This window comes from Corallococcus interemptor (assembly GCF_003668875.1).
Taxonomy (GTDB): Bacteria; Myxococcota; Myxococcia; order Myxococcales; family Myxococcaceae; genus Corallococcus; species Corallococcus interemptor.
This window is the reverse complement of the sequence record NZ_RAWM01000031.1, coordinates 1-57,336: the sequence shown is the minus strand read 5'-3', so window position 1 is coordinate 57,336 and position 57,336 is coordinate 1. Positions and strand designations below refer to the sequence as shown.

The window sequence follows — 57,336 nt, the reverse complement described above, 5'->3', positions numbered from 1 at the left end:
GGGGACGGCCAAGACAATGCGGAATGGATGGAAGCGGGGAGCGCAGGGGGCAGCGGCGTTGGCGATGCTGGCGGTGTTGCCACGGTGCGGCGGAGCGACAGGGGCGGAGGATGACGTCCAGGACGGGGCGTTGAAGGCGGTGGAGCAGGCGGCGCTGCCCGCCTCGTGCCAGCCTCAGACGTACCTGGACGCAAGGACCCTGGTGACGGTGACCGACGCGTCGGTGCGCGCTGATCAGCCGGACCTGAACATGAGCACCGGGTCCACGCTGTACGTGGACGCGGCCCCCACGCGCTACCAGTCGTATCTGCGCTTCCAGCTGGCGGGGGAGGGCGGCGAGCTCATCCAGGCGCGGCTGCGGCTGTACGCGAAGCAGGGGACGAACACGGGCGTGTCGCTCCATCCGGTGACGGGAGGCGCCTATCCGCCCGCCGTCACCTGGAACACCCGGCCGACGGAGGGCGCCGCGGTGGCCACCGTGGCCTCCGTCGCCAACGACGCCTGGCTGACGGCGGACGTGAAGGGCGCGGTGCTCGACCGCCACACCTTCGACGTGGGCGTCCTCCCGCTGGGGGATGACGGGGCGGAGTTCTCCTCGCTCGAGGCGTCCAACGTTTCGCGCAGGCCGCAGCTGGACACGGTCTACCGCTACGACTGGTGCACCTACCGGGGCAGCAGCACGCCCTCCCAGACCTGGGCGAAGACGCTGGGGGGCGCGGCGCGGGAGTCCGCGGCGGGGCTGTTCAACCTGCCGGATGGCACCGGCTTCGTGCTGGGGGGCGGGTACTTCGACGGCCCGGCGCAAGCGGGAGGCGCGCCGCTGCCGGGGCCCTCGGGATTCCTGGTGGCGCGCTTCAACAACGCGGCCCAGCACCAGTGGTCGCGCGCGTACGGGGTGGGGCAGCAGGTCGAGTTGGGGGCGATGACGGTGACGCCGGTGGGCAACGTGCTGGTGGTGGGCACCTACCAGGGCAGCCCGGACTTCGGCACCGGTCCGCTGCAGCCCATCAATGCCGGCACGGGGATGTTCGTGCTGAAGCTGTCCCCCACCGGAAACCCCGTCTGGGCGCGCGGCTTCCGCGCGGAGAAGCGGCCAGGGTGGGGGGAGGGCCAGATCTACGGCTCCATCGTCATTCCCACCGTCGTCGCCACCGACGCCAACGGGAGCGTCATCGTCGCGGGCCACTTCGAGGGCTACACGAACCTGGGTGGCAGTGAGCTCTACGCGGGGGCGATGAGCGAGTCCCGGGATGATCAGACCCAGTCCCTCTTCCTGGTGAAGTACGACTACAACGGCGGCCACCAGTGGTCGCAGGCCTTCGAGACCCTGGACGAATACACCGAGGCGAACGCGCTCACCACGGATGCCAACGGCAACATCCTGATGGGAGGCCGCGGCAACAACCCCGTCCTCGCGGGCCCGGGCAAGCGCGTGGGGACGGGCTTCGTGGCGCGCTTCACGCCCGCCGGCGCTCCGGTGTGGGGCTATGGGCTGAACGGCAGCGTCGGCCGCATCCGCGGACTGGCGGCCCTGCCCGATGGGGGCGTGGCGTTCGCGGGGGGCTTCAACGGGACGTTCACCTTCAAGGGCCAGACGTATTCGAGCTACGACCCCATGCACGACATCGTGCCGGATGACGGCGTCTTCGGCACGCTCACCGCGTCCGGCGGCGAGGGCTGGGTGCGCGTGCTGACGACCGAGCCCGGCGGAGACGTGGCCAGGCAGGTGGCGGTGGATGGCGCGGGCAACATCCTGGTGAACGGCAGCGTGTCGACGGACACGTTCGACTTCGGCGGCGGCGTGCTGGGCACGGCCGGCCAGCCCCAGGGCCGCGGGATCCGGTTCGTGGCCAGCTACAGCCCCACGGGGGCCCACCGCTGGTCGCGCATGCTGGGACCCCGGGCGTCCAACGCGTTCATGGCGGTGCTGCCGGACGGCTCCACCCGGGTGGCCTTCACGTTCGAGGGCTCCACGCCGGTGGGCGCCACGACGTTCGTGTCGTCGGGGCAGACGGACATGGGGCTCATCCAGTTCACACCGTAGGCATGTGACGCGCTGACGCAGGGTCCGGTGCCTTGCTCGCGAGGCGCCGGGCCCCGTGCGCGTTCCTGTCGTCCTCTCTTCCCTGGACCCGGCGAAGCGGCGACACTGATTCACCGCCCTCACGCTCTGAAGGGGACCTGAACGTGCTGCGTGCCCGCCTCATCTCGCGAGACCGTCCCGAGGACCTGTCGCTCGTCCTGCGCCGGCTGAACCTGTCGCCGCGCATGCGCGAGCACCTGACGCGCGAGCTGGGCTATGCGCACGTGCTCGTCACCGGGGGCCGCCCCTCCTACGAGGAGGAGCTGGTGCCTCCGTACGGCTCCAAGGAGCGCGAGAAGCTGCCCACCTGGACGCCCGGTGTCCACGTGGACCACCCCGGCGAGGTGCTCCTGTCCGGCAGCCGCCAGCAGTTCGACCGGCTGATTTCGCTCGCCCGCAAGTCCCCGCGCACGGACGGCCTGGCGCGCGTGCTGGAGGAGGTGCTGTCCCCCACGCCCATGACGGCGCTGACCCTGAGCGGCCGCCGGTTCGAGTGGGGCGCGCGCACGTACCTCATGGGCGTGGTGAACGTGACGCCGGACAGCTTCTCCGACGGCGGCAGCCTCCCGGACGCGGACAGCGCCGTGGAGCACGCGCTGAAGCTGGTGGACGCGGGCGCGGACATCGTCGACGTGGGCGGGGAGTCCACCCGGCCGGGCTCGCTGCCGGTGTCCGCGGACGAGGAGCTGTCGCGCGTCCTCAAGGTCGTGGAGGGCATCAAGCGCCGCTCCACCGTGCCCATCTCCGTGGACACCATGAAGGCGGCGGTGGCGAAGGAGGCCCTCAAGGCCGGCGCCCACCTCATCAACGACGTCACCGGCTTCCACGCGGACCCGGCGCTGGCCGGCGTGGTGGCCGCGGCGGGCGCGGCGTGTTGCCTGATGCACACCCAGGGGATGCCCAGGACGATGCAGGAGGCCCCCCGCTACCAGGACGTGGTGGCCGAGGTGATGGACTACCTGGAGGAGGGGATGTTCACCGCCACCGAGGCGGGCATCCCGCGCGGGCGCATCCTGCTGGACCCGGGCATCGGGTTCGGCAAGACGCTGGAGCACAACCTCTTCCTCTTGCGCCGCCTGGAGGAGCTGCGCGGGCTGGGACAGCCCCTGCTGGTGGGCACCAGCCGCAAGTCCTTCCTCGGGAAGCTTGCGGGCGGCAAGGGCCCCCAGGAGCGCCTGGCGGCCACCCTGGGCTCCGTGGCGGCCATGGCCGTGATGGGGGGCGCGGACGTGGTGCGGGTGCACGACGTGGGCGAGGCCCGGGACGCGCTGGCGGTGGCGGACGCCATCCGGCGGGCCCGGGGTGGCGGTGACCTGTACGGCGGCTGACGGGCGCAAGCCCTGGCGTCGTAGACAAGCAGGTTCAGCATGCCTGGGCGCTTGCCTGGGTGGCACCGCATCCCTAGCTTCGGGCCCACGTGCCGGACGGGGTATAAGCCCCGGACGCGAGTGGCCGGAGCCCTTCCGGCAATGGGAAAGGTGGAGCGGCACACATGGCGTACAGGATGGACATGCCCCCGAAGGAAGCGCAGAAGACGGAAAGGCTGTTCGGCACGGACGGCGTCCGTGGCGTGGCGAACGTCTATCCGATGACGGCCGAGGTCGCGATGAAGCTGGGCCGCGCCCTCGCGTACCTCATCCGCAACGGTCCGCACCGCCACCGCGTCATCGTGGGCAAGGACACGCGCCTGTCCGGCTACATGCTGGAGCAGGCCCTGTCCGCCGGCCTCATCTCCATGGGCGTCGACGTGGAGCAGGTGGGCCCGCTGCCCACGCCCGGCATCTCCAACCTCACCACGTCCATGCGCGCGGACGCGGGCGCCGTCATCTCGGCGTCCCACAACCCGTACCAGGACAACGGCATCAAGTTCTTCTGGCGCGACGGCTTCAAGCTGCCGGACGAGACCGAAGCGAAGATTGAAGAGCTGGTCTCCAGCGGCGAAATCGACAACATCCGCCCCACGGCGACGAAGATTGGCCGGGCCATCCGCCTGGACGACGCGCGCGGCCGCTACATCGTCTACCTGAAGGCCACGTTTCCCCGCGAGCTGACGCTGGAGGGGATGACCATCGTGGTGGACTGCGCCAACGGCGCGGCGTACCGCACGGCGCCCGCGGTGCTGGAGGAGCTGGGCGCGAAGGTCATCGCGCTGGGCGTGTCCCCGGACGGCAAGAACATCAACCACAAGTGCGGCGCGCTCCACCCGGAGGGCCTGGCCAAGGCCGTGGTGAAGCACGGCGCCCACCTGGGCATCGCGCTGGACGGCGACGCGGACCGCCTCATCGTCGTGGACGAGAAGGGCAACGTCGTGGACGGCGATGCCATCATGGCCATCTGCACGGGTGAGCTCGTCGCGCGCAAGGAGCTGAAGAAGAAGACGCTCGTCTCCACGGTGATGAGCAACATCGGCCTGGAGCGCGCGGTGTCCCAGTGGGGCGTGAAGGTGGTCCGCACTCGCGTGGGCGACCGGCACGTCGTGGACGAGATGCGCCGCAACGGCTACAGCCTGGGCGGCGAGCAGAGCGGCCACCTCATCTTCCTGAACCACACCACCACGGGCGACGGCACGCTCGCGGCGCTGCAGCTGCTGGCCGTCATGTGCCGTCAGCAGAAGCCGCTGTCGGAGCTGGCCTCCATCTTCCAGCCGGTGCCCCAGACGCTGCTCAACGTCGTCGTGAAGCAGAAGAAGGAGCTGGGTGAGCTGCCCACGGTGATGAAGGCCATCAAGAACGTGGAGCAGAAGCTGGGCAGCAACGGCCGCGTGCTGGTGCGCTTCTCCGGCACGGAGCCCAAGGCCCGCGTGCTGATTGAAGGCGAGGACGCGGCGCGCAACGAGGCGTACGCCCGCGAAATCGTCGAGGCGCTCTCCAAGGCGCTCAACGGTTAGCGACAGCGGTTGACTTCCGGACGCCGGCCACGAATAGAGGGGCCGGCGCGGGCCCGGGTCCCTGGACAATCCCGCACCGCGCCAGCGCAAGGAGCGGGACGATGGGACAGCGACTGGGTGTCAACGTGGATCACGTGGCGACGCTGCGTCAGGCGCGGCGCACCGTGTATCCGGATCCGGTGACGGCCGCGGCGATGGCGGAGCTGGCCGGCGCCCGGCAGATCACCATCCACCTGCGCGAGGACCGGCGCCACATCCAGGACCGGGATCTGCGCATCCTCCGCGAGACGGTGCAGACGCTCCTGAACCTGGAGATGGCCGCCACCGCGGAGATGGTGAAGATCGCCTACGAGTACAAGCCGGACGTGGTGACGCTCGTCCCCGAGCGGCGCGAGGAGCTCACCACCGAGGGCGGCCTGGAAGTGGCCGGCCAGCGCGAGTCCATCGCGAAGATCATCAAGAACCTCAAGGACGGGGAGATCGCCGTCTCGCTGTTCATCGACCCCGACCTGGACCAGGTGCGCGCGTCGCACAAGGTGAACGCGGACCGCATCGAGCTGCACACGGGCCGCTACTGCGAGGCGCGCAACGAGAAGGAGCGCGCGCGGGAATTGGCGCGCATCGTGGACGCGGCCAAGGCGAGCGCCAAGCTGGGCATGGGCGTGGCCGCCGGGCACGGGCTCAACTACGACAACGTGCAGGCGATTGCTCGCATCCAGGAGATCGACGAGCTGAACATCGGGCACGCCATCGTGGCGCGCGCGGTGCTGGTGGGCTTCGAGCGCGCGGTGCGTGAGATGCTCGAGCTGATGCGCGACCCGGGGTGAGGAGACGCAGCCCGTATGCCCATCGTCGGCTTGGGGTTGGACCTCTGCTCCATCGAGCGCATCCAGCGCATCCTCGCCGGTCCGCGCGCGGAGGCGTTCCTCGCGCGCGTGTACACCGACGGGGAGCGCGCGTACTGCGCGCCCCGGCACGACGCGGCCAGCGCGTACGCGGCGAGGTTCGCGGCGAAGGAGGCGCTGGTGAAGGCGATGGGCGTGCCTCCAGGAGTGAAGTGGCGGGACATGGAGGTGGTGCGCGAGGGCGGTCCGCCGCGCTTCGTGCTCTCCGGCGTGGCCCGTGAGGTGATGGAAGCGCGGGGGTGGGAGGCGATGCTCGCGCTCACCCATGATGCCGGCGTGGCCGCGGCCACGGTGGTGCTCCAGACGAAGTAGGGAGGTTGGAAGCCATGCAGCGCGTGCTCACCGCGAACCAGATGCGCGAGGCCGAAGTGGCCGCCCAGGACAAGCACGGGATGCCGTCCGGGCTGTTGATGGAGAACGCGGGCCGTGCGCTCGCGGAGGCCGCGCGGAGTGTCGCGGGCCCGGGCGGGCGCTTCACGGTGCTGTGCGGCCCCGGCAACAACGGCGGGGACGGCCTGGTCGCCGCGCGCTTCCTGCTGGAGGGCGGCGGCCGGGTGGTGGTGGCGCTGGTGGGGGACAGCGAGAAGCTCACCCCGGAGGCGAAGCGCAACCTCCAGGCGCTGGAGGGCTTTGGTGAATCGCCCCGCGCCTTCGAGGCGCTGCCGGAGGCCGGCCCTGGCGACGTGGTGGTGGATGCCCTCTTCGGCACGGGGCTGAAGCGCGCGCCGGAAGGCATCTTCGCGGACGCCATTGGCACCGTGGCGCGGTGGCGGCGCGCGGGGGCGAAGGTGGTGGCCGCGGACGTGCCGTCCGGGTTGCAGAGCGACACGGCGGAGCCCTTCTCGCCGTGCGTGGAGGCGGACGTCACGGTGGCGTTCGGCTTCGTGAAGCCCGCGCATGAGCTGGAGCCCGGCGCGTCGCTGTGCGGCGACGTGCGGCGCGTGGACATTGGCCTGGGCGGTGAGTCCACGCGCGCGGTGTCCGGCGCGGAGTTGTTCCGCGTGGAGGAGAAGGACGCTCGGGAGGCGCTGCCGAAGCGTCGCGCGGATTCGCACAAGGGCACCTACGGCCACGTGCTGGTGGTGGCGGGCAGCCCGGGCAAGACGGGCGCGGCGGCGATGGTGGCCCTGTCCGCGCTGCGCAGCGGGGCGGGGCTCGTCACCGTGGCCACGCGCCCGGAGGCGCTGCCGTGGGTGATGGCGCACTCGCCGGAGATCATGGGCGTCCCGCTGCCGGGCGAGGGCCCGCTGGGGAAGGGTGACCTCGAGGCGCTGAAGGCCGCGCTGGAGGGCAAGGACGCGCTGGTGATGGGGCCGGGCATTCCCCGGGGGCCGGAGACGGGCGCGCTGATTGGGGACCTGCTGGCGTCCGTGGAGGTGCCCGCGGTGCTGGACGCGGACGCGCTCAACGCCGTCGCCGAGGACCTCAAGGTGCTGCGGGATGCGAAGGGACCCGTGCTGCTCACGCCGCACCCGGGAGAGATGGCGCGGCTGTGGGGCCGGACGACGAAGGACGTGCAGGCGCACCGCGTGGGCGTGGCGCTGAACCTGGCCACCTCGCTCAACTGCACGGTGGTGCTCAAGGGCTCGCGGACGCTCATCGCGGAGGCCGGTGGGCGCGTGTTCATCAACCCCACGGGCAACGCGGGCATGGCCACGGGCGGCACGGGTGACGTGCTGTCGGGCGTGTGCGGCGCGCTGCTCGCGCAGGGGATTCCGCTGCCCAAGGCCGCGTGGACGGCGGTCTACGCGCACGGGCTCGCGGGCGACCTGATGGCCCAGCAGCGCGGGATGATGGGGCTCATCGCCACGGATTTGTTGATTGGCCTGGGCCACGTCTGGACGCGGTGGGAGCGATGAGCAGCACGCGCTCGCGGCGGCTCGTGTCTCCTTCACCGGAGGAGACGCACCGGCTGGGCGTGAAGCTGGGGCAGCTGCTCCAGCCCGGGGACTTCGTGGGGCTGATTGGCGACCTGGGCGCGGGCAAGACGCACCTGGTGCGCGGCGTGGCGGAAGGGGCGGGCGTCGCGGAGTCCGAGGTGGCCAGCCCCACGTTCGCGATCGTTTATCCGTACGCGGGCCGCATCCCGCTCTACCACGCGGACCTGTACCGCCTGTCGGACTACGACGAGCTGTACGCCACCGGGTTCCTGGACCTGGTGGGCGGCGACCACGCGATGCTTGTGGAGTGGTTGGACCGCATCCCCCAGGCCGCGCCGCGCGACTTCCTGCGCGTCACGCTCCGCCATGAGGGCGAGGACGCGCGGAGCCTCGACGTGGAGGCCTTCGGCGCGCGTCCCGCCGCGTTGCTCGAGGCGTGGCTGGGCTGAATCAGAACGTGGCGTGCTGCTCCAGCGGCCGCGGGTTCAGCACCCCGTCCGCCAGCGTCTGCACCTTCCAGCGGTGGAACACGAGCCGCGCGTCCACGCCCACCACGTCCTCTTCATCCACCGGCACCCAGTGCGGCCCGCCGCACAGCGACTCGCTGGCGACGAGGAACTGCTGCAGCGGCACGCTTGTGTTCGGCCCGCGCAGCGCGTCCGGGCATCCGCCCATGCCGGAGGAGATGAAGAGCGTGCGGTTGCGGCGCGTGGCCACCATCGCCTCGCCGTCCGTGACGAGGAAGTTCATCGCGGAGCGCTCCTTCGGCTCGCGGCTCCCCGGCACGTCCGTCATCGTGGACACCAGCGTCATCGTCTCCGCGAGCGCCTGCGCCATCGCCTCCACGCTCACCGTGCCGTCGAGCGGCCCGCGCGCCGACAGCCGCGTCAGGAACAGATAGAAGCAGCGCTCGCTGTCCGTCGTGCCCTTGATGTTGACGCGCAGCTCCGGGTGGATGAGCGCTTCCACGGCGGCCTTGTGCTTCGCGAACTCGCGCAGCGTGCCGTTGTGAACGAAGGACCAGCGGCCGTAATAGAACGGGTGCGAGTTGCGCAGCTCCACCGCGCCCACGCTCGCCTGACGGATGTGCGCGACCACGGTGCGCGCGGAGACCTGGCTCGACACGCGCTCGAAGTCAGGGTCGCTGTGCGCCGGGCCTACGCCATGCGCGACGAGCGGCGAACACTCCTGTCCGTACGTGGCGATACCCCAGCCGTCCTTGTGTTCACGCGACTGGATGAGGAGGGAATTCCTCTCCGTCACAAGGGCGGTATGCACAGCAGCGGGAACAGCACTCCTGAAACCAAATAATCGGCACATGGTGGCAGCTGATCTCTACAACGGCCGGCCCACGAGGGAACTTCCACCTGCCCCCATGTCTGGTGCCAGTTGTTCAGCGGCACCCACTCAGGGGCAGTGATTCATACGCGCGCGAAACACCACACGTCCGCCCTTCACCACCACGCGCGCGTGACTGATACCCAGATGATAAGGCAGATGCCGGTAGCCGCGACAGGCGAACACCACCAGGTCGCCCGCATCGCCCACTGCCAGACGCCCTTGCCGTTGCAACCCCAAGCATTGCGCGGCGCCTCGGGTGGCGGCCCAGTAGGCCTCCGCCGCTGACAGGCCGTTCTCCAGGCAGGCGAGCCCCAGCACCAACGCCAGGTTCTCCGTCATGGAGGAGCCGGGGTTCACGTTTGAACCCAAAGCAATGTTGACGCCCGCGTCACGCAGCTTCCGGCCGGGCGCGTAGGGGCGCATGCGCAGGAAGAGGGTGGAGGTGGGCACGAGTACGGCGGTGACGTTCGCGGCGGCGAGCGCGCGGATGCCCTCGTCCGTCACCTGCTCCAGGTGGTCCGCGCTGGCGGCGCCCACCTCCGCGGCCAGGGCGGACGCACCGCACGCGGTGAGCTGATCCGCGTGCAGGCGCGGCGTGAGGCCCAGCGCCTTGCCCGCGTTGAGCAGCCGGCGGGACTCCTCCACGGTGAAGGCGCTGTCCTCGGTGAAGACGTCGCAGAAGCGCGCCAGGCCCTCGCGCGCGACGGCGGGCAGGATTTCGTTGATGCAGAGGTCCAGGTACCCGGCGCGGCGGTCCTTGTACTCGGCGGGCACGGCGTGCGCGCACAGCAGCGTGGGCACCAGCTCCAGCGGAGACAGGGTGCCCAGGCGGCGCACCGCGCGCAGCATCTTGAGCTCGTCGTCGAGCGAAAGGCCGTAGCCGCTCTTCACCTCGGCGGTCGTCACGCCCTGCGCGAGCAGCCGCTCCAGGCGGGGCAGGGCGAGCTTCGCCAGCTCCTCCTCGCTCGCGGCGCGCGTGGCGCTCACCGTGTTGGCGATGCCGCCGCCGGCCTTGGCGATTTCGAGGTACGTGGCGCCCTGGTTGCGCAGGTCGAACTCGGCGGAGCGCTCGCCCGCGAACACCAGGTGCGTGTGCGGATCCACGAAGCCCGGGCCCACGAAGCCCCCTTCCGCGTCGATGACCTCCGTCGCGTCCGTGAGCGCGCCCTTGGGCAGGCCGGACTCCGGGCCTACGTAGGCCACGCGGCCGTCCTTCACGCCGATGCCCGCTCCGGGGCGCGGGGTGAGGGCCGCTTCCGCGGGCTCGCGGTGGGTGCCCTCCACGGTGAGCACCTCGGAGGTGTTGCGCACCCACAGGTCCAGGGCTTCCATCTTCAGCGTCCTCCGCGTGCGCCCACGACAGGCGCGTTCCAGTGGGTGTCACCCGAGTGCGCGCGGCCGAAGCCGCCGGACAGCTCCAGCTTCGTGCGCGTCCCGCCGAACTTGAGCTGCGCCGCCACCACGGCGCCATAGAAGTACGTCGTCACCTGCGAGCCGGGGTTCACCAGCGACTGGTTCACGCTGATGAACGGCACCAGGCCCAGCGACATGCCGGGCTCCGGCTGCACGGTGAAGGCGCAGGTGGCCTCCACGCCGAACAGGCTGCTGGTGCTGTCCGTCTCCCCCAGCCCGAAGTCGGACGCGCCGCGCACGGAGAGGGCCGGCGCCAGGCCCAGCCGCTCCGAGCCGGCGTAGTACGACACGCCCGAATAGACGCCGTAGCCGGGCACGGGCAGGCCGACGAACTCGCCCTGCAGGCCCACGTGCCACGACAGCCGGTCGCTCACGGGCACCGTCACCGAGCCGTCGATGTCGATGCCCCATTGATCATTGTGGAAGGGCTTCGCGTCGCCGTGGAAGGTGCCGTTCTCCCCGCGCTCCGACAGCTGCGGGGCGTTGAGGCGGGGGCCGGCGCGCAGGCCCAGCTGGAAGAAGTTCTCCTGGGGCAGGCCCGGGCCCATGCGCATCACCATGGGCCCGGCGGTGGTGGGCGTGCAGCCCGCGAGCACTCCCACCGCCGCTGCCATCACCAACGTCCGGACGCGACCTCGCATCCGCCGCACTCTAGGCGGTGAGGCCGGGGATGCGCACGCCCCGCTCCTTCGCCACGTCGATGGCCTCCGGGTAGCCCGCGTCCGCGTGGCGCAGCACGCCCATGCCCGGGTCGGACGTGAGCACGCGCTCGATGCGGCGCGCGGCCTCCGGGGTGCCGTCCGCGACGATGACCTGGCCCGCGTGCAGCGAGTAGCCCATGCCCACGCCGCCGCCGTGGTGGAACGACACCCACGACGCGCCGTTCACCGCGTTCACCAGCGCGTTCAGGATGGGCCAGTCCGCCACCGCGTCCGAGCCGTCCTTCATGGCCTCCGTCTCGCGGTTGGGGGACGCCACGCTGCCGCAGTCCAGGTGGTCGCGGCCAATCACGATGGGGGCCTTCACCTCGCCCTTGCGGACCAGCTCGTTGAAGGCGAGGCCCGCCTTGGCGCGCTCGCCGTAGCCCAGCCAGCAGATGCGCGCGGGCAGGCCCTGGAACGCCACGCGCTCCTGGGCCATGTCCAGCCAGCGGTTGAGCGATGCCTTCTGGGGGAAGAGCTCGCGCACCGCGCGGTCCGTGCGGCGGATGTCCTCCGGGTCTCCGGACAGGGCCACCCAGCGGAAGGGCCCCAGGCCCTCGCAGAAGAGCGGGCGGATGTACGCGGGCACGAAGCCGGGGAACTCGAAGGCGTTCTGCATGCCGCCCACCTTCGCCTGGCCGCGCAGGTTGTTGCCGTAGTCGAAGACGTGGCTGCCGGCGGCCTGGAAGTCGTTCATGGCCTGCACGTGCATGATCATCGACTCGCGGGCGCGCTTCACGTAGCCCTCCGGGTCGCGCTTGCGCAGCTCCGCGGCGGCCTCCAGCGACAGGTCCGTGGGGATGTAGCCGTTGAGCGGATCATGCGCGCTCGTCTGGTCCGTCACGAGGTCCGGCTTGATGCCGCGCTTGTACAGCTCCCGGAACACCGACGCCGCGTTGCCGATGATGGCGATGGAGCGGCCCACGCGCTTCTGCTGGGCTTCCTTGGCCAGGGCCAGCGCCTCATCCAGGTCCTTGGCCACGACGTCCAGGTAGCGCGTCTCCACGCGGCGCTGGGCGCGGTGCGGATCGATTTCGACGCCCAGGAACACTGCGTTGTTCATGGTCGCGGCCAGGGGCTGCGCGCCGCCCATGCCGCCCAGGCCGCCGGAGAGGATGAGCCGGCCGGCCAGGTCCTCGCTGCCGAAGTGGAAGCGGCCCGCGGCGGCGAAGGTCTCGTAGGTGCCCTGCAGGATGCCCTGCGTGCCGATGTAGATCCACGAGCCGGCCGTCATCTGGCCGTACATCATCAGGCCCTTCTTCTCCAGCTCGTGGAAGTGCTCCCAGTTGGCCCAGTGGCCCACGAGGTTGGAGTTGGCGATGAGCACGCGCGGCGCGTCCGGGTGCGTGCGCAGGATGCCCACGGGCTTGCCGGACTGCACGAGCAGCGTCTCCTCGTCGGTGAGGCTCTGGAGGCTCGCGACGATGCGGTCGAACGAGGGCCAGTCCCGGGCGGCCTTGCCGGTGCCGCCGTAGACGACCAGGTCTCCGGGCTGCTCGGCCACTTCCGGGTCGAGGTTGTTCATCAGCATCCGGAGCGCGGCCTCCTGCACCCAGCCCTTGCAGGAGAGGGTGGTGCCGCGAGAGGCGCGGATGATGCGGGACATGCGGAAGACTCCTGGAAAAGGGGCAGCGCACCCTAACCGAACCCCCGGGGCCGCGGGGGGCTTGCGTGCAGGGCCAGCGTTGCTCCCGGACACGCTGGACGCCGTGCGTCAGTAGTCCTTGCGCGCGTCGATGTAGGCGCTGAAGTGGAACACGTTGGTGGAGTCGTAGAACTTGAAGTAGTTGCCAGCGCCCGCGGGCAGGCTCAGCCAGTAGGCGGTGCCCGAGCAGCCGGTGCAGATGAACGCGCCGTTGCGGCGGATGTTCCAGATGCCGGTGATGTCATCCACCGTGGTCGCGATGGCCGGCGAGCCCACCAGCTCGAAGTCGTACTCGTTGCCGCCCGCGAACCCGTGGAAGTTCACGAACGCGGTGTTGGTGGACTGGTTCCAGGCGACGACCACATTGGCGCTCGTCACCGGGTAGCGCCCGGTGGTGTCGGCGACGTAGAGGCCCTTGCTGGACCAGATGCTGTGGACCACCGGCGCGGCCAGGGCGGGGAGGGACAGGAACAGCGCGGCGGCGATGGCGGAACGGAAGGCCTTCATGGGGGATGTCTCCTGATGCGGGGGTTGACGCGGAGCGCCGGGGGGCACTCCGTGTGAAATCATCCTGCATGCTCCCGGTGAAGCTTGTAATCGTGGTTTTCCGTGGCGCAGTGGGGACTCAGCCCCCCGGCCTGCCGGGAGGACGCGGGCGCGGTAGAGTCGCGCCGCGCAAAAGGTGGGACATGGATCAGGGACAGGACGGGAAGGGGAACGCGCTGGCGGTGCCGGCGGCCCAGCCTCCGTTGGAGACGCGGGCGCCGGACGTGGGGCCGGTGAAGACGGTGGCGGGCGGGGTGCCCGCGGTGCTGAGCGCGTTCAAGCACGTGCTGGGCGAGGCGGGCCCGTTTCGCGGCGGCAAGCTCGTCTGGAAGATCAACCAGGAGGACGGCTTCGACTGTCCCGGGTGCGCGTGGCCGGACCCCGCGCACCGCTCCGTGCAGGAGTACTGCGAGAACGGCGCGAAGGCGATCGCGGAGGAGGGCACCCAGGAGCGCGTGACGCCGGAGTTCTTCCGCGAGTGGAGCGTGGCGCGGCTGGCGGAGCAGTCCGACCTGTGGCTGGGCAAGGCGGGCCGGCTCACGCACCCCATGGTGCTGCGCGAGGGCGCGGCGCACTACGAGCCCATCTCCTGGGATGACGCCTTCGCGCTGGTGGCGGAGGAATTGAACGCGCTGGGCTCACCCGACGAGGCGGCCTTCTACACGTCCGGCCGCACGAGCAACGAGGCCGCGTTCCTCTACCAGCTGTTCGTGCGGCAGTTCGGCACCAACAACCTGCCGGACTGCTCGAACATGTGCCACGAGTCCAGCGGCACGGGCCTGTCGGAGACCATCGGCATCGGCAAGGGCTCGGTGACGCTGGAGGACTTCGACCACGCGCAGGCCATCTTCGTCATCGGGCAGAACCCGGGCACCAACCACCCGCGCATGCTGACGGCGCTCCAGGCCGCCGCGCGCCGGGGGTGTGAAATCGTCAGCGTCAACCCGCTGCCGGAGACGGGGCTCAACCGCTTCAAGCACCCGCAGGAGGTGCTGCACCTGTTCGGCCCGGGCACGGCGCTCAACAAGCTGTTCCTCCAGGTGCGCATCAACGGCGACGTGGCGCTCCTGCAGGGCCTGGGCAAGGCGCTGCTGGACCGGGAGGCGAAGGCGCCGGGCACGGTGGTGGACCGGGCCTTCGTGGAAGGCAAGACGACGGGCTTCGACGCGTACGCCGCGCACCTGGCCACGGTGTCGTGGGACGACGTGGTGGAGGAGAGCGGCGTCCCGCGCGATCAGATTGAAGCGGCGGCGGACATCCTGGCGCGCTCGGAGCGCACCATCTTCTGCTGGGCCATGGGGCTCACGCAGCACAAGAACGCGGTGGGCAACATCCAGGAGATCGTGAACCTCACGCTCCTGCGCGGCGGCATTGGCAAGCAGGGCGCGGGCGTGTGCCCGGTGCGCGGTCACAGCAACGTGCAGGGCGACCGCACCATGGGCATCTGGGAGCACGCCAAGCCGGAGTTCATGGACGCGCTGTCGAAGGAGTTCGGCTTCGCGCCTCCGCGCCACAGGGGCCTGGACACGGTGGGGACGATTCAAGCGCTGCACGACGGGCGCGTGAAGGTGTTCTTCGCCATGGGCGGCAACTTCCTGTCGGCCACGCCGGACACGGAGTTCACCGCGAAGGCGCTCCGGCGCGCGCGGCTCACCGTGCACGTGTCCACGAAGCTCAACCGCGCGCACCTGGTGCATGGGCGGCGCGCGCTCATCCTCCCGTGCCTGGGACGGACCGAGCACGACGCGCAGGCCGCGGGGCGGCAGTTCGTGACGGTGGAGGACTCGATGGGCATCGTGCACGCGTCGCGCGGCGTCGTGACGCCTGCGTCCGAGCACCTGCTCAGCGAGCCCGTCATCGTGGCCCGGCTGGCGCACGCGGTGCTGGGGGCTCGCTCGAAGGTGCCGTGGCTGTCCCTGGTGGAGGACTACGACCGGGTGCGCGAGCTGATCCAGCGCTGCATCCCGGGCTTCGAGGACTTCAACCGCCGCGTGCACCAGCCCGGCGGGTTCGCGCTGCCCAATGGCCCTCGCGAGGGGCGCTTCACCACGAAGGACGGCAAGGCGCACTTCACCGTGCACACGATGCCGCGCCACCGGCTGGAGCCCGGGCAGCTCATGATGATGACGCTGCGCTCGCATGACCAGTACAACACCACCGTGTATGGGCTGGATGACCGCTACCGGGGCATCCACCAGGGGCGGCGCGTGGTGTTCCTGCACCCGGAGGACGTGAAGGCGCGCGGGCTGACGGCGGGGCAGAAGGTGGACCTCACCAGCCACTTCCAGGGAGAGACGCGGGTGGCGCGCGAGTTCCTGGTGGTGCCGTACAACATCCCGCGCCAGTGCGCGGCCACCTACTTCCCGGAAGCGAACGTGCTGGTGCCGGTGTCCAGCTTCGCGGAGAAGAGCCGCACGCCCACGTCGAAGTCCGTGATCATCACCGTGGCCCCCAGCCCCGAGCCCACGGCCCTGGTCCCCGCCAGCACCCCGAGGTCCGGGTGAGCCTCATGCCGTTGGCCGAAGCCTCCTGGCCGGATCCGCTCCAGGCCCTCCATGCGCGCGTCGCCGCGACGGCGCCGCAAGAGGCCGTGGCGTCGAGCGCGGAGTGGCGCGAGGACTTCGCCCGCTGGGTGCGCGGTGCTTCGCTGGAGGAGCGCAACCGCGCCCAGGCCGCCGCGTGGGAGCGGCTGTCCCCGGGCGAGCGCACTCCGGCCGAGCTCCTGTTTCTCCTGTCCACCTTGAGCGAGCTGCTGTGGCCGTACGAGCAGCCGCGCGCGGGACTCTTGAAGCAGTTGATTCTGAGGCGCGACGCGGCGGTGGCGGCGCTCCGCGAGGCGGGCGACACGGAGAACGCCGAGCGCATCCAGCGGGAGAGCACCGTCACCATCTCCACGGTGCTCACGCGACACCTCAAGCGGCACCCGGAGGCGCTGTCGGCGCTGGTGCGGGACGTGCCCTGCACCTACGACGGCCGCGCGCTGCGCTTCCAGGACTCGGTGGAGGTGGACCTCAAGTACGTCCTGGGCACGGGCGCGAAGTCCGTGGACCTGCTGGAGCAGCTGCGCGCGCTGCTCCCCGACACGCGCGACGGGGGCCGCGACAAGCTCACCGACTTCATCCGCACGCGCGCCGCGCGCATCCCGTGGCGTGAGGCCAGTGAGGTGCTGGGCGAACGGCTCTTCGCGCTGGCCACGTCGCCGGACGGCCGCAGCGGCCTGCGCGGCTTCCTCGCGTGCTACCCCAACGGGCGCAAGGAGCCGGACTGGTGCTCGCGCGCGGGGCTGTTGCTGGCGCGCACCGTGGAGGTGGGCGGGCCGCCCGCGGTGGTGGAGAACCTGTGCGACCTGCTCACGCTCTTCGACGCGCCCCCGGTGGACGGGCTGCGGGGGGCCTTGGGCGCGCTCGTGCAGAGCGACTTCGAGACGGCCGCGGACCTGGGCCACGCGCGCTTCGTGCTCGACCACTGTCAGGGCACGATGCGCAAGGCCGAGCCCGCGCTGGCGCTCACGCTCTTGTGGCTGGAGGAGCGCCTGTTCCGCGCCTCCGTGCGGCGCGGCGTGCCGGAGGCGTTCGAGCGGCGCACCCGCGCCCGGGCGAAGCTGGAGTCGCTGCCCGGCTTCACGCACCTGGTGTGGCTGGCGGAGGAGTGCGCGGAGATGTGGCCGCGCTTCCGCACGCCCGCGAAGCCGGGTCTGGATGGGTTGGTCGCGTGGCGCAAGGAGGTCACCTGGCGCATGGGCCGCAAGCCCGTGCTGCGCAAGGCGGCCATCGAGTTCCTGCTGTGGTGCGCACCGGATGAGGCCTCGTCGGAGGCGGAGCTGGCCACGCTGGGGCTCGTCCGCAACGCCACGGACCGGCGGCTGGTGCGCAAGCTGTTGGAGCACCCGTCTCCCCGGGCCCGCTTCCGTGCCCGCTCCATCCAGTCCTACCTCCAGGCTGGAGCAGGGCAGGACAAGCACGCACCTCCCACCGAGCCTTCCGAGCCCTCGACGCTGACAGCCTCCCTGCGCCACCTGCACGCGACGCGCGCGGTGCCCATGGGCGGGCGCACGTGGCTGCGCGACCGCGACCTGGAGGACGTGCTGGTGGGCGCGGTGGGACGCCTGGAGGCGGACGTCGCCCAGCGCCACCCCCAGCGCTTCCGCGAGGAGACCTCGGAGCTGGTCGCGGGGTTGCTCGAGGGACTGCGCTCGGAGCTGGCGCACGTGCAGGCGGCGCTGGGTTCGCTGGTGGCGTCGCCGCTGTCGCTGTCCATGACGGTGCACCGCCGCCCCGAGCCTCCGCCGGAAGCCGCATCCGAGATCGCCTTCGTCGTGTCCGTGGAGCGCGAGGGCTTCGTGCGCACGCGTCGTGTCGTGCGCGTGCCGGTGGCGAAGCTGGAGCAGCGGGGGGAGGGCCAGTGGCTGCCCACGTTCCGCCTGGGCCGCGAGCGCCTGGACGCGCTGCTCGCGCGCACGGAGGCCGCGTTCTGTCTCTTCCTGGTGCCCGCCTTCGTGCGCCCGGAGCTCTGGGTGATGCCCGCGCGCCTGGCCCGGGCCCTGATGGAGACGCAGGGCGCGCTGTCCGGCGTTCCTCGCGAGGCCGCGCAGGGGGCATCCCGGTCCCTGGCGCAGTGGCTGGTGTACGACGTGCTGGGCCTGTGGGTGGGCGACGAGCGGCCCGACGTGGTGGAGGCGGCGCGTGAAGGGGAGGGCGCCGCGGAGTTCGTGGTCGACCTCACCGTGCGCTGACGCCGCGCGAAATCGCGCCGGAATTGTCCGGGAATATCCAGAGACCCCGGCGTAAAGGTGGATGAGGGGTGCTGGAACACGCCCGGGAGGGGTCCCGGGTCACAGGTCCGTCGGCTGACGGGAAGGCATGCCTCCACTTCCGCCATGAACCTGTCGAGCGAGGAGTTCGCCGTGCCGCGTTTCCACTGCGAGGTGAAGTCGGAGCAGAAGGGGGCGCGCGCGCGGGCCCAGGATGAACGTCCTGGAACCTATGTGGACGGCGTCCGGTGGCGTCAGTCCCGGGCCCGGGGACGCAACCGCGACGAGCCCCAGCGGCCACTCCGGATGCAGGCGGCACAGCAGGCGGAGCGGACGACTTTCGGAGAACTGGTCGCCACGTCCGCCGCGGCGCGGGCCAGCTTCGAGCGCATGGCGTGCGCGGCGGCGTGCAACGCCACGGTGCTGCTGGAAGGAGAGACGGGCACGGGCAAGAGCCGCGCGGCGCTCGCCATCCACCGCGCCAGCGCCCGCGCGACCGCGCCCTTCCTCGTCGTGGACTGCGGCGCGCTCCCCGCCAACCTCCTGGAGAGCGAGCTGTTCGGCCACGAGAAGGGAGCCTTCACCGGCGCCATCCAGCGCCGCATGGGCGCCTTCGAGGAGGCCGACGGAGGCACCATCTTCCTGGACGAAATCGGCGAGCTCCCCGCCGAGCTCCAGCCGAAGCTCTTGCGCGTGCTGGAGAACCGGGAGATCCGCCGCCTGGGCACCAACACGTACCAGCCGGTCAATGTGCGCGTCATCGCGGCCACGCACCGCGACCTGCGCGCGGAGGTCCAGGCGGGCCGCTTCCGCTCGGACCTCTACTTCCGCCTCGCCGTCGTGGGCATCCCGCTGCCGTCGCTGCGCGAGCGCACGGAGGACATCCCGCTCATCGTCGAGCGCATCCTCGCGGGGCTGGGCGCCACACCGGAGCAGCTGACGCAGCTCACCGCGCCGGACTTCCTCGCGAGGCTCCAGCGCGCCGCCTGGCCGGGCAACGTGCGCGAGCTGCGCAACCACCTGGAGCGCTGCCTCGTCTTCCAGAGCGCGCTGCCGCCCTCCGCCCAGGACGCCGCCGCGAGCCCCGTCGCGCCTCGCGCGGTGGATGCGTCGCTGACGTACGCCGAATCCCGGCGCCGCGCGCTGGAGACCTTCGAGCACGACTACGTCGAAGCGCTCCTCAAGCTGCACGGCGGCAAGGTGTCCCAGGCCGCCGCCGCCGCGGACATGGATCGCGTCTACCTGTACCGGCTGCTGCGCCGGCACGGGCTCAAGAGCTGACAGCGCGGCGCACAAATCCCGCGCGCGGCGGGAGCGGGTGTCGGAGAATCCTCCGCATGTCCGCTCCCATCCTCGACCTGCACTCGCTCCCGGCGATGCCCGCCACGCTCCTGCGCGCGGCGAACCCCTTCGGGAAGTCCCGGGGCCGCGCCACGCTGCCGGCGCTGACGCTGAGGGCCCACGGCTGCCGCGCGTCGCCCGTGCTGCTGGAGCGCTACCGCACCGCGTGCGGCTTCGACGCGGACGGCTTCCTGCCGCTCCCGTATCCGCAGGTGCTGGCGACGCCGCTGCACCTGCAGCTGCTGGGGCTGCCCGACTTCCCGTACTCCGCGATGGGCATCGTGCACGTGCGCAACCTCATCCAGCAGCACCGCCGCGTGCCGGACACCGCCGGGCTCACCGTGGCCTGCCGCTTCGACGGCCAGCGCGACGTGCCCGCCGGCCAGGAGTTCGACATCGAGACGCGCGTCGAAGCCCAGGAGACCGGTGAGCTGCTCTGGCAGGCCGTCAGCACCCTGCTGCGCCGCGGTGCCGCCCGGAAGGACAAGGACGGCGCGCGCAAGGCCCCGCCTCCGGAAGACCCGCGCTTCGCGTCCAGCCGTCCCGCGGCCTGGAGCATCCCCGCCGACACCGGACGCCGCTACGCGCGGGCCTCCGGTGACTTCAACCCCATCCACCTCACCGCCCTCACCGCGAAGCCGTTCGGCTTCTCGCGCGCCATCGCGCACGGCATGTGGACGCTCGCGCGCTGCGTGGCGGAGCTGGGCGAAGCGGCCCACGCGGACGCGCTCCGGCTGGATTGTGACTTCAAGAAGCCCCTGCTCCTGCCGTCCCGGGTGACGTTCCAGACGGCTCGCGAGTCCGCGGGCGTCGCGTTCCGGGTGCTGTCGGAGGAGGGGAAGCCGCACCTGGTGGGGCGGCTGGGCTGACGGGGCGAGCGACGCGCCGGCGGGCCGGGGAGGGGCCCGCCAGACGCGTCAGTCACTCAGCTCCGGGAGGTCCGGCAGGCTGTCCGGGTCCAACTTCATCAGGGCGCACAGCCGGCTCAGCGTGGGAATGGTGGGGACCATCACCCCTCGCTCGACGCGGGCCAGCACTTCCACGCCCAGTTCCAGATGCTCCGCGACTTCCTCCATGGAGAGCCCCGCCTGCTGCCGCGCTGCCTTCAGCGCGGCGCCAAGCGCCTCGGCCCGCTCTCTCCGACTCTGTGTCATCCCCCGAGCATGGCGCCATCCGGCCCTCACGTCACTTGAATCCCACACGCCCCCCTCACGGACGGCGGCCCGGCCGGGGAGCGCTTCTTTGGGACGTGAAGTCCCCAACAGCCCACTCCCCCCCTGGGTCCAGGCCCGCATCACCCCTTCCGGAACCGTCCCGGGGGACGATGCCGGACGGGGTGGCCGCGCGTCCCGGCCATGTGCACGCTCCTGTCCAGGAGGGGCCTTGCACATTGGCGCCGGACAGGGCCTGTGTTACGCCGCCGCACCCTGTCTTCTTTGGGACCCCAATCGAGGAGAAGTGAATGACCCGTCGTCACGTGCGCGTCGTCGGCGCCATGCTCCAGAACGAGATGGGTCGCTACCTCATCACCCAGCGTCCTCCCACCGCGTCGCTGCCCCTCCTGTGGGAGTTCCCGGGCGGCCGGGTGGAGGAGGGGGAGCACGACACGGCGGCGCTCGCCCGCGAGCTCCACGAGGAGATGGGGGTCCGCATCGAGGTGCTCGAGCAGGTCATGCACACCCATCACGAGTACCCGACCTACGACATCGACTTCCGGGTGTTCCGCTGCCGCCTGAGCAACCCGGACGCGGAGATCCACCACCTGCGCGTGCATGACCACCGCTGGGTGGCGCTGGAGGAGATGGGCCAGTACCGCTTCCCCGACGCGGACGCGAAGACCCTGGCCCGCCTGCTGGACCTGGACCACTGACCGTGCGCTCCTCCCTGCGCCTGTTCGCCGCCGCGGGCCTCCTCGTGTCCGCGGCCTGCTCCAGCTCCCGTCCCGCCTCCACGGCCTCCAGCGCCCCAGACGCGGGCATGCCGCAGGTGCCCGCCACGGGGATGGAGGGCTGCGTGCTCTACAAGGACGGCCGCCAGACGGGCACCGTCCCCCGCCAGGTCCCGGAGCTGTCCGGGCTGGCCGCCAGCCAGAAGCACCCGGGCATCTTCTGGGGACACAACGACTCCAACAATCCCTTCGAGCTCTTCGCCCTGGATGAGACGGGCGCCGTGAAGGCCACGCTCACGCTCACCGGTTCGGATCCGCGCGACATCGAGGACATCGCCGTGGGCCCCTGCGCGCCGGGGAACAAGGACAGCTGCATCTTCCTGGCGGACACTGGCGACAACTTCGAGCGGCGCAAGGAGCCGCGCCTGTTCCGGCTCCCCGAGCCGGCTTCCGTCGCCGACGCCACGCTCCCGGTGGAGACGCTGAGCTTCGTCTACGAGGACGGCGCCCACGACGCGGAGTCGCTCATCGTCGACGCGAGATCCGGGCAGGTGGGCATCCTCACCAAGACGCGCGCGTCCCTGGGCGACCTGTACGCGGTGGAGGGCCTGAAGCCCGGCGCCACGGGCAAGGCGCGCAAGCTGGGCACCCTGCGCGTGCCGGATGACGTGGACCGCCTGTCCACGGCCGCCGCCCTGCACCCCTCCGGCGAGCGCCTGCTGGTGCGCACGTACACCCGCGTATGGGAGCTGCGCCGCCCGGACGCGAAGCGGCTGGAGGACTTCGTCCAGGCGCAGGTGGTGGAGGTCCCCGGCGCCAGCCAGGCCCAGTCCGAGGCGGTGACGTACCTCCAGGACGGCCGCGGCTACCTGTTGGGCAGTGAGTTCGCGGGCGAGCCCCTGGTCCGCGTCGACTGCCGCTGATCGGACAGTCCTGACCTCCTTCGTTGTCGTCCGATCACGCCCGGCGGTTGACGGCTTGGCGGTGGTGACCATCTTTGGCCGGCTGAGGGAACCGTCATACGACATGGTGTCGTGTGCACGGGGGAGGGGGAGGGCGAGCGTGCCGACGATGAAGCCACAGGACCTGCCGCCGGGGATGGGCCCGCGCGGAAAGAAGAGCGACAAGCCAACACCCACGAAAGGTGGGTTCAAGTTCGGCTCACCACTGGGCTACATCCTCCTGCTCGTCCTGGGGTTCCTGCTGTTCCGGAACGTGTTTCAGGACGCGGGTGTGCGCCGGGTGTCGTACAGCCAACTGCGCGACGCGGTGGAGAACGGCCAGTTCAGCCGCGTGCAGATTTCAAACGAGTGGGTGAAGGGCTTCCTCAAGGACAACGCCCAGCCTCCTCCGGGCGAGCGCGGCACGCTGCGCAGCGAGCCCAGCGCCCTGCCGTGGATGGCCTACCGCGTCCCCGGTGACGAGGGCCTGGTGCCGCTCCTGGAGCAGAAGGGCGTCCAGTTCGAGGCCGTCCCGCAGTCGAGCTTCAGTGAAGTGTTGTGGATCTGGCTCATCCCGATGGGCCTGCTCATCCTCTTCTGGAGCTTCATGATGCGCCGGATGTCCGGCGGCATGGGCCAGGGTCCGCAGAGCGTCATGTCCTTTGGCAAGACGCGCGCGAAGGTGCAGGCCGAGGCCGACACCGGCGTGGGCTTCAAGGACGTGGCCGGCGTGGACGAGGCCGTGGACGAGCTTCGCGAAATCGTCGAGTTCCTCAAGACGCCGGAGAAGTTCCGCCGCCTGGGTGGCCGCATCCCCAAGGGCGTGCTGCTCGTGGGCCCTCCGGGCACGGGCAAGACGCTGCTGGCGCGCGCCGTCGCGGGTGAAGCGGGCGTGCCCTTCTTCAACCTCTCCGGTTCGGAGTTCGTGGAGATGTTCGTCGGCGTGGGCGCGGCCCGCGTCCGCGACCTCTTCGCCCAGGCCACCGCCAAGGCGCCGTGCATCATCTTCATCGACGAGCTGGACGCCATCGGCAAGAGCCGCAACTCGGGCGTGGCCGGCGGCCATGACGAGCGCGAGCAGACGCTCAACCAGCTGCTCGCGGAGATGGACGGCTTCGACAGCCGCGCGGGCCTCATCATCCTGGCGGCGACGAACCGCCCGGAGATCCTGGACAGCGCGCTGATGCGCCCGGGCCGCTTCGACCGGCAGGTGCTGGTGGACCGCCCGGACAAGCGCGGCCGCGAGCGGGTGCTGGAGATCCACGCCAAGGGCGTGAAGCTGTCCTCCGACGTGGACCTCAAGCAGATCGCCTCGCGCACCCCGGGCTTCGCCGGCGCGGACCTGGCCAACGTGGTGAACGAGGCGGCGCTGCTGGCCGCGCGCAAGAACCGCGACGCGGTGATGCGGGCGGACTTCGAGGAGGCCATCGAGCGCGTGGTGGCGGGCCTGGAGAAGAAGAACCGCCGCATGAACGAGCGCGAGAAGGAGATTGTCGCGCACCACGAGGCGGGCCACGCGGTGGTGGGCTGGATGCTCCCCTACGCCGAGCGGGTGACGAAGGTGTCCATCATCCCGCGAGGCCTGGCGGCGCTGGGCTACACCATGTCGCTGCCCCTGGAGGACCGCTACCTCATGTCGCTGGACGAGCTGCGCGACAAGATGGCGGGCATGATGGGCGGCCGCGCGGCGGAGGAGATCTTCATCGGCGAGGTGTCCACCGGCGCGTCCAACGACATCAAGCAGGCGACGGAGATCGCCAAGATGATGGTCCGCGACTACGGCATGAGCACGCTGGGTCCGGTGGCGCTGAGCGGTGAACAGGGGCCGGGCTTCTTGCGGTCCGCGGGCCTGCCGGAGTCGCGCAGCTACTCCGAGCAGACGGCGCGGATGATTGACGAAGAGGTCCGCAAGATGGTCTCCGAGGCGTTGGACCGTGCCCGGGAGGTCCTCCACACGAACCGCGACAAGGTGGAGGCCCTGGCCGCGCGCCTGCTGGCCACGGAGGTCATCGAGGAGGAGGCGATGGTCGCCATCCTGGGACCCAAGGTGCTGGCGCAGCGCGGCCTGCTCCACCCGGAGGCCCGCACGGTCATCTCCGCGCACCCCGTGGGGGGCACGGAGACCGAGCCGCCGGTGCCACCCACGCAGCACGCTGAAGGCAAGCTCGACTCGTAGCGCGAGCCTGCCTGCCCTCCAGGCAGCCCTTCGCCCACCGGATCCACCGCCAGCCTGCGGTGACCGGTGGGCGAAATTACTTTCCAACGACCAGGAGGTGTCGCCGTGGAGAACCGGATTGGGAAGAGCTACATCGCGCGCAAAGCACTGTTCGCCAAGGGCCTGAAGGATGGCCGGCTCACGGTGCAGGAGATCGAGGAGGCGCTGCCGGCGGGCACGCTGACGGCCGCCGAGCGGTGGCTCCTCTACTACTCCCTTCGCGCCGCCCAGGTGGAGATCATCGACGAGGTGACGGGTCAGGTGGATCACGGCTTCATGGCGGAGGCTCCGCCCCAGGCCCCGTCCAACCACTAGGCGCGTTGACACGACCGTCCTCGCGGTTAGGTTCGCGCCAGATCCTCTGAGGTTTCGCTTCTTTCAACCCCTGGCGCAGGTTCGACAATGGACGGCAATCCCCGCAGCGACGAGACCCCGGACACGCAGGCCCCTACCGAGACGGAGGTGGAGGCTGCCGCCGGTACGCAGCCCGAGTCCGTCCAGGATGGTGAGGTGGCGCGGCTCCAGGCGGAGCTGGAGGCGGCGCGCCGCCGGGTGAACGAGCTGGCCCGGGGGCTCCAGGACCTCACCAAGGACCGCGAGGAGTTCAAGCAGCGCATCACCCGCGAGCGGGAGCGGATGCTCGACGTGGAGCGCGGCAACGTGGCCCTCACGCTGCTGGAGGCCATCGACGAGCTGGACCTGGTGCTCAACTCCACCCAGCAGGACACATCTCCGGTGGTGCAGGGTGTGCGGATGATCCGCGACAGCCTGCTGTCCAAGGCCCAGGCCACCGGCATCGAGCGCATCCAGGTCGTGGGCCGCCCGTATGATCCGAACGTCGCCGAGGCGGCGGACATGGAGATCACCCCGGTGGAGGGGGACGACCAGAAGGTGGTCGCCGAGTTCCGCGCGGGCTACCGCCTGAAGGACCGCATCATCCGCCCGGCCCGGGTGAAGGTCGCCCGGTACGTCGCGCCCGCCCAGGCTTGAACGGCCAGGCCTGACGCGGGACGGGAAGGGCGGCGGCCACCGGTCTGTTGGGCCCTGACGCCATGGCCCGCCGTGTAAGCTGCCGCCCCGTGTCCGCTCGACTCCTCAGCGTCCTTCTCGTGGTGGCGCTCGCCCCGGTGGCGGGTGCCGCCGAGGATCCGCTCAAGCCCTGGCTCCAGGCCCGCGTGCGAGAGCACATGGCGTACTTCGCCTCCCCGCCGCCCGTGACGGCGGACGCCCCGGCCGTCGCCGGCGTGTCCGCGCTCTGGCGCGAGCGCCCCGCGGGCTACGCGGGCCTGCCCCACTTCACGCCCCCCACGTCGCTGGCGCCGCTCATCCGCGCGGTGGAGGCGGGCGTGGTGAACATCACCACGGTGGGCCCCGGCGCGATGGCGGGCGCGGTGAAGCGCTCCACCGGCTCCGGCTTCGTGCTGACGCCCGACGGGCTCGTCGTCACCAACAACCACGTGGTGGCCAACGCGCAGGGCCCGGCGGTGAACCCCACCGGCCCGGGCGTCACGGCCGGCAAGGACGGCCCCCGCGAGGTGCCGGTGCAGCAGGTGTCCGTGCGCCTGGCGGACGGCCGCGAGTTCCCCGCCGAGGTGGTGGGCCGCGACGCGTCCACGGACGTGGCGCTGCTCAAGCTGAACGGCGCCGGGCTGGGCACGCTGCCCGCCGTATTCCTGGGGGACTCCGACGCGCTGGAGGTGGGGGACTGGGTGGTGGCCATCGGCAACCCCTTCGGCCTGGACCACTCGGTGGCGCACGGGATGATCTCCGCCAAGGAGCGCGTGCTGGGCGTGGGCCAGTTCGACGACTTCATCCAGACGGACGCGCTCATCAACCCCGGCAACTCCGGCGGCCCGCTCTTCAACATGAAGGGCGAGGTGATTGGGGTGAACACGGCCATCATCAGCGAAGGGCAGGGCATTGGCTTCGCGGTGCCCATCAACCTGGTGAAGGACCTGCTGCCCAACCTGCGGGAGAACGGGAAGCTGGAGCGCGGCTGGCTGGGCGTCGTCATCAACGAGGACGGCGCGGACCCCACCGCCACCGCGCCCGTGGTGAAGGACGTCTACCGGGGCAGCCCCGCCGCCCAGGCCCACATCCGCCCGGGAGACCGGCTGGTGGCGGTGAACGGCCGGCCCATTGGCAGCTACCTCCAGCTGTTGCGCAAGGTGGCGCTCCTGGCGCCGGGCACGGAGGCGAAGCTGACGCTGCTGCGCGACGGCGGGACGCAGGAAGTCGCGGTGCGGCTGGTGGCCCGGCCCGCGCAGGAGGCCACGGAGGGGCTGTCCAACCGGGGCGGCAGCAGCGCGAACGACCTGGGCCTGGTGCTGCGGGATTTGACGCCGGAGGTGGCCGCGCCCCTGGGCTACGAGGCCTTCCTGGGCGCGCTCGTGTCCGGGGTGCTGCCGCGCAGTCCGGCGGAGCAGGCCGGCCTGCGCGCGGGCGACGTCGTGATGGAGGTGAACCGCCGCCGGGTGAAGGACACCGCCGCGGTGAAGGCCGCCCTGGAAAGGGGCAGCGCCGGGGCCAGCATCCTCCTGCGCGTCCAGCGGGGCGACGCGCTCCAGTACATCGCCATCGCCCGCTGAACCCCGGGGCCGTCCGCGCTACTTCGCGGCCGCGTCCTTGCCGTTGAGCCACAGGCCCATCTGGTTGCCGGTGCGGCCCTCGGTGACGAGGACGGCCTCGATGCGGGCGTTGACGCCGTAGGTCTTCCCGCCGCCCTTCTTGGGCAGCGTCCACACCGACTGCGGCGTGAAGACGACCTGCGCGCGCACGCCCCGGGTGCTGAAGACGCGCTGGAAGGTGCCGCCGTTCCACATGTCCGGCGCCGTGCCGCTCACCACCAGGTAGTTCATCACCGGGTTGCCCTGCGCGTCCGTCTTCTTCGGCGCGCCGTGGGACAGCCCGTACTTCCCGCCCGCGAAGAAGGGCGTGATGTTGATGGTGTACTCGTTGGTGCCCGGGTTGAAGTCGCCGGCGGACAGCATGCCCGCGTCGTCCTCGGTGATGATCATGTACAGGCGCTTGCCCGTGTACTTCTTGCGGAAGGCCTCCGCCTGCTGCTTGCACTGCGGATCCACGAGCGCCCCGTCACACTCGCCCACGTACTTCTCCAGGAAGGCCCCCAGCCCCCCCAGGGGCTCGGACTCGTCCCGCAGCTTCGCGAAGCGCGAGTCCACGTCGGCCAGGGCGAGCGTGGGCACAAGGAGGGCAAAGGCGGCGGCCAGGATGCGATTCACGGCGGGAAACTCCGGAAAAAAGGGGGGAAGGACAGCCCGGTGATGCTGCCACCGAGGCCGCGCTGGGGGCAGCGCTTTCCCGTGAAACGGGACATGGTGCGTCATGGTGCGCCAGGGTGGATGTAGGTGATTATTTTGCCTACATCATGCCACCGTGTAGTTTGCCCCTGTCCCCACCTGTTTCGGAGCCCTCCCCGCATGAACACGCAGCCCCAGGAACGCCGCTCCCACCTGCGCTTCGACAAGATCTTCACCGTGTACCTGTCCACCCAGGACGGGATGATGCGGGGCATTGGCCGCAACATCAGCGCGCGGGGCATGTTCATCGAGGTGCGTGACTCGCTGGGCCTGGGCGAGAAGCTGAAGGTGACGTTCGCGGGCGAGGACGGCACGGAGATGACGTGCCTGTGCGAGGTCCGCTACCAGGTGGCGCTGGCCTTCGGCCGCAAGGACGGGCGCCCCGGCAACAGCCGCGGCGTGGGCCTGCGCATCGTGGCCTACGAGACCCTGGATGACGCGCCGCTGCTCCTGGTGGACCGCGAGCGGGTGATGCACTGAAACACCACGGGGCACGGCCCTTCCCCTGGAAGAGGGAAGACACCGTGCCCCGGGGGGCGACGCGAGGGAGCTGGCTTCTCAGCCGGTTACTGCGAGAAGCCTTCCAGCAGGTAGTGGGCCTCGATGCGCTTGAGCGCGAGGATCATCGCGGCGCAGCGGCTGTCCACCGGCTTGCCGATGCAGTACGGGCGGCTGTCGTGCATCTCCGTCTTGCGCGGCTGGTTGCGCGAGATGTCCCGGATGATGCGGTAGTTGCGCTTCATGGCGCGCTCGAGGCGCTGATCGACCTCGGCCTCGCTCCAGCGCTCCATGCGCTTGTTCTGGATCCACTCGTAGTAGGACACCGTCACGCCGCCGGCGTTGGCGATGATGTCCGGGATGAGCTCGATGCCGCGCTTCTGCAGGACGCGGTCGGCCTCCGGAGTGGTGGGGCCGTTGGCGCCCTCCGCGATGAGCTTGACCTTGAGGCGCTCCGCGATGTCCGCGGTGATCTCGCCGCCCAGGGCCGCGGGGACCAGGATGTCCGCCTGCACGTCCCACAGGTCCTTCTTCTCGATGCGCTGCGCGCCCGGGAAGCCCACGACGGAGCGCTTGAGGTTCTTCGGATCCGACACGTACGCGGACAGCGCGTTCACGTCGATGCCGTCGCCGTTGAAGATGGAGCCGTCGGCGTCGTTCACCGCCAGCAGGCGCGCGCCCATGTTCGACAGGATGTTGGCGGCGTGGCTGCCCACGTTGCCGAAGCCCTGGAGGACGAAGGTCTTGCCCTTCACGCTCTCGCCGCGGTCGGCGTAGTAGTCCTCGATGCAGAACGCGACGCCCTGGCCGGTGGCCTTGCCGCGGCCCTCGGAACCGCCGATGCGCACGTCCTTGCCCGTGACGATGCCGCGCAGGTTGTGACGCTCGCGCTCACCGTCGGAGAACTGGCGGTAGAGGAGCGCCATGATCTCCGGGTTGGTGCCCACGTCCGGCGCCGGGATGTCGATGTTCGGCCCGATGAGGCTCTTGAGCCGGTACATGAAGCGCAGGGTGATGGCCTCGATCTCCTCGCGGCCGTACTCGCGCGGATCCAGCTGGATGCCGCCCTTGCCGCCGCCGAACGGAACCTCCGCGATGGCGGTCTTCCAGGTCATCTCCGCGGCCAGGGCCTTGAAGAGATCCAGGGACACCTCGCGGTGGTAGCGCAGGCCGCCCTTGTACGGGCCACGGGCCTGGTTGTGCTGGACGCGGTAGGCCTTGAAGCGCTGCGACTCACCGGGGACCAGCTGGTACACCAGCCCGTCCGGCAGGCGCAGGTGGCCGTGGCGGATGGCCACGTCCGAGCCCAGCAGGGCGCGGCCGTTGAGGATGAGGTTGCCGTTGGCCAGGCGCTCCAGGCCTTCGGGGTTGCGCACCTGCGTGACGGACAGGTCGGCGAAGGACTTCGCCGCCTCCGCGGACAGCGGCACGAGCCGGTCCTTGAGCTTCGCGGTGACGTAGAAGATGTGCTCGTAGTCGGGCTCTTCGAGCTCCAGACGCACCCGCTTGTCCAGGCCGATGAGATCCGCCGCGAAGTGGAAGATCTCCATCGCCTCCGTGTAGATGGTGCGCTTGGGCGTAGGGGCCGGGGCGCGCATGAAAGTCTCTTCGCTGGCCATGATGGAACGTGCTCCTTGAGGGCCCACCCCAATTGGGGGCCACTGGAAAGCGGCGCCCTTATGAGCACAGGCGCCACGGGGATTCAACCAGTCTGGCGCCAGCCCATTTCTCCATTTTGTGGAGAAAAGTCGCGGGCTTAGGCGACGCGGTGTGTCACCCCACCGGATGCACCGTGTCATGCGTGTCATGCCTTCTGGGGAATAGAAGCGGGCATGGGGGCGGGGGCTTGAAGATCCCCGGAGAAACTCCTTGCCGGGTCCGGAGGCGGGTGGTACTTACGCGCCACTTTCGGTGCGCCGACATAGCTCAGTTGGTAGAGCAACTGATTCGTAATCAGTAGGTCTCCGGTTCAAATCCGGATGTCGGCTCCAAGCAGAAGAAGGCCGGTTGCCCCCGTGGCAGCCGGCCTTTTTCGTTTTCGCGCTCTCCTACGGCCCCGACCCGAGCAGTTTCTCCGCGGCATCCCACGCGGGGCCATTCTCTGGAGTCCGCGGGGGGAGCCGCTCGCGGGCCGTGCGCCTGTCGGCATCGAGCGCCGCCGGCTCCGCTCCCGCCTCCAACAGCAGTTGCATCATGGGGACATCGAGCTGGCTGGCTGCACGTCCCAGGGCCGTCATCCCGGAGGGCCCACCTGCTTCATCGAGGGTCCGCGCCGCCCCGCAGCACAGCAGCAGCGCGGCCATCTCGTGGTCCCGCCTCTCCACGCACCAGCGCAACGGTGAGTCCCCCTCCGCGCCCACGAGGGTGGGGTCTGCTCCAGCGGCAAGGAGCAGGCGTGTGGCCTCCCGCTGATCCCTGAAGAGCGCCATCAGCAGCGGCGTGGCGTCATGGTGCCCGTCCCAGGCATCGACGGAGGCGCCCTGTCGCAGCAGGAGCACGAGCGCATCCATCGAGCCGCCCGCCTCGAGCTGCTCGATGGCTGCGTGCAGCGGGCGCCATTGGGTTGCGTCCGGCCGCAGGGCATCCGGGTCGGCGCCGCCTGACAGCAGCGTGCTGAGCTGGGCCAGGTCGTTGTTCTCAAGGGCATCGAAGAGGGGGTTCGCCATGGTGGCTGCTCAGAGGTTCGCCATCGGGTGGCCGGGAGCGCAGTTCACTGCCGCGAGGGCTCGGCAGGCCTGGAGCCCGGCCTGGAGCTGATTCATCACGTCCTGGTGGGCTTGGTCGGGCTGACCTCCGAAACACTCATCCTGGATGCGTTGCCGGATCCTCAAGCACTCTTCCACAGCTTGGATGCGCCTGCGGATCTCCGAGCACGGTCGCCTCGCGAGCCTCTTGGGGCTGACCTTGGACGGGCTGCAGCTCTCTCCTGGAATCGAGTTGCAGATCCGGTCCTTCTCTGCCTGCAGTTGATCAAGTACCGCGTCCTCGCACGTCTGGTTGGGATTGCGACGAGGGGCTGCTTGGGGGGCGACCTGGACAGAAGTGCTCGAGGAGGTGGCCTGTCCCGCCCGGATGAGCCGCTGGCGCTCCTCGGGGGGGAGTCGCCAGAACTGCTCGTATTCCTCCTGACTGCGCCAGGGGGCACGGGTCACCGGGTTGAGCGTGTCTTGCCACGGCGCCGCCGTACTGCTCGGCCACAGGAGCACGCCCAGGAAGGCTCCGATGGGCCCCGCCACCCGAGCGACGCTCCCCGCTCCTGAGATGATTCGCGCGCCCAGGCCGACACCGCCCCCGGGCCCCACGGGAACCGACGGGCGCACCGGTGGCAACGGTTCCACTGGCACCAAGGGGGGCGGCCTCACGAGGGTGGGGGGCCTGATGGGAGTGCCAGGGACCTCCGGCAGTATGCGGAACGGCGGAGGTCTCGGCGGCGGTCCAATGGACGTAGGCGACAACATGCTTGCGGCCAGCGGCGCCCCCGGTAGGGATTCCGCGACACCCGACGTGGGGGAAGGCAGAGGTGTGCCAGGCGAAGCACGGGACATGTTGGGTCCGAGCGACATGAGGTCCGGTGCGGCCCGGGACATGTTCTCTTCCTCTTCCCAGCAGCCATCGTGCTCGTCGCAGACGACCCGACGCTGGAGCGCCACCGAGCCTGCGTTAGGGGCCCGCGGCAGCTGGTGCACCTCTCGTACCGCCTTCGAACCGAGCACGGTATCCGCGTGCTGATCCGCCTCTCGCTCAGACGGGTCGTCCGCCGAGACGATGGCCAACCCGCTCTGCGACGCCTGGGGCCGTACGACACCTCCTTGCGACTGTTGGACGACATGCGCCAGCTCATGGGCCAAGAGCCGCACTCCTGTCGTGCTCTCCGGTAAATACGCGCCCCGTCTGAAGACGATGTGCTCTCCAACGGTATAGGCCTTGGCGGCGACCGCACGGGCGGAGGCATCCGCACGTGAGTCATCGTGAATACGCACGCGTTCGAAGTTGAAGCCGAACCGAGGCTCGAAGAACGCCCGGTCGGCTTGTGTCAGGCCTTTCCCAGGTGTCGCGATCACGTCATTTACGAGTGGAGGAGCCAGAGTCCGGCCAGCGTAACCTCCGGGCTCGGCTTGGCGGGACAATCGCTGGCGGTCCTCTTCCTCGCACTCACCGCACTTGCGCTGGAGGATAAGCTGCGCGCGGGAAGAGGAGGCGGGGGCAACGGGATCTCGTGACGAGGCCGCATGGACGCGAAGTCTGGATGCCACGAATCCCCCCTACGGAAATTGGCCGCAAATTGAGCCGCGTCCCATTGCTTATGGGAAGGAAGAGCGGAGTGCCTGAGTATGCCTCGTCAGGTTCCTGACGCTTCGGCGCATAGCGCATACGAAGGGGCGTCGCAGCCCACTCTTGAGTCTGCGCCGAGAGAGATGCCGTGAGTCGCAGTCAAGCGTTTGCGCATGGAGGGCGAGTTGCTGGCAGCAGCGGAGCGCTGGGACGCGTTCACGGGTGAGAGCTCCACCTCCAGGATGAGCAGCCGAAGGATTCGCTCCTTGTCAGAGCGGGGCGTCGTTGGAGCGCTCCGGAGTCCGCGCGGGTTTCTGGGGTGGCAGCAGTCCTTCCAGCCGCACCCATTGCGCGTCCGTCAGCTCTCCTCGGCTCATGCCCTCCTGGCCCCCGCCTTCGAAGGAGCTATCTGCAGACACGTCCTGGGCGGTCCGAATTCGTACGAAAACCAGAAGCCGAGGCTTGTGCGCATGGGCAAATGCGATACCGCTCGCCAAGAGTCCGGCGGATACGACTCCAAGGACACGGGCTGCCACACCGGGGAGATGGTCAAATACCAAGGCAACTTTTCATCGCCAGGTACTGGGCTGGTGATGCGCCGGGTGTTGAGCCGGGCTGGGCCATCCATGATGAGTTCTACGACGTGACCGCGGCGGCAACTGGTCAGACGGCCGCCAAGGCAATCGAATACATCCCCGCATGGAGAACGCGGGAGGGTTTCAACCATGCGAACCTGAAGGTGTGAGTCTCTGCGAATTCAGTGCCAATATTCGCATCTTCATGGGAATCGCCTGAGCGGCCGGCGAAGTGGACTCCGTCTCCTGGCCCTCCCCACCAGCAGCCGATGAAGGATGCGAGAGGGCGCTTTCTCCACAGCCCAATGTCTCTCATGGAACAATGACGCACCCGGCCAGGGTAATTACAGCGAGGGTGCCTGTTTTCAGGGAGGCGCTGATCGCAGAGGCCCCGTTGAACGTCTCAGGTCAGACGGGCGCTGACTCCCTTATGGATAGGTCCCACACGGGCAGTCATTTTCAGTCAATATTGGTGGTGACAATCCAACTTGCTTTTGGCATGGTCGCCCCATCGACTTTCGTGTGCGGAGTCCCGCAAGGGATTCCAGGGTCAGGGGGGAAACCGATGCGTCAGGAAGTCTCGCTGGAGCCACGGAACACCTGCAGCCATCACGTGCGCGACACCCACCCCAGGCCTCGCCGGGTGCGGTGACAGTCCGCCGCGTCGCGTAATCCCATCATCTGCATTCACAGACGTGCTTGTCGCACCGGCACGCGCGCTCTTCGTGCGCGCGCCGCAGGGCCCTGTCTGCGTTCGACCCGCGGCCTGGGCATTCAATACCCATTGAAGAGGGGAGGACGACTCCATGCCTGCTGCTCTCAGCTATCCGGGCGTCTACGTCGAGGAGATTCCGAGTGGGGTCCGCACCATCACCGGTGTGCCCACGTCCATCACTGCCTTCGTGGGCCGCACGCGGCGCGGGCGCACCCATGAACCGGTGGTCGTCAATGGTTACGGCGACTTCGAGCGTGTCTTCGGTGGGCTGTGGTTGGGCAGCCCGCTGAGCTTCGCCGTCCGGGACTACTTCCAGAACGGGGGCGGGCAGGCCATCGTCGTCCGCCTGGAGAAGGGCGCGTCGCCGGCTGCCTTCGCGCTGGGCACGGTGCCGTTCGTCGCCGCCAGCCCGGGCACGTGGGGCGACAACCTGCGCGTCATCGTGGACTACAACACCGTCAAGACCGGTGTCACGGAGGAGGACAACAAGCTCTTCAACCTCACCGTCACGGATACCGGCACCAACGCGACGGAGAAGTTCCTCAACCTCTCCATCGACCCGAACAGCCCGCGCTACTACCCCAACGTGCTGGCGCAGAACTCCAACCTCCTGCTCGTGGACGTGGACGCGCTGCCGGATCCGGCCCCCCGGCCGCCCGCCTCGGCGGTGGTGAACAACAAGCCGACGCCCTCCGCGCCGACCACCAAGGGCGACGATGGTGACGCGCTCGTCGCCGCCGACTTCACCGGCGACGGCTTCGCGGCCGACAAGAAGGGCCTGTACGCGCTGGAGAAGGCGGACATCTTCAACCTCCTCTGCATTCCGCCGCACTCGTTCGCGGATGACGGCGACGTCGAGGAGGCCCTGGTGACGAGCGCGGCGGCGTACTGCCTGGAGCGGCGCGCCGTCCTCATCGCGGACCCGCCCCGGGCCTGGAACACGGTGGCCAAGGCGGTGACCGGCTTCAACAACAGCAGCCTGCGCAGCAAGAACGCCGCCATGTACTTCCCGTGGCTGATCCAGCCCAATCCCCTGCGCGAGAACCAGCTGGAGGCCTTTGCTCCCAGCGGCGCGGTGGCGGGCGTGATTGCCCGCACGGACACGACGCGCGGCATCTGGAAGGCGCCGGCGGGGCTGGAGGCGCAGCTGGTGGGGGTCCCCAAGCTGAGCGTGCCGCTCACCGACCTGGAGAACGGGCAGCTCAACCCGCTGGGCCTCAACTGCCTGCGCTCGCTGCCGGCCGCCGGCCGCGTGGTGTGGGGCGCCCGGACCTCGCGCGGCAACGATCTGCTGGCGGACGAATGGAAGTACCTGCCGGTGCGCCGGCTGGCGCTCTACATCGAGGAGAGCCTGTACCGCGGCATCCAGTGGGTGGTGTTCGAGCCCAACGACGAGCCGCTCTGGTCGCAGATCCGCCTCAACGTCGGCGCCTTCATGCAGAACCTCTTCCGGCAGGGGGCCTTCCAGGGCGCATCCCCGCGCGAGGCGTACTTCGTCAAGTGCGACCGGGAGACCACCACGCGGGACGACATCAACCGGGGCGTGGTCAACATCATCGTGGGCTTCGCGCCGCTCAAGCCGGCCGAGTTCGTGGTGCTGAAGCTGCAGCAGATGGCCGGTCAGAGCGAGGCGTAAAGGAGACACCCCATGGCCCAGTTCAGCGTCAACGCGCAGCGGTTTGATCCGTACAAGAACTTCAAGTTCCGCGTGAAGTGGGACGGCAAGTACGTGGCCGGCGTGAGCAAGGTCAGCGCGCTCAAGCGCACCACGGAGGTGGTGAAGCACCGCGAGGGTGGCGACCCCAGCAGCAGCCGCAAGTCCCCCGGCCGCACCGAGTACGAGGCCATCACCCTGGAGCGCGGCGTCACCCACGACCGCGAGTTCGAGCAGTGGGCGAACAAGGTGTGGAACTACGGCTCCGGCCTGGGCGCCGAGGTCTCCCTGAAGGACTTCCGCAAGGAGATCATCATCGAGGTCTACAACGAGGCCGGGCAGCTGGCGATCGCCTACCGGGTGTTCCGGGCCTGGGTGTCGGAGTTCCAGGCGCTGCCGGACCTGGACGCCAACGCGAACGCCGTCGCCATCCAGCACATCAAGCTGGAGAACGAAGGCTGGGAGCGCGACTACGCGGTGGTCGAGCCCACGGAGCCGAGCTTCCTGGAGCCGCCCAACTCCTGACGCGGTGACGGGACATGCGCTCGCTGACCGCTCCAGAGCTGCTGGGCGCCTGGGAGGCGGGCCATCCGCACGCGGGGCCCGGGCGCGTGCTCGCGCTGCTGTGCGCGGCGTTCCCGGACACGCAGCCGGAGGAGCTGGCGCGGCTGCCGGTGGGGACGCGGGATGCGCTCCTGCTGGCGGTGCGCGAAGGCACCTTCGGGCCGCGCGTGGTGGGGCTGGTGCCATGCCCCTCCTGTGGTGAGCGGGTGGAGCTGGCCTTCGAGGTGGGGGACATCCGGGTGACGCCGGAGGCCCCTCCGGCGCGGGCGCTGGAGGTGGTGCGCGCGGGGTACGCGGTGCGGTTCCGGCTGCCGGACAGCCGGGACCTGGCGAGCCTGCCCGGGCTGGACGCGGACAGGGCGCGGCAGTGGCTGCTGGGGCGGTGCGTGCTGGAGGCCAACCGGGAAGGAGCGGCGGTGAGCGTGGCGGAGCTGCCAGGAGAGGTGGTGCTCGCGGTGGCGGAGGCCATGGAGCTGGCGGATCCGCAGGCGCGGGTGGAGCTGGCCACGGCCTGTCCGGCCTGCCGGCGCGCGTGGCAGCCGGTGTTCGACATCGGGGAGTTCTTCTGGAGGGAAGTGGAGGCGTGGGCGCAGCGCACGCTCCACGAGGTGCACGTGCTGGCGCGGGCCTATGGCTGGTCCGAGGAGCGCATCCTCGCGATGAGTCCCTGGAAGCGGCAGTGCTACCTGGAGATGGCGGCGGGATGAGCGACTACTTGAGCCATCTGGTAGGCCGGCAGCTCAGCCCCGAGGCGGGAGTGCAGCCCCGGATCGCGTCGAGGTTCGCGCCGGGGGACCTGGTGCCCGAGCAGCAGGGCGCGGCCCTGGTCGAGGGCATCGAGGAGCAGGAGCCGCCGGGCGTCGCGCCGCGGCGCGCGGGCCGTGCGGCCCCGTGGAGCACGGTGTCCCGGGCCCTGGCCTCATCCGAAGCGGAGCGTCCACCCGTGGCCCCTCTGGGACGGGAGCGCGGGGCGAGTGCCTTGGAGCCGGACCCCGGGCGCGCCGCGAGCGAGGCCCTCTCCGCGCCCCCGGTGGCGGCCCGTGGGCTGACCTTCGAAGTGCCGGTGACGCCAGCGCGCGCGCCGGACAGCGCTGCTCCGGCGCTGGCCCCCGTGTCCTCGGGGGAGGCGCGAGGCGAAGGGGCTCCCGCGCCGCTCCCCGGCGCGAGCGCTGAAGGACCGCGAGCTGCCGTGAGGCCGGAGCCCGAGCCGCTCGACGTGCGTTCCATGCCGCGCGAGGCCGTGAGCCCCCGGCGCATCGCCAGCGCCCTGCGCGCGGACGAGGTCCCGGCCACGTCCACCCGGCACCGGGAAACCGCGGAGCCGGGCTCCCGTCCCATCCCGGCCCCCGCCAGCCCGTTCTCCGAGGAGCGCCTGTCCGCGGTGCGCGGTGCCGGCCCCCGTGGGCCCGAGGCCGCGACGGAGCGCGCCGCGGCCCTCACGCCAGAAGAGGGCAGGGGGGCGGAGCCGGCGTCCTCCCGGGGCGGAGTGCGCGCCCGCGGTGCGGAGGCCCCCGAGCGCGGCGCGGAGTTCCCGGCGGCCGCGCGGGTGCCTTCGTTCCCGGTCCAGGCGGAGCGCGGGGGCTCCGCGCACGGCGTCCCGGCTCCGGAGAGCGCACCCGCGCCCGTGGTGCAGGTGACCATCGGCCGCATCGAGGTGCGGGCCGTCACGCCGCCCGCCCCCGCGAGACCGGCTCCGGCGCGCACGTCACCTTCGTTGTCGCTCGACGAATACCTGCGGCGCCGCAATGGAGGGGGGCGATGAGCAACGCGCTGGCCATCGCGGCGGTCACCGCCACGCTGCGCACCCTGCTGTTCAACCACATCCAGGGCGAGACGCCGGACATCGACGTCACGACGCTGCCGCCGGACAAGGCGCGCGACAGCGAGGCGACGAACCACCAGCTCAACCTCTTCCTCTTCCAGGTGACCCACAACGCGGCCCTGCGCAACATGGAGCTGCCCACGCCGGGGCGGACGAACGAGGGCGGCTTCCCACCGCTCGCGCTGCGGCTGAGCTACATGCTCACCGCGTACGCCCCGGCCGACGACGACATCGCCAGCCACTCGCTGCTCGGCAGGGCGATGCTCGTGCTCCACGACCACGCGGTGCTGGGCCCGGAGGAGATCCGCACCGCCCTGACTGGCAACGACCTGTACAAGCAGGTGGAGCGCGTGCGCCTCACGCCGGAGACGCTGTCCCTGGAGGACGTCTCCAAGCTGTGGACGGCCTTCCAGACGCAGTACCGCATCTCCGTCGTCTACCAGGTGTCCGCCGTCCTCATCGAGAGCACGAGGGCCCAGCGCGCGCCGCTGCCCGTGCTGACCAGCCGCATCTCCGCGCGGGCGGGCCTCCCCGCGCCCTTCCCGGTGCTGGAGGGCGTCCTCCCGGCGGACCCGTACACGGGAGCGCGGCTGGGGGAGACGGTGGTCCTCCAGGGGACGAACCTCGCCGGGGACCTGGTGCGCGTGCGCTTCAACCACCCGCAGTGGACGGCGCCCGTGGAGGTCGCGGCCTCGGACCTCACCGCCGCGCGGCTCTCCGTGGTCCTCCCCAACGACGCGGTGGCCTGGCCCGCGGGCATGTATTCCGTGGCCGCCGTCATCCAGCGTGGGAGCGATCCGGTCCGCACCACCAATGCGCTGCCGCTGGCGCTGGCCCCGCGCATCACCAGCGCCGCCGTGTCGCCCCGGGCCCCGGACGGCTCGGTGACGCTCACCGTCCACTTCGAGCCTCAAGCGCGGGTGGAGCAGCGCGTGTCCCTGCTGCTCGGCGAGCGCGAGGTGCCCGCTCCCGCGCGCGTGGGCCCGGTGGGGACGCTGGCCTTCAGCGTACCGGATGCGCCCACGGGTGAGCACTACGTGCGGGTGCGCGTGGATGGCGTGGACTCGCTGCGCGTGGACCGCAGCGTGTCGCCGCCGGTGTTCGACCCCTCGCAGCGGGTGGTCCTGCCATGAGCGCGCCCTTGCCGGAGGCGCAGTGGCCGCAGGCCAACCAGCGCCACCTCACCGCGGCGCTGGGCGTGGTGCGGGCGCACCTGTCGCGGCACGCGCGGGCCTCCGGAGCGGACGTGCCCGAGGGCGCGGACGACGTGGACGCGGCCCGCGCGGCGCTCGCCGGGGCGCAGGCCTCGATGCCCGCGCCTCCCGCGCTGGACGTGCTGGTGGCGGCCTTCGGGCTGTCCTCCTTCGAGCGCGACGTGCTGCTGTGCTGCGCGGGCGTGGAGCTGGACTCGGGCTTCGGCGCGGTGTGCGCCAGCGCGCAGGGCGATCCGCGCCGCGCCTTCGCCACCTTCGGCCTGGCGCTCGTGGCGCTGCCGGACGCCCACTGGAGCGCGCTCACCCCGGTGGCTCCGCTGCGCCGCTGGGAGCTCGTCACCGTGATGCCCGGGGAGGGGCTGACCCACGGCGCGCTGCGCGTCGACGAGCGCGTGCTGCACTACCTGGCCGGGCTGTCGTACCTGGACCGGCGGTTGCGCGACCTCGTGTCCCCGGTGCCCCCGGCCGCCGCGCTGCCTGCCTCGCACGAGGCGCTGGTGGGCCGCATCCAGCGCGCGTGGGAGCAGGGCCCGGGCCTGGACGGCGGCCTGGTGGTGCAGCTGTGCGGCCCGGAGGCGGAGGGCGCGCAGGCCGTCGCCTCCGCCGCGTGCGCCGCGCAGGGGCTCACCCTGCATACCCTCCGGGCGTCGCACCTGCCCGCGCCGCTGGAGGAGCGCGCGGCGCTCGGCCGGCTGTGGGAGCGCGAGGCCCTGCTGGCCGGCAGCGGCCTGCTGCTGGAGTGTGATGACGCGGCGGGCGCCGAGGGGCTGCGCGCCGCGGCCTCCTTCGCCGAGCGTGCCGAGGGGCTCGTCCTCCTCTCCACCCGCGAGCCCCTGCGGCTGCGCGGCCGGCCGGTGCTGCACCTGGACGTGCGGCGGCCCACCCGCGAGGAGCAGCGCGTGCTGTGGCACCAGGCGCTCGGGCCCGCCTCGGAGCGGGTGAACGGGGCGCTGGAGCGCGTCGTGTCCCAGTTCGACCTGTCCATGCGCTCCATCCGCGCCGCGGGCGCCGAGGTGCGCCAGGTGGCCGGCGACGCGGACGGCGCTCCGGCGGGGGAGGCGCTGTGGTCCGCGTGCCGGCTCCAGGCGCGCCCCGGGCTGGAGGACCTGGCCCAGCGCATCGAGCCCTCCGCCGGCTGGGACGACCTGGTGCTGCCCGAGCTCCAGAAGACGCTGCTGCGGCAGGTGGCCGCCTGCGTGAGGCAGCGCGTGCGCGTGTACGAGACGTGGGGCTTCGCGGCGCAGGGCTCCCGCGGCCTGGGCATCAGCGCGCTGTTCTCCGGCGCCAGCGGCACGGGCAAGACGATGGCGGCCGAGGTGCTGGCGCGCGAGCTGGGGCTGGACCTGTTCCGCATCGACCTGTCGCAGGTGGTCAGCAAGTACATTGGCGAGACGGAGAAGAACCTGCGCCGCGTGTTCGAGGCCGCGCAGGAGGGCGGCGCCATCCTGCTGTTCGACGAGGCGGATGCCCTCTTCGGCAAGCGCACCGAGGTGAAGGACAGCCACGACCGCTACGCCAACATCGAGGTCAGCTACCTCTTGCAGCAGATGGAGGCGTACAGCGGCCTGGCCATCCTCACCACGAACATGAAGGACGCGCTGGACACCGCGTTCCTCCGCCGCCTGCGCTTCGTGGTGCAGTTCCCGTTCCCGGACTCCGCCCAGCGCGCGGAGATCTGGCGCCGCATGTTCCCGCCGTCCGCGCCCACCGAGTCGCTGGAGGTGGCGCGGCTGGCGCGGCTGAGCGTCACGGGCGGCAACATCCGCACCATCGCCCTCAACGCCGCCTTCCTGGCCGCGGACGCCGGAGAGCCCGTGCGCATGGCGCACCTGCAGCGCGCGGTGCGCGCCGAGTTCAGCAAGTTGGACAAGCCCTTGGCGGAAGCCGAGATCGCGGGGTGGGTATGAGGCCGCAACGCATCGCGCTGCACATCGACGAGCTGGTGCTGCACGGCGTGCCGTCCGCGCACCGCCACCGGGTGGGCGAGGCCGTGCGCGAGGAGCTGTCCCGGCTGCTGGCCGAGCAGGGCCTGCCGTCCGGCGTGGACGCCGCCGCCCTGGCGTCGCGGCTGGACGTGGGCGCCATCTCCGTGACGCCCGGGGCCTCGCCGGAGGCGACGGGCGCGAGCGTGGCCCGGGCCGTGTACTCGGGCCTGGCGGGAGGAGGCCAGGGACGATGAGCACCTTCCCCCGCACCCCGCGCACGCAGCGCGGCGCCATCATTGGCTTGGACCCGATGAACCCCGTCTCCAGCGTCGTCGTGTTCCAGTACAACCCGGACACGATGACGCGGACGCTGCAGCCCCAGATGGCGGGCGACAGCGGCGACCGCACGGAGGCGCAGCGCCTCAAGGGCCCGCCCATCGAAACCATCAAGCTGGACGTGGAGATCGACGCCACGGACCAGCTCGAGTCGGCCAACGCCGTCGCCACCAGCCTGGGCATCTACCCGCAGCTGTCGGCGCTGGAGATGCTCGTCTATCCGAAGACGGCGCAGGTGCTCCTCAACTCCACGCTGATGAAGACGGGCGTGCTCGAGGTGCTTCCCAACGTGGCCACCCTGACGCTGTTCGTCTGGGGGCCCAAGCGCGTGGTGCCGGTGAAGCTCACGGAGTTCTCCATCACCGAGGAGGCCTACGATCCGTCGCTCAACCCCATCCGGGCCCGGGTGTCCCTGGCGCTGCGGGTGCTCACGTACAACGACCTGCCCGTGACGCATCCGGGCTTCGCCCTCTTCTTCTCCCACCAGGTCATCAAGGAGGCCATGGCCGTCGTTGGCAGCGTCAGTGGCGCTGCCGGCGCGCTGCCGAGGTGACCCGCCCATGTTCGATCCCACCAGCCGCTACGCCTCGCTGGAGACCGTCACGCTCACCCTGCCGGATGGGCGGGTGGTCGCGTACAAGCGCCGCCGCTTCCTGCCGTCCGGACAGGAGATGCGGCTGCTGGCCGAGGTCACCGTCACGGAAGGGGACCGCCTGGACCTGCTGACGGCCCGCACGCTGGGAGACCCGGAGCAGTTCTGGCGCGTGTGTGACGCCAACGACGTGCTCAACCCGTTCGACGTCATGGAGGAGCCGGGGGCGGTGGTCCGCATCGCCATGCCGGAGTTCTGAGCGACCATGGGGCTGCTGGGCGTCAACCTCCTGCTGATGGTGGGTCCGGCGGTGCCGGTGCCCGCGCCGCAGCCGCTCGTCGAGGCGCTGCAGGGCGTGGAGGTCACCCACAACGACGAGGGCCGCTCCGGCTTCCAGCTCACCTTCAGCGTGGGCCGCGCGGGGCCGCTGAGCCTGGTGGACTTCGGGCTTTTGTCCAACCCGCTGCTGCAGCCCTTCAACCGCGTGGTGCTGGTGGTGACGTTCAACGTGGTGCCGCAGGTGCTCTTCGACGGCGTCATCACCCACCGGCAGCTCACGCCGTCCGAGCAGCCCGGAGCCTCCACGCTCACCGTCACCGGCGAGGACGTGAGCACGATGATGGACCTGGAGCAGAAGGTCCACGAGCACCCCGCGCAGGTGGAGCCCATCATCGCCGCGCGGCTCATCCTCGGGTATTCGAAGTACCAGCTGCTGCCCACGGTGCTGCCGCCGCCCACGCTGGACGTGCCGCTGCCGGTGGTGCGCTCGCCGGTGTTCCGGGGCACGGACTACGCGTACCTCCAGGAGATGGCGCGCCGCTTCGGCTACGTCTTCTACGTGGAGCCGGGCCCGGCGCCGCTGATGAACAAGGCGTACTGGGGCCCGCCCATCCGCACCGGCGTCCCGCAGCCGGCGCTGTCGGTGAACATGGGCGCGGAGACCAACGTGGACTCCATCAGCTTCCAGTACAACGCGCTGGAGGCCACCACCGTGTCCGGCAAGGCGATGGTGTTCGGCAGGGCCATCCCGGTGGAGACGTTCATCAGCACGCGCCTGCCGCCGCTGGCGGCGATGCCCGCGGTGCTGGTGCACCAGCCGAACGTGCGCAAGACGCTGCTGGAGGTGCCGGACGGCACCAGCTACGTGGCCGCCTACGCCCAGGCGCAGGCCATGACGGACGCGTCCACGGATAAGGTGCTCACCGCCTCGGGCGAACTGAACGCCCTGCGCTACGGCAACCTCCTGCGCCCCCGCGGGCTCGTGGGCGTGCGCGGGGTGGGGTGGACGCACGACGGCTTCTACTACGTGAAGAACGTCACGCACTCCATCCGCGTCGGCGAATACAAACAGCGCTTCACCCTCACGCGCGAGGGGCTCGGGGCGCTCACACCGGTGGTGCCTCCATGAGCACGTACTACGGGAAATACCGCGGCGAGGTGGTCAACAACATCGACCCGCTGATGCAGGGCCGCGTCCAGGTGAAGGTGCCCTCCGTGCTGGGCGACAGCCAGCTCTCCTGGGCCATGCCCTGCCTGCCCTATGGCGGCAGGAGCGTGGGCTTCTTCGCCGTGCCGCCCACGGGGGCCAAGGTCTGGGTGGAGTTCGAGCGCGGCGACCCGAACTACCCCATCTGGGCCGGCTGCTTCTGGGGCGAGGGCGAGGCTCCCGCCCAGCCCGCCGTGCCCCAGATGAAGGTGTGGAAGACGGATGGCATCACCCTCACGCTGAGCGACATGCCCGGCGCGGGCGGGCTCACGATTGAAGTGAGCCCTCCGGTGGTGGCCATGCCGCTGAAGGCCGTCTTCAACTCGCAGGGCATCGAGCTGTCCCAGGGCGGCACGACGAAGGCGGTGCTGAGCGCCACCGGCATCGAGCTGTCGTTCGGCGCGGCCAACGTGAAGCTCGGCCCCACGGGCGTCAACATCAACAACGGCGCGCTCGAGGTGATGTGAGCCATGCCTGGATTCCTCCTCCACGTCGGCGCCACGGTGATGTGCCCCCACGCGGGCCAGGTGCAGGTCTCCCCCGGCAACCCTCGGGTGAAGGTGGGCGGCCAGCCGGTGGCCACCCTGGCGGACATGTACATGGTGTCCGGCTGCCCGATTCCGCCGAACCCGCCTCCCGGTCCGTGCCTCCAGGTGAAGTGGCTGGTGCCCGCGGTCCGGGTCCGCGTGGGGGGACAGCCCGTCATCCTCCAGTCCAGCTCGGGCCTGACGTTCACGGTGACGCAGGCGCCCGCGGGCCCGCCGCAGGTCGTGATGACCCAAGTCCGGGTGAAGGGGACCTGACATGCAGATCGGCTTTCCGTTCCGCATCGATGGACGTGGCCGCACGGCCGACGCGGACCTGGACACGCACGTGCGGCACCTCATTGAGCAGGTGCTGTTCACCGCGCCCGGCGAGCGGGTGAACCGGCCCACGTTCGGCACGGGCCTGTCGCAGCTCGTCTTCGCGCCCAACAGCGGGGAGCTGGCCACCGCCACCCAGTTCCTGGTGCAGGGCGCGCTTCAACAATTCCTGGGAGACCTCATCCAGGTGGAGGCCGTGGACGTGCTCAGCGTGGAAGGCACGCTGCAGGTGACGGTGCGGTACGTGGTGCGCCGCACCCAGCAGCGCCAGGTGGCGCAGTGGTCCCGGGGGACGTGACCATGGGCGAGCGCTACGTCTGCAAGAGTGAGCGGCGGCGTCAGCTCGTCGCGGCCCCGGGCTCCGGGTTCAACGGCATCGACTACCTGGAGGTGCTGGACGCCGAGGCCACCGCGCTGGGCGTGGAGCGCCAGAAGACCCTCTGGGTGCACTTCTTCAAGGAGCTGCCCGGCGCCCTCACCGCCGACAACGTCACGATTGAAGGCGGGGTGCGCCTGAAGGAGGTGGGCGTGGTGTGGGCGCACCGCCTGGACCAGATCCCGGCGGGCACGGACGGCGGAGCGTGGAGCGCGGAGCAGGCGCGGCCGGACGCGCGCGAGTGGCTGGTGGTGCGCACGGACTCCGTGGGGGACTTCTCCACGTACGCGCTCGCGCTGCGCCGCTCGCTGGCGGACACGGTGCCGCCGGACGGCTTCGACGCGCCGCTGTCCCGGGTGGAGTTCACCTTCAAGGTGGAGTGCCCCAGCGAGTTCGACTGCGCGCCCCCCCGGGTGGGGCCGCCTCCGCCGGGCGAGGACCCGCAGATCGACTACCTCACCCGCGACTTCTCCAGCTTCCGGCGGCTGTTGCTGGACCGGCTGTCGCAGGTGTCTCCGCAGTGGCAGGAGCGCAACGCGGCGGACCTGGGCGTGGCGCTGGTGGAGGTGATGGCCTACGCGGCCGACTCCTTGAGCTACTACCAGGACGCGGCGGCCACCGAGGCGTACCTGGGCACCGCGCGCAGGCGCACCTCCGTGCGGCGCCACGCGCGGCTGCTGGACTACCCCATGCACGACGGCTGCAACGCCCGGGCGTGGGTGACGGTGGAGGTGATGGAGGGCGCGGACGGCTTCGAGCTGAAGGGGCCCACGGAGAAGACGCCGGGGACGATGTTCCTCACCACCACCACGGCCGGGCCCCGGGTGCTGGACGACGCCCAGCTGGCCGTCGCGCTGAGCGAGGGGGCCGAGGTCTTCGAGTCCCTGCACGACGTCCGCGTCCATTGGAAGCACGGCGAGCTGCGCTTCCACACGTGGGGCGAGGACAAGTGCTGCCTGCCCGAGGGCGCCACCGCCGCCACGCTGCTCAACACGGACGACGCGCTGAAGAAGCTCGCGGTGGGGCAGGTGCTCCTCCTGGAGGAGGTGCGCAGCGCCACCACGGGCCGGGTGGAGGACGCGGACCCGTCCCGCCGCCACGCCGTGCGGCTCACGAAGGTGACCTTCACCGAGGACCCGCTCCTGAAGCAGCAGGTGGTGGAGATCGAGTGGGGCTCGGAGGACGCGCTGCCCTTCGAGCTGTGCCTGTGGGAGGTGGAGGTGCCGGCCCCCACGCTCACGGGCGAGGGCGGCGGAGGACCCGCGCCGGGCAAGAGGGCGCCGGTGAGCGTGGCGCGCGGCAACGTGGTGCTGGTGGACCACGGGCGCACCGTGCACGGCGAGAAGCTGCTGGCCGTGCCCGCCGAGGGGCGCTACCGGCCCCGGCTGGCGCGCGGTCCGCTGACGCAGGCGGGGCGGGCGCCGGACGGGCGGCGGGCGGTGGACCCCAGGGCCTCCGCGGCGGCGGCCATGCGCTGGGACATGGAGGACGTGCTGCCGGCCGTCTGGCTGGAGGAGGAGCAGAGCCGGCGCGCGTGGACGCCGCGCCGCACGCTGCTCAACAGCGGGCGCTTCAGCCGGGAGGTGGTGGCGGAGGTGGAGGAGGACGGCCGCGCGCGGCTGCGCTTTGGCGACAACGTGCTGGGCGAGCGTCCCCCCGCCGCGGACACGCTGCTGGCCACGTACCGCATCGGCAATGGCACGGCGGGCAACGTGGGCGCGGAGTCCATCTCCCGGCTGTACCACCCGGCGGGAGGCGACTGGCGCAACGCCGTGCTGCGCGTGCGCAACCCGCTGCCCGCCACGGGCGGCGCGGAGCCGGAGTCGCTGGCGCAGGTGCGCATCAACGCACCGCAGGCCTTCCGCGTGCAGCAGCGCGCGGTGACGGAGGCGGACTACGCGGAGGTGGCCCGGCGCCACCCCGAGGTCCAGCACGCGGTGGGCAGCCTCCGGTGGACGGGCAGCTGGCACACCATGTTCGTCACCGTGGACCGCAAGGGCGGGCGCCCCGTGGACGCGGCCTTCTCCGGCGCGCTGACCACCTTCCTGGAGCGCTTCCGGCTGGCGGGCTACGACCTGCGCATCGAGGCGCCCCTCTTCGTGCCGCTCGACATCGTGATGACGGTGTGCGTGCAGCCGGGCTTCCTCGCCAGCAACGTGAAGGCGGCCCTGCTGGAGGTCTTCAGCAACCGGGATTTGCCGGACGGGCGGCGCGGCTTCTTCCACCCGGACCAGTTCACCTTCGGTCAGCCCGTGTACCTCAGCCGCATCGTCGCCGCCGCCATGGCGGTGCCCGGCGTGGCGTGGGTGGACACCGAGGAGGCCGCGTCCAAGCCCAACCGCTTCCGCCGGTGGGGGCAGGTGTCTCGCGGTGAGTGGACGGAGGGGCTCATCACCATGGAGCGGCTGGAGATCGCCCGGCTCGACAACGACCCGAGCCAGCCGGAGAACGGGAAGCTCGACTTCCAGATGCAGGGGGGCCTGTGAGCACGCCAGTGACAGGCGCGGGTGACGACTGCGCGGCCTGCGCGGAGGACGGCTCCGCCGAGCCGTCGCCGCTGTACAACCGCCCGGGACAGCGCGCGCTCGCGTACCGCATCGGCACGCACGCCAGCTTCTTCCAGCGCATGCTGGCGCGGCTTCCTCGCGAGGCCCTGCCGGATGGCGACTTCGCCGGCTCGCGCCCGCTGGCCGCGCTCACCACGCGCAGCCCCGAGGATCCGGCCGTCGCGCTGCTGGACGCGTGGGCCACCGCGGCGGACGTGCTGACCTTCTACCAGGAGCGCATCGCCAACGAGGGCTTCCTGCGCACCGCCACGGAGCGCCGCTCCGTGCTCGAGCTGGCGCGGGAGGTGGGCTACGAGCTGAAGCCGGGCGTGGCCGCCAGCACGTACCTGGCCTTCACGGTGGAGACGGCGCCCGGCTCGCCCGCGTCCGTCCAGGTGGCGAAGGGCGTGCAGGTGCTCAGCATCCCCGGGCAGGACGAGCGCCCGCAGACCTTCGAGACGGTGGAGGCGCTGGAGGCTCGCGCCGCGTGGAACGAGCTGCGCCCGCGCCAGACGACGCCGCAGGACTTCTCCACCAGCACGAAGACGCTCTACCTCCAGGGGCTCCAGACGGGCCTCCAGGTGGGCGACGCGCTGCTGCTGGTGGGCCCCGAGCGGGAGCAGTCCCCCGGCAGCGAGCGGTGGGATCTGCGCATCGTCCTGGGGACCACGCTGGTGACGGACCCCGAGGACCCGGCGCGCAGCCACACCGTGGTGACCTGGGAGCATGCGCTGGGCAGCCAGTCGCCCGCGGTGCAGCCTTCGTCGAACCCCCGCGCCTACGTGCTGCGGCTGCGCGCGAACCTCTTCGGCTACAACGCCGCTGACTTCAAGCTGCTGCCGGAGCAGATCCGGGCGCTCTTCAAGAAGAAGCGGGAGGATCCGATCCCCACGGGGGAGTGGCCGGACTTCCACATCCAGACCACCGCCGAGCGCCAGTTCGACCTGGACCGTGAGTACCCGTCGCTCGTCGCCGGCAGCTGGGTGGTGCTGCGGAAGGCCAGCTACGTGGAGCTGTACCGCATCCAGGAGTCCAAGCCCGTCGCGCGCGTGGACTTCGGCCTCACCGGGCGGGTGACGCGGCTCCAGGTGGATGCGCTGGAGCACCTGTCCTGGTTCCCGCTGCGCGGCACCACGGTGCTGGCCCAGAGCGAGGAGCTGCCGCTGGCGGAGAAGCCGCTCACCGCGCCGGTGGGCGGGAGCACCGTGTTGCTGGACCGGGAGGTGAAGGGGCTCACGGCGGGGCATGTCCTGCTGGTGGAGGGACAGGGCACCGCGGACCCGGGCGGCGCGCCGGTGCGCGAGAGGGCCGTCGTCGCGAGCACGGCGAAGAGCGGCTCCAGCACGCTGCTGGTGCTGCAGCAGCCGCTGGCCCACGAGTACGTGCGCGCCACGGTGCGCATCTACGCCAACGTGGTGAAGGCCACGCACGGCGAGACGGTGACGGAGGTGCTGGGCAGCGGGGACGGCTCGCGCAAGAACCAGCGCTTCACGCTGAAGAAGCCGCCGCTCACGTATGTGGCCGCGGCCACCGCCACGGGCGGAGAGAGCACGCTGGAGGTGCGCGTCAACGGCGTGCGCTGGGACGAGGTGCCCACGCTGTTCGGCCAGGGCCCGCGCAGCCAGGTGTACATGGTGCGGCACGAGGACGACGGCACCGTGGCCCTGACCTTCGGCGACGGCGTAGCCGGCGCGCGCCTGCCCCCGGGCCAGGAGAACGTGGTGGCGGTGTACCGCTCCGGCATCGGTCCGGAGGGGGAGGTGGACACGGGCCAGCTCGCGCTCCTGCGGGTGCGGCCGCTGGGCATCCGCGCCGTCACCAATCCCCAGGACGCCACCGGCGCCGCGGCCCCCGAGTCCCGGGACGATGCGCGGGCTCACGCCCCCGCGTCGGTGCTGACGCTGGAGCGGGTGGTGTCGCTCCAGGACTACGAGGACTTCGCCTCCACGTTCGCCGGCATCGGCAAGGCGCAGGCCGCGGACCTGACCAATGGGGAGCGCATCCTCGTGCACCTCACCATCGCCTCCCAGAAGGGCGGATCCGTGGACGCGGGCACCCCGCTGCATGAGGCCCTGGTGGGCGCGCTCACGAAGCTGCATGACCCGGTGCGGGAGTTCGCCGTGGCCTCGAACAAGTCCTTCGAGCGCATCCCCTTCAACCTGAAGGCGAAGCTGCGGGTGGACCCGCGCTACCTGGCCGAGGACGTGAAGGCGAGGGTGGAGGCGGCGCTGCGGACGGCCTTCTCCTTCGAGAGGCGGAGCTTCGGCCAGGCGGTGAGCGCCGCGGAGGTCATCCAGGTGATGCAGGACGTGCAGGGCGTGGTGATGGTGGACCTGGACGCCCTGTACCCCACGGGCAGGCCGCAGGCGCTGGCGCCGCTGCTGAGGGCGCTCCGGGCCCGGTGGCCCCAGGCGCCGGCCGCGCCGGGCACGCCCGTCCAGCCGCTGCCCGCCCAGCTCCTGCTTCTGGATGAGGCACCCGCGGGCGTGGTGCTGGAGGTGATTCCATGAGCGCGGCTCCGCGGGACCGGCTCTACCGGCTGCTGCCGGCCGTCTACCGCAGCCGGGACGCGCTACAGGGCGAGCCGCTGCGCGCGCTGCTCGCCATCATCGAGCGCGAGATGCAGGCCGTCGAGGAGGACGTCGGCCAGCTGCACGACAACTGGTTCATCGAGACGTGCCAGGAGTGGGTGGTGCCGTACATCGGCGACCTGCTCGGGGTGCGGGACCTCATCCCGGTGGCCCCGTCGCTGTTCAGCCAGCGCGCCTACGTGGCCAACACGCTGGCGTACCGGCGGCGCAAGGGGACCGCGGCGATGCTGGAGCAGCTCGCGCGCGACGTGACGGGCTGGCCGGCGCACGTGGTGGAGTTCTTCCAGCACGTGGGCACCACGCAGCACGTCAACCATGTCCGTCCGCACGCGCTGCGCACCCCGGACCTGCGCGACGCCAACGCGCTGGAATGGGTGAGCACGCCCTTCGAGGACGCCCTGCGCACCGTGGACGTGCGCCACATCGACAACGGGCGGGGCAAGCACAACCTGGCGAACGTGGGGGTCTTCCTGTGGCGGCTGGAGGCGTACCCGGTGGAGGGCGCCCCCGCCGCCGCGGTGGTGCCCGGCTCCGAGCCCGGCGTGGACGGGCCGGGCTTCTTCCGCTTCAGCGTGCTGGGCAACGACACGCCGCTGTTCAACCCGCAGCAGTCGGAGACGGCCATCACGACGCTGTCGGGGGAGATCCACGTGCCCGGCCGGCTGCGCCGCCGTCCGCTGTTCGACGAGCTGGAGGCCCGCCGGGTGGCGCTGGCGCGGGGCGAGTCGCCCGAGGAGCTGTACTTCGGCGCGGCGCCACCCTTCACCCTGTTCCTGTCCAACGGCTCCGCGGCGCTCGAACCGGAGAAGCTGTTGCTGTGCGACCTGTCCACCTGGCACCGGCCGCCGGATCACCTCACGTACAAGGACGCGGATGGCAACGACGTGGAGATGCCCATCCTCGCCGGGGTGGACCCCGTCACCGGCCGCATCGCGTTCGCGGCCGGCAAGGCGCCGGACTTCCTCTGGGCGACCTGGTCGTATGGCTTCAGCAGCGAGGTGGGGGGCGGCTTCTATGACCGGCAGGACACGCTGCCCCCCGCCGAACAGCGCGCCGTGTACCGCGTCTCGAACACGGCCCCGCACTCGCACGCGACCGTGGGCGACGCGCTCATCGCCTGGTGGCAGGACCTGAACGCGGGGGCGGCCCGGGCGCGGGACGCGCTCATCGAGATCGAGAACAGCGGCCTCCACGGCTTCGATCAGCTCCACGTGCCGGCCGGCGTGAAGCTGGAGCTGCGGGCCGCCAACCTCCAGCGCCCGGTGCTGGACGTGCCCGGCGCCCCGTGCGTGGTGCGGCTGGACGCGGGCGCGCAGGCGGTGCTCAACGGCGTCATCGTGCGGGGCGGCAGCCTGGACGTGCGCGCGGGGGACGATGCCTCCCTGGCGCTCCGGCACTGCACGCTCGTGCCCGGGCTCGCGCTGAGGCCGGATGGCTCGCCAGCGGACCCGGCGGCACCCAGCCTCACCCTCCGGGGCGCGGGCGTGGGCTCGTGCGCGGTGTCGCTGGTCCGGTGCATCACGGGCCCGCTCATCGCGGGACAGGCGACGCGGCTCCACGTGGAGGACTCCATCGTGGACGGCCTGGGGGGCCCGGCGCTCGGGGCGCTGCCGGAGGAGGCGGAGGCGCTCGGCGAGGAGCCGCCGCCCCCGGCTTCCGTGGACAGCGGAGCCGCGGGCCGGCTGACGGTGGTGGCGAGCACGGTGCTGGGAGACGTGGAGGCCACGGTGCTGGAGCTGGCCAGCGACACGCTCTTCACCGGGCGGATCGACGTGGTGCAGCGGCAGAAGGGGTGCATGCGCTTCAGCCACGTTCCGGCGGCCTCGCATGTGCCCACGCGCTTCCGCTGCCAGCCCGCCTACGCGGAGGACGCTCCGGCGGACGTGAAGGAGGAGGTGGAGCGGCGCGTGTGGCCCGTCTTCACCTCCCTGCGGTACGGCGACCCCGGCTACTGCCAGCTGCTGGTGGACGCGGATGAGGGCATCCGCCGGGGCGCCAGTGATGAAGGCGAGATGGGCGTTTTCCACCACCTGCAACAACCCCAGCGCGAGGCCAACCTGCGCGCCAGCTTGAAGGACTACCTGCGCTTCGGACTCGAGGCGGGGATCTTCTTCGTCACCTGAGGAGACGCCATGAAGGGCGATTTCAGCCGGAACACCTTCCGGCCCGCGAAGCACTACTCCGGCGTTCGCATGCAGCAGGGCCGGGTGCAGCTCGACGCGGACTGGAATGAGCAGATCGACATCCAGTCGCACCTGGATGAGACGACGGAGGCGGACGTCATTGGCCGTGCGGGAGGGCCCCTGGAGGCGGGCACGCCCGTGAACGAGACGGGCTTCGCCCTCTACCTGCAGGGGGGCCTGCCCTGGGTGCGCCATGGGCGCTACTACGTGGACGGCATCCTCTGCGAGAACGAGGCCGACACGCCGGTGCTCGCCCAGGAGGACCTGCCGGGCCTCACCCTGCCTGGCGAGAACGGCACGTACCTGTTCTACCTGGACGTGTGGCGGCGCCACCTGACGGCGCTGGAGGAGCCTTCGCTGCGCGAGGTGGCGCTCGGCGGTCCGGACACGGCCACGCGCACGCGCACCGTGTGGCAGGTGAAGTGGCTGCGGGTCACCGGCGCGGACCTGACGAAGGCGTGCGAGGCGTTCGGCACGCCCGCGTGGACCCCGGCGCCGCTGACGAGCACCGGGCAGCTGGCCGCGCGCGCCCAGCCGGAGGAGGGCAGCGCGGACCCGTGCGTGGTGCCGGCCGGCGCGGGCTACCGGCGGCTGGAGAACCAGCTCTACCGGGTGGAGGTCCACGACGCGGGCTCCGCGGATGGCGCGGCCACCTTCAAGTGGTCGCGGGACAACGGCGTGCTGGCCAGCCGCGTGAAGTCCGTGGACACGGCGCTGCGCCTCATCACCGTGGACGCGCCGGGCAAGGACGCCTACCGGCGCTTCATGCCCAACCAGTGGATCGAGCTCACCGACGAGGGGCGCGTCCTGCGCGGAGAGCCCGGCGTGCTGCTGCAGATCGACAGCGTGACGGGCCTGCGGCTGACGGTGAAGACGTGGCCCGTGGGGACGCCGTCCACGGGCGCGCTCACGGTGCGCGCCTGGGACACCGTGTCCTCCAATGGCGTCCTGAAGGTGGCCACCGACGCCACTCCCGCGACGCCCGCCACGAAGGACTGGATCACCCTGGAGAGCGGCATCCAGGTGCTGTTCAAGCCGGGGACCTACCGCACCGGGGACTACTGGCTCATCCCCGCGCGCACCGTGCTGGGGGACGTGGAGTGGCCGCGCGACGGCGCGAACAACCCGAGGTTCGAGGCCCGTCACGGCACCGAGCACCACTACTGCGCGCTCGCCATGCTCGAGCGCACGGGAGGCGCGGAGCCCGTCTGGTCCGTGATGCACGACTGCCGCCGCCTGTTCCCGCCGCTCACCCAGCTCAAGGCGCTGCTCTACGCGGGCGGAGACGGGCAGGAGGCGATGCCGGGCCAGTGGCTGGCGCGGCCGCTGCGCGCGGGCGTGTTCAACGGGCAGGTGCCGGTGGCGGGCGCGAGCGTGCGCTTCACCGTGCTGACGGGCGAGGGCAACGGCGTGCTCGCCACCGAGCCGGGGGCCGGCGCGACGGCGGCGGCGCTCACCGTCACCACCGGCGCGAACGGCATCGCCGAGGTGTACTGGCGGCCGGATGACACGGGGTGGACCACCGACAGCATCCGCTACAGCCAGCGGGTGGAGGCGCGGCTGCTGGACCAGGACGGCAGCGAGATGCATGGCCCCATCCGCTACGGCGCCAGCCTGAGCGTGGCCAGCCATGTGGCCTACCACCACGGCTGCGCCAACCTGAGCGAGGCGAAGACCGTCCAGGAGGCGCTGGACACGCTGTGCAACCAGCTGGAGCTGTCCTACGAGGGCGGCGACGGGCAGGAGGTGCTGCCGGGACGGGCGCTGGATCAGCCGCTGCGCGTGGGCGTGGCGCGGCACCAGCTGCCGGTGGGCGGCCAGACGGTGCGCTTCACGACGACGACGGGGCAGCTGTCGCTGGATGGCGTCACGTACAGCGCGCAGGAGGTGGTCGCCACCACGGGGGCGACGGGCGACCTGCTCGGCATCGCGCAGGTGTACTGGCGGCCGGACGGCAACGTCGAGGCTCCGGCCACGCAGCAGGTGCGGGCGCGGCTGGAGCTGGAGGGCCAGCCCGTGCACCTGCCGCTGGTGTTCACCGCGAGGCTGAGCCTGGCGCGCCTCGTGGGCTATACGCCCGGCTGCGACAACCTGGGCGGCGCGCAGACGGTGCAGGAGGCGCTGGACACGCTGTGCAACCAGCTGGAGCTGTCCTACGTCGGCGGGGACGCGCAGGAGGCGATGCCCGGGGAGCCGCTGCCGCTGCCGCTGCGCGTGGGCGTGGCGCGGCACCAGCGGCCGGTGGGCGGGGCCACGGTGCGCTTCACGGCGGAGTCCGGCGAGCTGTCGCTCAACAACGACACGGGCTGGGACAAGGAGGTGGTCGCCACCACGGAGCTGGACGGCACGCTGTTGGGCGTGGCCCAGGTGTACTGGCGGCCGGATGGCAACATCGAGGCCCCCGACACCCAGGAGGTCGTGGCCCGGCTGGAGGTGGGCACGAAGGTGGTGCACCTGCCCGTGCGCTTCACCACGCACCTGAGCCGCGCCAGGGCCGTGGCCTACCAGCCAGGGGCGTGCTCCACGCTGGCGGGCGCCTCCACCGTGCAGGAGGCGCTGGACACGCTGTGCAGCGTGCGCTCGTTCCGCTACGTGGGGGGGGACGGGCAGCAGGCGCCCCGCGGACAGCTGCTGCCATCACCGCTGGAGGTGGCGGTGGTCTCCGGCGAGACGCCGGTGTCCTGGGCGCTCGTGCGCTTCCGCATCACCACGGGCAACGCCGGTGATGCGCTGCTGCGCCGGGGGGATGACCCCAAGCAGGCGGGCATGGTGCTCGACGTCCCCACGGATGCCGCGGGCGTGGCCCGCGTGAGCTGGAAGCTGGATGCCCAGAACCCCACGCAGCGCGTGGAGGCCGTGCTGCTGGACAGCGCGGGCCAGCCCTCCGCGGTGCCGCCCCTGCACTTCACGGCCAGCATCGCCGAGAGCGCGGGCGATGATGGCTCGCTGCGGATCACGGAGATCGCGTGGGCCAACCCACAGATCGCCCAACTGGTGAACAACGGCGCGTACACGTTCTGGCGCGAGATGTTCAGCCCGGGCATTCGTCTCACCTGCAGTGATCGACTGCAGGTGCATGACTCGCTGCCCCCATTCGTCGTCTCGATGCAGGTGGACGTGCCCTATCCCTTCACCACGACGGACCTGACCTACTGGAGAGACACCTGGAGCAGATTCGGCATGGGGAACATGCCCGGTTTCATCGGCTACCAGACCTTCACCCTCATCGGGACCGCGAGGACCGATGGCAACATCCTCCTCTGGATGCCTGCTCCTGTGACCACGAACTGGCTCAACGCGCTGACGGGCATTGCGTATACCAACGGCGTGCGGGTGCGGCTGGTCGTCAAGGGGGGCTTCATCCGCTCCGCGGATGGGACCCGGCTCCTGGATGGCGAGGTCATCTCCCAGTCCAGCACCAATCCGTTCGGTATCGGGCTGCCCAACGCGGGCGATGGGCGGCGGGGCGGTGACTTCGAGCTGTTCTTCACCCTGTTCCCCAGCATCATCGGCGTCGGACCCATCACGGGCGGCACGGGCGGTGTGGTGACGCTCCCCCACACGACGTTGCCGGGGACGCCGCCGCTCGCCGGTCCGGCCCCGGGACGGCTGGCGGCCGGGCCCACGGCCTCGAAGCCGCGCACGTTCACCGGGCTGAAGCAGGCCTGGGGCATGGCGCGCGACCTGAAGCGGGCGGAGCTGCTGGTGGCGGACACGGCCGCCAACGCGCTGGTGCGCTTCGACCTGAAGGCGGAGGAGGGCGCGAAGCCGCTGGTCACCGCCGGCGAGGGGCTGGAGGCGCCCAGCGCCCTCGTGCTGGACGCGGAGCGCGACGAGGTGTTCGTCGCCAACAGCGGCGGCGATTCCGTCTCCGTCTTCCGGCGCGACGCGAAGGGCCACCTCGTGCCGGCGCGGACGCTGTCGGGCCGCAAGACGGGCCTGTCCGGGCCGGTGGGGCTGGCGCTGGACCCTCGCCACCAGGCGCTCTTCGTGGCCGGCTCGGGGCGCACGCTGCTGGGGCCCACGACGGGGGCGCGGGCCGTGAAGGCGGCATTCCTCTGCGTGTTCGACGTGGACGCCAGCGGCGACGTGGCGCCCCGGCGGCGGTGGACGGGCGAGCAGCTCGAGCTCAGCAGGGCGGCGGGCTTGACGGTGGACGTGGAGCGGCGGGAGCTCTTCGTCGCCGACGCGGGCGCGGATGCCGTCGCCGTGTTCTCGCTGGATGCGCTGCTCTCGGACGAGGCCGGGGTGAAGCCGCTGCGCGTGCTCAAGGGCAAGCGCACGGCGCTGGGCCAGCCGGTGGCCCTGTCGCTGGATGCGCAGGGACAGGAGCTGTGGGTGGCCAACGCGCGCTCGGGTGAGGTGACGGTGTACGCGCGCGACGCCCAGGGAGACGTGGCACCGGTGCGCACGGTGGAGGTGCCGGGCGAACCGGGCAAGGGACTGCGAGGCGTGCTGGCGTAGCGCGGGAGGCGCAGGCGTGGCGGCTCGGGCCAGGACGAAGGCAACGGTGAAGCCCACGGCCCCCGCCACGAGGGCCCGGGCCCCGGTGCGCCCGAAGCCGGCCTCGGCCGCTCTGGTCCCCCAGGTGCAGCCGGCGCTGGAGTCGCCGGGGCAGGCCCTGGAGCCGGGCACGCGCGCGGACATGGAGGCGCGCTTCGGGCACGACTTCAGCCAGGTGCGCGTGCACACGGACGGGCGGGCTGCCTCGGCGGCGAAGGACCTCCAGTCGCTGGCCTTCACGCACGGGCAGGACATCGTGTTCGCGGCGGGGCAGTACTCGCCGCGCACGCCCGCCGGGATGCGGCTGCTCGCGCACGAGCTGGCGCACACGGTCCAGCAGCGCGGCGCGCCGCGGACGGCCCAGGGCTTCACCGAGGTGAGCCGGCCCGGTGCGCCGCTGGAGCGCGAGGCCGAGTCGGCGGCCTCGCGGATCGCGGAGGGGGGCGGGCTGGCACCGGGGGCGCTGTCGGTGGGCGCGGTGGGCACGCGGGGATTGATTGCCCGGCGCGTGGATCCGGCCGCGGGGGCGGCGTCCGAGCAGGTGGCGCTGGACTCCACGCGCATCATCGAGACGCTCGTCCGGGTCATCCTGCTCAGCCTGCAGGCCGACCCGTCGGACAGCTCCGGGCGGGTGCGGCGGCAGCTGGAGCCGCTGCCTCCCACGGTGCGTGACGAGGTGGTGGCGCGGCTCCGGGTGCGCGTGGCACCGGCCCGGCTCGAAGCGCTGCTGGCGACGGTGGGGCCGGCCGAGGAGGCCCCGGCGCC

The 57,336-nt window shown here is 71.2% G+C and carries 46 protein-coding genes and 1 tRNA gene; 37 read left to right on the top strand and 10 right to left on the bottom strand.

Annotated elements, in window-relative coordinates; all coding sequences use genetic code 11:
- The first annotated feature begins 64 nt into the window (after nt 1–64).
- The 7 genes from D7X96_RS14395 (at nt 65) to tsaE (ending at nt 8,204) form a co-directional block, all read left to right on the top strand.
- Nucleotides 65–2,044 carry a CBM96 family carbohydrate-binding protein gene (locus D7X96_RS14395; RefSeq protein ID WP_244219584.1) on the top strand — a complete coding sequence of 660 codons (1,980 nt, stop codon included), beginning with the start codon at nt 65–67 and terminating at the stop codon, nt 2,042–2,044.
- A gap of 143 nt (nt 2,045–2,187) precedes the next feature.
- Nucleotides 2,188–3,411 (top strand): dihydropteroate synthase, encoded by a 1,224-nt coding sequence (gene folP / locus D7X96_RS14390; RefSeq protein ID WP_120550609.1) that lies wholly within the window; start codon nt 2,188–2,190, stop codon nt 3,409–3,411.
- 164 nt (nt 3,412–3,575) lie between these two features.
- The gene (gene glmM / locus D7X96_RS14385; protein ID WP_120550608.1) at nt 3,576–4,970 is read left to right on the top strand and encodes a phosphoglucosamine mutase; all 1,395 of its coding nucleotides are present in this window, start codon (nt 3,576–3,578) and stop codon (nt 4,968–4,970) included.
- Nucleotides 4,971–5,071: 101 nt separating this feature from the next.
- Entirely contained in the window at nt 5,072–5,797 is a 726-nt protein-coding gene (locus tag D7X96_RS14380) for a pyridoxine 5'-phosphate synthase (RefSeq protein WP_120550607.1), read from the top strand.
- A 15-nt stretch (nt 5,798–5,812) separates the two neighbouring features.
- Entirely contained in the window at nt 5,813–6,187 is a 375-nt protein-coding gene (locus D7X96_RS14375; protein ID WP_120550606.1) for a holo-ACP synthase, read from the top strand.
- A 14-nt stretch (nt 6,188–6,201) separates the two neighbouring features.
- Nucleotides 6,202–7,734: an NAD(P)H-hydrate dehydratase gene (locus D7X96_RS14370; RefSeq protein WP_121769975.1), complete on the top strand. Its 1,533-nt coding sequence runs from the start codon at nt 6,202–6,204 to the stop codon at nt 7,732–7,734.
- On the top strand, nt 7,731–8,204 hold the full coding sequence (gene tsaE, locus D7X96_RS14365; protein WP_120550605.1) for a tRNA (adenosine(37)-N6)-threonylcarbamoyltransferase complex ATPase subunit type 1 TsaE: 474 nt from the start codon (nt 7,731–7,733) through the stop codon (nt 8,202–8,204). Before D7X96_RS14370 ends, tsaE begins: the two co-directional genes overlap by 4 nt.
- 1 nt (nt 8,205) lies before the next feature.
- On the opposite strand, the gene D7X96_RS14360 is transcribed toward tsaE, so the two are convergent.
- The 5 genes from D7X96_RS14360 to D7X96_RS14340 form a co-directional block, all read right to left on the bottom strand.
- On the bottom strand, nt 8,206–9,075 hold the full coding sequence (locus D7X96_RS14360) for a class II glutamine amidotransferase (protein ID WP_120550604.1): 870 nt from the start codon (nt 9,073–9,075) through the stop codon (nt 8,206–8,208).
- Between the two features lie 87 nt (nt 9,076–9,162).
- Nucleotides 9,163–10,428 (bottom strand): imidazolonepropionase, encoded by a 1,266-nt coding sequence (gene hutI / locus D7X96_RS14355; RefSeq protein WP_121769962.1) that lies wholly within the window; start codon nt 10,426–10,428, stop codon nt 9,163–9,165.
- Between the two features lie 2 nt (nt 10,429–10,430).
- A complete protein-coding gene (locus D7X96_RS14350) occupies nt 10,431–11,150 on the bottom strand; it encodes a hypothetical protein (RefSeq protein ID WP_120550602.1) in 720 nt (239 codons plus the stop codon).
- 10 nt (nt 11,151–11,160) lie between these two features.
- Nucleotides 11,161–12,816: a urocanate hydratase gene (hutU, locus tag D7X96_RS14345; protein ID WP_121769961.1), complete on the bottom strand. Its 1,656-nt coding sequence runs from the start codon at nt 12,814–12,816 to the stop codon at nt 11,161–11,163.
- 108 nt (nt 12,817–12,924) lie between these two features.
- Entirely contained in the window at nt 12,925–13,362 is a 438-nt protein-coding gene (locus D7X96_RS14340; RefSeq protein WP_120550600.1) for a hypothetical protein, read from the bottom strand.
- Nucleotides 13,363–13,544: 182 nt separating this feature from the next.
- Between D7X96_RS14340 and D7X96_RS14335 the strand changes: the two genes are divergently transcribed.
- The 4 genes from D7X96_RS14335 to D7X96_RS14320 all read left to right on the top strand — a co-directional run bounded on the left by D7X96_RS14335 (nt 13,545) and on the right by D7X96_RS14320 (nt 20,361).
- Complete coding sequence (locus D7X96_RS14335) at nt 13,545–15,905, top strand: FdhF/YdeP family oxidoreductase (RefSeq protein WP_121769960.1); 2,361 nt, start codon at nt 13,545–13,547, stop codon at nt 15,903–15,905.
- A 5-nt stretch (nt 15,906–15,910) separates the two neighbouring features.
- The gene (locus D7X96_RS14330) at nt 15,911–18,133 is read left to right on the top strand and encodes a hypothetical protein (protein WP_121769974.1); all 2,223 of its coding nucleotides are present in this window, start codon (nt 15,911–15,913) and stop codon (nt 18,131–18,133) included.
- A gap of 144 nt (nt 18,134–18,277) precedes the next feature.
- The gene (locus D7X96_RS14325; RefSeq protein ID WP_121769959.1) at nt 18,278–19,432 is read left to right on the top strand and encodes a sigma-54 interaction domain-containing protein; all 1,155 of its coding nucleotides are present in this window, start codon (nt 18,278–18,280) and stop codon (nt 19,430–19,432) included.
- Nucleotides 19,433–19,488: 56 nt separating this feature from the next.
- Nucleotides 19,489–20,361 (top strand): MaoC family dehydratase, encoded by an 873-nt coding sequence (locus D7X96_RS14320; protein ID WP_121769958.1) that lies wholly within the window; start codon nt 19,489–19,491, stop codon nt 20,359–20,361.
- Between the two features lie 48 nt (nt 20,362–20,409).
- Here D7X96_RS14320 and D7X96_RS14315 read toward each other — a convergent pair whose 3' ends face one another.
- Complete coding sequence (locus tag D7X96_RS14315) at nt 20,410–20,646, bottom strand: helix-turn-helix domain-containing protein (protein WP_043321491.1); 237 nt, start codon at nt 20,644–20,646, stop codon at nt 20,410–20,412.
- A gap of 308 nt (nt 20,647–20,954) precedes the next feature.
- Between D7X96_RS14315 and D7X96_RS14310 the strand changes: the two genes are divergently transcribed.
- From D7X96_RS14310 to D7X96_RS14285, 6 genes are all read left to right on the top strand, one after another.
- On the top strand, nt 20,955–21,362 hold the full coding sequence (locus D7X96_RS14310) for a (deoxy)nucleoside triphosphate pyrophosphohydrolase (RefSeq protein ID WP_120549460.1): 408 nt from the start codon (nt 20,955–20,957) through the stop codon (nt 21,360–21,362).
- Nucleotides 21,363–21,364: 2 nt separating this feature from the next.
- Complete coding sequence (locus D7X96_RS14305) at nt 21,365–22,303, top strand: hypothetical protein (RefSeq protein WP_120549461.1); 939 nt, start codon at nt 21,365–21,367, stop codon at nt 22,301–22,303.
- 148 nt (nt 22,304–22,451) lie between these two features.
- On the top strand, nt 22,452–24,497 hold the full coding sequence (gene ftsH / locus D7X96_RS14300) for an ATP-dependent zinc metalloprotease FtsH (protein WP_370450121.1): 2,046 nt from the start codon (nt 22,452–22,454) through the stop codon (nt 24,495–24,497).
- A 105-nt stretch (nt 24,498–24,602) separates the two neighbouring features.
- Nucleotides 24,603–24,851 (top strand): RNA polymerase sigma factor region1.1 domain-containing protein, encoded by a 249-nt coding sequence (locus D7X96_RS14295; protein WP_120549463.1) that lies wholly within the window; start codon nt 24,603–24,605, stop codon nt 24,849–24,851.
- 87 nt (nt 24,852–24,938) lie between these two features.
- Nucleotides 24,939–25,526 (top strand): nucleotide exchange factor GrpE, encoded by a 588-nt coding sequence (locus tag D7X96_RS14290; protein WP_120549464.1) that lies wholly within the window; start codon nt 24,939–24,941, stop codon nt 25,524–25,526.
- Between the two features lie 62 nt (nt 25,527–25,588).
- Nucleotides 25,589–27,124, top strand: a complete 1,536-nt coding sequence (locus tag D7X96_RS14285; protein ID WP_167510839.1) for a trypsin-like peptidase domain-containing protein — start codon at nt 25,589–25,591, stop codon at nt 27,122–27,124.
- A gap of 18 nt (nt 27,125–27,142) precedes the next feature.
- Here D7X96_RS14285 and D7X96_RS14280 read toward each other — a convergent pair whose 3' ends face one another.
- Nucleotides 27,143–27,778, bottom strand: coding sequence for a DUF6066 family protein (locus D7X96_RS14280; RefSeq protein WP_120549466.1), 636 nt, complete (start codon nt 27,776–27,778; stop codon nt 27,143–27,145).
- Nucleotides 27,779–27,976: 198 nt separating this feature from the next.
- On the opposite strand from D7X96_RS14280, the gene D7X96_RS14275 reads away from it, so the two are divergent.
- Nucleotides 27,977–28,336 (top strand): PilZ domain-containing protein, encoded by a 360-nt coding sequence (locus D7X96_RS14275; RefSeq protein WP_120549467.1) that lies wholly within the window; start codon nt 27,977–27,979, stop codon nt 28,334–28,336.
- Between the two features lie 86 nt (nt 28,337–28,422).
- Here the strand turns inward: D7X96_RS14275 and D7X96_RS14270 are convergent, their stop codons facing one another.
- A complete protein-coding gene (locus D7X96_RS14270; protein WP_120549468.1) occupies nt 28,423–29,973 on the bottom strand; it encodes a Glu/Leu/Phe/Val family dehydrogenase in 1,551 nt (516 codons plus the stop codon).
- A gap of 296 nt (nt 29,974–30,269) precedes the next feature.
- On the opposite strand from D7X96_RS14270, the gene D7X96_RS14265 reads away from it, so the two are divergent.
- Nucleotides 30,270–30,345: transfer RNA gene (locus D7X96_RS14265), tRNA-Thr, on the top strand.
- A gap of 57 nt (nt 30,346–30,402) precedes the next feature.
- Here D7X96_RS14265 and D7X96_RS14260 read toward each other — a convergent pair.
- On the bottom strand, nt 30,403–31,020 hold the full coding sequence (locus D7X96_RS14260) for an ankyrin repeat domain-containing protein (protein WP_121723392.1): 618 nt from the start codon (nt 31,018–31,020) through the stop codon (nt 30,403–30,405).
- A gap of 9 nt (nt 31,021–31,029) precedes the next feature.
- Nucleotides 31,030–32,415 carry an eCIS core domain-containing protein gene (locus D7X96_RS41760; RefSeq protein WP_199746970.1) on the bottom strand — a complete coding sequence of 462 codons (1,386 nt, stop codon included), beginning with the start codon at nt 32,413–32,415 and terminating at the stop codon, nt 31,030–31,032.
- 1,592 nt (nt 32,416–34,007) lie between these two features.
- Between D7X96_RS41760 and D7X96_RS14250 the strand changes: the two genes are divergently transcribed.
- The 18 genes from D7X96_RS14250 to D7X96_RS40430 form a co-directional block, all read left to right on the top strand.
- Complete coding sequence (locus D7X96_RS14250) at nt 34,008–35,552, top strand: phage tail sheath family protein (protein WP_121769957.1); 1,545 nt, start codon at nt 34,008–34,010, stop codon at nt 35,550–35,552.
- Nucleotides 35,553–35,564: 12 nt separating this feature from the next.
- Entirely contained in the window at nt 35,565–36,095 is a 531-nt protein-coding gene (locus D7X96_RS14245; RefSeq protein ID WP_120549472.1) for a phage tail protein, read from the top strand.
- 14 nt (nt 36,096–36,109) lie between these two features.
- Nucleotides 36,110–36,841: a T4 family baseplate hub assembly chaperone gene (locus D7X96_RS14240; RefSeq protein ID WP_121769956.1), complete on the top strand. Its 732-nt coding sequence runs from the start codon at nt 36,110–36,112 to the stop codon at nt 36,839–36,841.
- Nucleotides 36,838–37,896: a hypothetical protein gene (locus D7X96_RS14235; protein ID WP_121769955.1), complete on the top strand. Its 1,059-nt coding sequence runs from the start codon at nt 36,838–36,840 to the stop codon at nt 37,894–37,896. The genes D7X96_RS14240 and D7X96_RS14235 overlap by 4 nt, the downstream gene beginning before the upstream one ends.
- Nucleotides 37,893–39,089, top strand: a complete 1,197-nt coding sequence (locus tag D7X96_RS14230) for a Pvc16 family protein (protein ID WP_121769954.1) — start codon at nt 37,893–37,895, stop codon at nt 39,087–39,089. The genes D7X96_RS14235 and D7X96_RS14230 overlap by 4 nt, the downstream gene beginning before the upstream one ends.
- Nucleotides 39,086–41,077 carry an ATP-binding protein gene (locus D7X96_RS14225; RefSeq protein ID WP_121769953.1) on the top strand — a complete coding sequence of 664 codons (1,992 nt, stop codon included), beginning with the start codon at nt 39,086–39,088 and terminating at the stop codon, nt 41,075–41,077. Before D7X96_RS14230 ends, D7X96_RS14225 begins: the two co-directional genes overlap by 4 nt.
- Nucleotides 41,074–41,349 (top strand): hypothetical protein, encoded by a 276-nt coding sequence (locus D7X96_RS14220; protein ID WP_120549477.1) that lies wholly within the window; start codon nt 41,074–41,076, stop codon nt 41,347–41,349. Before D7X96_RS14225 ends, D7X96_RS14220 begins: the two co-directional genes overlap by 4 nt.
- Entirely contained in the window at nt 41,346–41,984 is a 639-nt protein-coding gene (locus tag D7X96_RS14215; protein WP_120549478.1) for a hypothetical protein, read from the top strand. The genes D7X96_RS14220 and D7X96_RS14215 overlap by 4 nt, the downstream gene beginning before the upstream one ends.
- Before the next feature lie 7 nt (nt 41,985–41,991).
- Entirely contained in the window at nt 41,992–42,282 is a 291-nt protein-coding gene (locus D7X96_RS14210; protein ID WP_120549486.1) for a LysM peptidoglycan-binding domain-containing protein, read from the top strand.
- A gap of 6 nt (nt 42,283–42,288) precedes the next feature.
- Nucleotides 42,289–43,431, top strand: coding sequence for a hypothetical protein (locus tag D7X96_RS14205; protein WP_120549479.1), 1,143 nt, complete (start codon nt 42,289–42,291; stop codon nt 43,429–43,431).
- Nucleotides 43,428–43,976 carry a phage baseplate assembly protein V gene (locus D7X96_RS14200; RefSeq protein ID WP_120549480.1) on the top strand — a complete coding sequence of 183 codons (549 nt, stop codon included), beginning with the start codon at nt 43,428–43,430 and terminating at the stop codon, nt 43,974–43,976. Before D7X96_RS14205 ends, D7X96_RS14200 begins: the two co-directional genes overlap by 4 nt.
- 3 nt (nt 43,977–43,979) lie before the next feature.
- Entirely contained in the window at nt 43,980–44,312 is a 333-nt protein-coding gene (locus D7X96_RS14195) for a hypothetical protein (RefSeq protein WP_120549481.1), read from the top strand.
- A gap of 1 nt (nt 44,313) precedes the next feature.
- Nucleotides 44,314–44,670: a GPW/gp25 family protein gene (locus D7X96_RS14190; protein WP_120549482.1), complete on the top strand. Its 357-nt coding sequence runs from the start codon at nt 44,314–44,316 to the stop codon at nt 44,668–44,670.
- Nucleotides 44,671–44,672: 2 nt separating this feature from the next.
- The gene (locus tag D7X96_RS14185; protein WP_121769973.1) at nt 44,673–47,234 is read left to right on the top strand and encodes a putative baseplate assembly protein; all 2,562 of its coding nucleotides are present in this window, start codon (nt 44,673–44,675) and stop codon (nt 47,232–47,234) included.
- Nucleotides 47,231–49,804, top strand: coding sequence for a putative baseplate assembly protein (locus tag D7X96_RS14180; protein ID WP_208647315.1), 2,574 nt, complete (start codon nt 47,231–47,233; stop codon nt 49,802–49,804). Before D7X96_RS14185 ends, D7X96_RS14180 begins: the two co-directional genes overlap by 4 nt.
- Nucleotides 49,801–52,008 (top strand): phage tail protein, encoded by a 2,208-nt coding sequence (locus D7X96_RS14175; protein WP_120549484.1) that lies wholly within the window; start codon nt 49,801–49,803, stop codon nt 52,006–52,008. The genes D7X96_RS14180 and D7X96_RS14175 overlap by 4 nt, the downstream gene beginning before the upstream one ends.
- Before the next feature lie 9 nt (nt 52,009–52,017).
- Nucleotides 52,018–56,532, top strand: a complete 4,515-nt coding sequence (locus tag D7X96_RS14170; RefSeq protein WP_121769952.1) for a DUF6519 domain-containing protein — start codon at nt 52,018–52,020, stop codon at nt 56,530–56,532.
- 46 nt (nt 56,533–56,578) lie between these two features.
- Nucleotides 56,579–57,336, top strand: a 758-nt coding sequence (locus D7X96_RS40430) for an eCIS core domain-containing protein (RefSeq protein ID WP_208647314.1), incomplete at its 3' end; no start/stop codon positions are given.

What these genes read in the sequence shown, in the direction of transcription:
- D7X96_RS14185 (WP_121769973.1), top strand. Translation starts at nt 44,673, where the DNA reads ATGGGCGAGCGCTACGTCTGCAAGAGTGAGCGGCGGCGTCAGCTCGTC.
- D7X96_RS14235 (WP_121769955.1), top strand. Translation starts at nt 36,838, where the DNA reads ATGAGCGACTACTTGAGCCATCTGGTAGGCCGGCAGCTCAGCCCCGAG.
- D7X96_RS14360 (WP_120550604.1), bottom strand. Translation starts at nt 9,075, where the DNA reads ATGTGCCGATTATTTGGTTTCAGGAGTGCTGTTCCCGCTGCTGTGCAT.
- D7X96_RS14260 (WP_121723392.1), bottom strand. Translation starts at nt 31,020, where the DNA reads ATGGCGAACCCCCTCTTCGATGCCCTTGAGAACAACGACCTGGCCCAG.
- hutU (WP_121769961.1), bottom strand. Translation starts at nt 12,816, where the DNA reads ATGTCCCGCATCATCCGCGCCTCTCGCGGCACCACCCTCTCCTGCAAG.
- D7X96_RS14245 (WP_120549472.1), top strand. Translation starts at nt 35,565, where the DNA reads ATGGCCCAGTTCAGCGTCAACGCGCAGCGGTTTGATCCGTACAAGAAC.
- D7X96_RS14310 (WP_120549460.1), top strand. Translation starts at nt 20,955, where the DNA reads ATGACCCGTCGTCACGTGCGCGTCGTCGGCGCCATGCTCCAGAACGAG.
- tsaE (WP_120550605.1), top strand. Translation starts at nt 7,731, where the DNA reads ATGAGCAGCACGCGCTCGCGGCGGCTCGTGTCTCCTTCACCGGAGGAG.
- D7X96_RS14250 (WP_121769957.1), top strand. Translation starts at nt 34,008, where the DNA reads ATGCCTGCTGCTCTCAGCTATCCGGGCGTCTACGTCGAGGAGATTCCG.
- D7X96_RS14210 (WP_120549486.1), top strand. Translation starts at nt 41,992, where the DNA reads ATGTTCGATCCCACCAGCCGCTACGCCTCGCTGGAGACCGTCACGCTC.
- D7X96_RS14285 (WP_167510839.1), top strand. Translation starts at nt 25,589, where the DNA reads ATGGCCCGCCGTGTAAGCTGCCGCCCCGTGTCCGCTCGACTCCTCAGC.
- glmM (WP_120550608.1), top strand. Translation starts at nt 3,576, where the DNA reads ATGGCGTACAGGATGGACATGCCCCCGAAGGAAGCGCAGAAGACGGAA.
- hutI (WP_121769962.1), bottom strand. Translation starts at nt 10,428, where the DNA reads ATGGAAGCCCTGGACCTGTGGGTGCGCAACACCTCCGAGGTGCTCACC.
- D7X96_RS14220 (WP_120549477.1), top strand. Translation starts at nt 41,074, where the DNA reads ATGAGGCCGCAACGCATCGCGCTGCACATCGACGAGCTGGTGCTGCAC.
- D7X96_RS14330 (WP_121769974.1), top strand. Translation starts at nt 15,911, where the DNA reads ATGCCGTTGGCCGAAGCCTCCTGGCCGGATCCGCTCCAGGCCCTCCAT.
- D7X96_RS14230 (WP_121769954.1), top strand. Translation starts at nt 37,893, where the DNA reads ATGAGCAACGCGCTGGCCATCGCGGCGGTCACCGCCACGCTGCGCACC.
- D7X96_RS14175 (WP_120549484.1), top strand. Translation starts at nt 49,801, where the DNA reads ATGAGCGCGGCTCCGCGGGACCGGCTCTACCGGCTGCTGCCGGCCGTC.
- D7X96_RS14275 (WP_120549467.1), top strand. Translation starts at nt 27,977, where the DNA reads ATGAACACGCAGCCCCAGGAACGCCGCTCCCACCTGCGCTTCGACAAG.
- D7X96_RS14325 (WP_121769959.1), top strand. Translation starts at nt 18,278, where the DNA reads ATGAACCTGTCGAGCGAGGAGTTCGCCGTGCCGCGTTTCCACTGCGAG.
- D7X96_RS14270 (WP_120549468.1), bottom strand. Translation starts at nt 29,973, where the DNA reads ATGGCCAGCGAAGAGACTTTCATGCGCGCCCCGGCCCCTACGCCCAAG.
- D7X96_RS14370 (WP_121769975.1), top strand. Translation starts at nt 6,202, where the DNA reads ATGCAGCGCGTGCTCACCGCGAACCAGATGCGCGAGGCCGAAGTGGCC.
- D7X96_RS14240 (WP_121769956.1), top strand. Translation starts at nt 36,110, where the DNA reads ATGCGCTCGCTGACCGCTCCAGAGCTGCTGGGCGCCTGGGAGGCGGGC.
- D7X96_RS14195 (WP_120549481.1), top strand. Translation starts at nt 43,980, where the DNA reads ATGCCTGGATTCCTCCTCCACGTCGGCGCCACGGTGATGTGCCCCCAC.
- D7X96_RS14200 (WP_120549480.1), top strand. Translation starts at nt 43,428, where the DNA reads ATGAGCACGTACTACGGGAAATACCGCGGCGAGGTGGTCAACAACATC.
- D7X96_RS14380 (WP_120550607.1), top strand. Translation starts at nt 5,072, where the DNA reads ATGGGACAGCGACTGGGTGTCAACGTGGATCACGTGGCGACGCTGCGT.
- D7X96_RS14375 (WP_120550606.1), top strand. Translation starts at nt 5,813, where the DNA reads ATGCCCATCGTCGGCTTGGGGTTGGACCTCTGCTCCATCGAGCGCATC.
- D7X96_RS14215 (WP_120549478.1), top strand. Translation starts at nt 41,346, where the DNA reads ATGAGCACCTTCCCCCGCACCCCGCGCACGCAGCGCGGCGCCATCATT.
- D7X96_RS14335 (WP_121769960.1), top strand. Translation starts at nt 13,545, where the DNA reads ATGGATCAGGGACAGGACGGGAAGGGGAACGCGCTGGCGGTGCCGGCG.
- D7X96_RS14320 (WP_121769958.1), top strand. Translation starts at nt 19,489, where the DNA reads ATGTCCGCTCCCATCCTCGACCTGCACTCGCTCCCGGCGATGCCCGCC.
- D7X96_RS14190 (WP_120549482.1), top strand. Translation starts at nt 44,314, where the DNA reads ATGCAGATCGGCTTTCCGTTCCGCATCGATGGACGTGGCCGCACGGCC.
- D7X96_RS14395 (WP_244219584.1), top strand. Translation starts at nt 65, where the DNA reads ATGCTGGCGGTGTTGCCACGGTGCGGCGGAGCGACAGGGGCGGAGGAT.
- D7X96_RS14170 (WP_121769952.1), top strand. Translation starts at nt 52,018, where the DNA reads ATGAAGGGCGATTTCAGCCGGAACACCTTCCGGCCCGCGAAGCACTAC.
- D7X96_RS14340 (WP_120550600.1), bottom strand. Translation starts at nt 13,362, where the DNA reads ATGAAGGCCTTCCGTTCCGCCATCGCCGCCGCGCTGTTCCTGTCCCTC.
- D7X96_RS14205 (WP_120549479.1), top strand. Translation starts at nt 42,289, where the DNA reads ATGGGGCTGCTGGGCGTCAACCTCCTGCTGATGGTGGGTCCGGCGGTG.
- D7X96_RS14225 (WP_121769953.1), top strand. Translation starts at nt 39,086, where the DNA reads ATGAGCGCGCCCTTGCCGGAGGCGCAGTGGCCGCAGGCCAACCAGCGC.
- D7X96_RS14290 (WP_120549464.1), top strand. Translation starts at nt 24,939, where the DNA reads ATGGACGGCAATCCCCGCAGCGACGAGACCCCGGACACGCAGGCCCCT.
- D7X96_RS14350 (WP_120550602.1), bottom strand. Translation starts at nt 11,150, where the DNA reads ATGCGAGGTCGCGTCCGGACGTTGGTGATGGCAGCGGCGGTGGGAGTG.
- D7X96_RS14315 (WP_043321491.1), bottom strand. Translation starts at nt 20,646, where the DNA reads ATGACACAGAGTCGGAGAGAGCGGGCCGAGGCGCTTGGCGCCGCGCTG.
- ftsH (WP_370450121.1), top strand. Translation starts at nt 22,452, where the DNA reads ATGAAGCCACAGGACCTGCCGCCGGGGATGGGCCCGCGCGGAAAGAAG.